The sequence below is a fragment of the Actinokineospora terrae genome, assembly GCF_900111175.1.
GTDB classification, from domain to species: domain Bacteria; phylum Actinomycetota; class Actinomycetes; order Mycobacteriales; family Pseudonocardiaceae; genus Actinokineospora; species Actinokineospora terrae.
In genome coordinates this window covers 229904-286792 of record NZ_FOGI01000008.1, presented here as the reverse complement: position 1 = coordinate 286792, position 56889 = coordinate 229904, and the positions used below count along the sequence as shown (strand labels likewise).

Annotated in this window: 51 protein-coding genes and 2 pseudogenes (2 of these 53 only partly in view); 32 read left to right on the top strand and 21 right to left on the bottom strand. The window is 72.3% G+C overall.

What is annotated here, in order from left to right; all coding sequences use genetic code 11:
* On the top strand, positions 1-60 hold the 3' end of the coding sequence (locus tag BMY07_RS20085; RefSeq protein ID WP_092780628.1) for a GrpB family protein. It extends 498 nt beyond the left edge of the window; the window shows 60 of its 558 coding nt (coding positions 499-558); the start codon falls outside the window, past its left edge; the stop codon is at positions 58-60.
* An 80-nt stretch (positions 61-140) separates the two neighbouring features.
* Here BMY07_RS20085 and BMY07_RS20080 read toward each other — a convergent pair whose 3' ends face one another.
* The gene (locus BMY07_RS20080; protein ID WP_245782513.1) at positions 141-2156 is read right to left on the bottom strand and encodes a S9 family peptidase; all 2016 of its coding nucleotides are present in this window, start codon (positions 2154-2156) and stop codon (positions 141-143) included.
* Between the two features lie 155 nt (positions 2157-2311).
* On the opposite strand from BMY07_RS20080, the gene BMY07_RS20075 reads away from it, so the two are divergent.
* Entirely contained in the window at positions 2312-2731 is a 420-nt protein-coding gene (locus BMY07_RS20075) for a pyridoxamine 5'-phosphate oxidase family protein (RefSeq protein WP_092780625.1), read from the top strand.
* Between the two features lie 314 nt (positions 2732-3045).
* Here the strand turns inward: BMY07_RS20075 and ligD are convergent, their stop codons facing one another.
* Positions 3046-4002: a non-homologous end-joining DNA ligase gene (gene ligD, locus BMY07_RS20070; RefSeq protein ID WP_092780622.1), complete on the bottom strand. Its 957-nt coding sequence runs from the start codon at positions 4000-4002 to the stop codon at positions 3046-3048.
* Positions 4003-4124: 122 nt separating this feature from the next.
* Here ligD and BMY07_RS20065 point away from each other — a divergent pair, with 122 nt between their 5' ends.
* From BMY07_RS20065 to BMY07_RS20040, 6 genes are all read left to right on the top strand, one after another.
* On the top strand, positions 4125-4742 hold the full coding sequence (locus tag BMY07_RS20065) for a PadR family transcriptional regulator (protein ID WP_092780619.1): 618 nt from the start codon (positions 4125-4127) through the stop codon (positions 4740-4742).
* On the top strand, positions 4739-5923 hold the full coding sequence (locus tag BMY07_RS20060; RefSeq protein WP_245782512.1) for an FAD-dependent oxidoreductase: 1185 nt from the start codon (positions 4739-4741) through the stop codon (positions 5921-5923). Before BMY07_RS20065 ends, BMY07_RS20060 begins: the two co-directional genes overlap by 4 nt.
* A 10-nt stretch (positions 5924-5933) precedes the next feature.
* Positions 5934-6491 carry a molybdenum cofactor guanylyltransferase gene (gene mobA / locus BMY07_RS20055; RefSeq protein WP_092780612.1) on the top strand — a complete coding sequence of 186 codons (558 nt, stop codon included), beginning with the start codon at positions 5934-5936 and terminating at the stop codon, positions 6489-6491.
* Positions 6492-6569: 78 nt separating this feature from the next.
* Positions 6570-7628, top strand: a complete 1059-nt coding sequence (locus tag BMY07_RS20050) for an AAA family ATPase (RefSeq protein WP_170224472.1) — start codon at positions 6570-6572, stop codon at positions 7626-7628.
* Positions 7629-7693: 65 nt separating this feature from the next.
* Positions 7694-8575 carry a DUF58 domain-containing protein gene (locus tag BMY07_RS20045; RefSeq protein WP_177215682.1) on the top strand — a complete coding sequence of 294 codons (882 nt, stop codon included), beginning with the start codon at positions 7694-7696 and terminating at the stop codon, positions 8573-8575.
* A 2-nt stretch (positions 8576-8577) separates the two neighbouring features.
* Positions 8578-9561, top strand: a complete 984-nt coding sequence (locus BMY07_RS20040) for a VWA domain-containing protein (RefSeq protein ID WP_092781140.1) — start codon at positions 8578-8580, stop codon at positions 9559-9561.
* 33 nt (positions 9562-9594) lie between these two features.
* Here the strand turns inward: BMY07_RS20040 and BMY07_RS20035 are convergent, their stop codons facing one another.
* Positions 9595-10227 (bottom strand): DUF2461 family protein, encoded by a 633-nt coding sequence (locus BMY07_RS20035; RefSeq protein ID WP_092780606.1) that lies wholly within the window; start codon positions 10225-10227, stop codon positions 9595-9597.
* A 304-nt stretch (positions 10228-10531) separates the two neighbouring features.
* On the opposite strand from BMY07_RS20035, the gene fabG reads away from it, so the two are divergent.
* Genes fabG through BMY07_RS20020 form a run of 3 tightly spaced genes read left to right on the top strand, consistent with a single transcriptional unit; the run spans position 10532 to position 13074 of the window.
* Positions 10532-11236: a beta-ketoacyl-ACP reductase gene (fabG, locus tag BMY07_RS20030; RefSeq protein WP_092780603.1), complete on the top strand. Its 705-nt coding sequence runs from the start codon at positions 10532-10534 to the stop codon at positions 11234-11236.
* Positions 11237-11275: 39 nt separating this feature from the next.
* Positions 11276-12043 (top strand): enoyl-ACP reductase FabI, encoded by a 768-nt coding sequence (fabI, locus tag BMY07_RS20025; protein ID WP_092780600.1) that lies wholly within the window; start codon positions 11276-11278, stop codon positions 12041-12043.
* A complete protein-coding gene (locus BMY07_RS20020; RefSeq protein WP_092780597.1) occupies positions 12040-13074 on the top strand; it encodes a ferrochelatase in 1035 nt (344 codons plus the stop codon). The genes fabI and BMY07_RS20020 overlap by 4 nt, the downstream gene beginning before the upstream one ends.
* On the opposite strand, the gene BMY07_RS20015 is transcribed toward BMY07_RS20020, so the two are convergent.
* On the bottom strand, positions 13071-13727 hold the full coding sequence (locus BMY07_RS20015; RefSeq protein WP_092780594.1) for a TetR/AcrR family transcriptional regulator: 657 nt from the start codon (positions 13725-13727) through the stop codon (positions 13071-13073). The genes BMY07_RS20020 and BMY07_RS20015 overlap by 4 nt on opposite strands.
* Before the next feature lie 121 nt (positions 13728-13848).
* On the opposite strand from BMY07_RS20015, the gene BMY07_RS20010 reads away from it, so the two are divergent.
* Positions 13849-14514 (top strand): DUF4386 family protein, encoded by a 666-nt coding sequence (locus tag BMY07_RS20010; protein WP_177215657.1) that lies wholly within the window; start codon positions 13849-13851, stop codon positions 14512-14514.
* Positions 14515-14693: 179 nt separating this feature from the next.
* Here BMY07_RS20010 and BMY07_RS20005 read toward each other — a convergent pair whose 3' ends face one another.
* The 3 genes from BMY07_RS20005 to BMY07_RS19995 all read right to left on the bottom strand — a co-directional run bounded on the left by BMY07_RS20005 (position 14694) and on the right by BMY07_RS19995 (position 16922).
* Positions 14694-14933 (bottom strand): hypothetical protein, encoded by a 240-nt coding sequence (locus BMY07_RS20005; protein ID WP_143073557.1) that lies wholly within the window; start codon positions 14931-14933, stop codon positions 14694-14696.
* Positions 14934-14943: 10 nt separating this feature from the next.
* Entirely contained in the window at positions 14944-15516 is a 573-nt protein-coding gene (locus tag BMY07_RS20000; protein WP_092780585.1) for a hypothetical protein, read from the bottom strand.
* A gap of 611 nt (positions 15517-16127) precedes the next feature.
* Positions 16128-16922, bottom strand: coding sequence for a hypothetical protein (locus BMY07_RS19995; RefSeq protein WP_092780582.1), 795 nt, complete (start codon positions 16920-16922; stop codon positions 16128-16130).
* A 61-nt stretch (positions 16923-16983) separates the two neighbouring features.
* Here BMY07_RS19995 and BMY07_RS19990 point away from each other — a divergent pair, with 61 nt between their 5' ends.
* From BMY07_RS19990 to BMY07_RS19975, 4 genes are all read left to right on the top strand, one after another.
* The gene (locus BMY07_RS19990; RefSeq protein ID WP_143073556.1) at positions 16984-17472 is read left to right on the top strand and encodes a YcxB family protein; all 489 of its coding nucleotides are present in this window, start codon (positions 16984-16986) and stop codon (positions 17470-17472) included.
* Complete coding sequence (locus tag BMY07_RS19985; protein WP_092780576.1) at positions 17469-18692, top strand: low temperature requirement protein A; 1224 nt, start codon at positions 17469-17471, stop codon at positions 18690-18692. The genes BMY07_RS19990 and BMY07_RS19985 overlap by 4 nt, the downstream gene beginning before the upstream one ends.
* A 95-nt stretch (positions 18693-18787) precedes the next feature.
* Positions 18788-20206, top strand: coding sequence for an ATP-binding protein (locus BMY07_RS19980; protein ID WP_218150692.1), 1419 nt, complete (start codon positions 18788-18790; stop codon positions 20204-20206).
* Positions 20203-22143, top strand: a complete 1941-nt coding sequence (locus BMY07_RS19975; RefSeq protein ID WP_092780573.1) for a vWA domain-containing protein — start codon at positions 20203-20205, stop codon at positions 22141-22143. The genes BMY07_RS19980 and BMY07_RS19975 overlap by 4 nt, the downstream gene beginning before the upstream one ends.
* A gap of 54 nt (positions 22144-22197) precedes the next feature.
* Here BMY07_RS19975 and BMY07_RS19970 read toward each other — a convergent pair whose 3' ends face one another.
* Genes BMY07_RS19970 through BMY07_RS19960 form a run of 3 tightly spaced genes read right to left on the bottom strand, consistent with a single transcriptional unit; the run spans position 22198 to position 25404 of the window.
* Positions 22198-24366 (bottom strand): ATP-binding protein, encoded by a 2169-nt coding sequence (locus tag BMY07_RS19970; protein WP_143073555.1) that lies wholly within the window; start codon positions 24364-24366, stop codon positions 22198-22200.
* 13 nt (positions 24367-24379) lie between these two features.
* Positions 24380-25174: a hypothetical protein gene (locus BMY07_RS19965; RefSeq protein WP_092780570.1), complete on the bottom strand. Its 795-nt coding sequence runs from the start codon at positions 25172-25174 to the stop codon at positions 24380-24382.
* Positions 25171-25404 carry a hypothetical protein gene (locus tag BMY07_RS19960; RefSeq protein ID WP_092780567.1) on the bottom strand — a complete coding sequence of 78 codons (234 nt, stop codon included), beginning with the start codon at positions 25402-25404 and terminating at the stop codon, positions 25171-25173. Before BMY07_RS19960 ends, BMY07_RS19965 begins: the two co-directional genes overlap by 4 nt.
* 282 nt (positions 25405-25686) lie before the next feature.
* On the opposite strand from BMY07_RS19960, the gene BMY07_RS19955 reads away from it, so the two are divergent.
* Positions 25687-26943 (top strand): Rv0361 family membrane protein, encoded by a 1257-nt coding sequence (locus BMY07_RS19955; RefSeq protein ID WP_092780564.1) that lies wholly within the window; start codon positions 25687-25689, stop codon positions 26941-26943.
* 14 nt (positions 26944-26957) lie between these two features.
* Positions 26958-28160, top strand: a complete 1203-nt coding sequence (locus tag BMY07_RS19950; RefSeq protein ID WP_092780561.1) for a TIR domain-containing protein — start codon at positions 26958-26960, stop codon at positions 28158-28160.
* Here BMY07_RS19950 and BMY07_RS19945 read toward each other — a convergent pair.
* Positions 28149-28988, bottom strand: a complete 840-nt coding sequence (locus BMY07_RS19945; protein ID WP_092780558.1) for an ADP-ribosylglycohydrolase family protein — start codon at positions 28986-28988, stop codon at positions 28149-28151. The two genes, BMY07_RS19950 and BMY07_RS19945, sit on opposite strands and share 12 nt — an antisense overlap.
* 37 nt (positions 28989-29025) lie before the next feature.
* Here BMY07_RS19945 and BMY07_RS19940 point away from each other — a divergent pair, with 37 nt between their 5' ends.
* On the top strand, positions 29026-29808 hold the full coding sequence (locus tag BMY07_RS19940) for an alpha/beta fold hydrolase (protein ID WP_092780555.1): 783 nt from the start codon (positions 29026-29028) through the stop codon (positions 29806-29808).
* A 655-nt stretch (positions 29809-30463) separates the two neighbouring features.
* On the top strand, positions 30464-31549 hold the full coding sequence (locus tag BMY07_RS19935) for a J domain-containing protein (RefSeq protein ID WP_092780552.1): 1086 nt from the start codon (positions 30464-30466) through the stop codon (positions 31547-31549).
* A 59-nt stretch (positions 31550-31608) separates the two neighbouring features.
* Here the strand turns inward: BMY07_RS19935 and BMY07_RS19930 are convergent, their stop codons facing one another.
* The 3 genes from BMY07_RS19930 to BMY07_RS19920 form a co-directional block, all read right to left on the bottom strand.
* Positions 31609-32766 (bottom strand): nucleoside 2-deoxyribosyltransferase domain-containing protein, encoded by a 1158-nt coding sequence (locus tag BMY07_RS19930; protein WP_218150691.1) that lies wholly within the window; start codon positions 32764-32766, stop codon positions 31609-31611.
* A gap of 20 nt (positions 32767-32786) precedes the next feature.
* Positions 32787-33668 carry an ABC transporter permease gene (locus tag BMY07_RS19925; RefSeq protein WP_092781131.1) on the bottom strand — a complete coding sequence of 294 codons (882 nt, stop codon included), beginning with the start codon at positions 33666-33668 and terminating at the stop codon, positions 32787-32789.
* 113 nt (positions 33669-33781) lie between these two features.
* Entirely contained in the window at positions 33782-36643 is a 2862-nt protein-coding gene (locus BMY07_RS19920; RefSeq protein WP_245782511.1) for an alpha/beta fold hydrolase, read from the bottom strand.
* A gap of 359 nt (positions 36644-37002) precedes the next feature.
* Between BMY07_RS19920 and BMY07_RS19915 the strand changes: the two genes are divergently transcribed.
* On the top strand, positions 37003-38070 hold the full coding sequence (locus BMY07_RS19915) for a TerC family protein (protein ID WP_092780545.1): 1068 nt from the start codon (positions 37003-37005) through the stop codon (positions 38068-38070).
* A gap of 134 nt (positions 38071-38204) precedes the next feature.
* Positions 38205-40178 (top strand): S9 family peptidase, encoded by a 1974-nt coding sequence (locus tag BMY07_RS19910; protein ID WP_092780542.1) that lies wholly within the window; start codon positions 38205-38207, stop codon positions 40176-40178.
* A gap of 142 nt (positions 40179-40320) precedes the next feature.
* On the opposite strand, the gene BMY07_RS19905 is transcribed toward BMY07_RS19910, so the two are convergent.
* On the bottom strand, positions 40321-40974 hold the full coding sequence (locus BMY07_RS19905; RefSeq protein ID WP_092780539.1) for an RES family NAD+ phosphorylase: 654 nt from the start codon (positions 40972-40974) through the stop codon (positions 40321-40323).
* 23 nt (positions 40975-40997) lie between these two features.
* Entirely contained in the window at positions 40998-41582 is a 585-nt protein-coding gene (locus BMY07_RS19900; RefSeq protein WP_092780536.1) for a DNA-binding protein, read from the bottom strand.
* A gap of 144 nt (positions 41583-41726) precedes the next feature.
* Here BMY07_RS19900 and BMY07_RS19895 point away from each other — a divergent pair, with 144 nt between their 5' ends.
* Positions 41727-43595: a beta-propeller domain-containing protein gene (locus BMY07_RS19895; protein WP_092780533.1), complete on the top strand. Its 1869-nt coding sequence runs from the start codon at positions 41727-41729 to the stop codon at positions 43593-43595.
* Between the two features lie 576 nt (positions 43596-44171).
* Here the strand turns inward: BMY07_RS19895 and BMY07_RS19890 are convergent.
* Both BMY07_RS19890 and BMY07_RS19885 read right to left on the bottom strand, forming a co-directional pair.
* Positions 44172-45590, bottom strand: a complete 1419-nt coding sequence (locus tag BMY07_RS19890; protein ID WP_092781125.1) for a nitric oxide synthase oxygenase — start codon at positions 45588-45590, stop codon at positions 44172-44174.
* 648 nt (positions 45591-46238) lie between these two features.
* Positions 46239-46631: an SSI family serine proteinase inhibitor gene (locus tag BMY07_RS19885; RefSeq protein ID WP_092780531.1), complete on the bottom strand. Its 393-nt coding sequence runs from the start codon at positions 46629-46631 to the stop codon at positions 46239-46241.
* A gap of 278 nt (positions 46632-46909) precedes the next feature.
* On the opposite strand from BMY07_RS19885, the gene BMY07_RS19880 reads away from it, so the two are divergent.
* The 5 genes from BMY07_RS19880 to BMY07_RS19860 all read left to right on the top strand — a co-directional run bounded on the left by BMY07_RS19880 (position 46910) and on the right by BMY07_RS19860 (position 51904).
* Positions 46910-47947: a transposase domain-containing protein gene (locus BMY07_RS19880; protein ID WP_092780528.1), complete on the top strand. Its 1038-nt coding sequence runs from the start codon at positions 46910-46912 to the stop codon at positions 47945-47947.
* Between the two features lie 18 nt (positions 47948-47965).
* On the top strand, positions 47966-49021 hold the full coding sequence (locus BMY07_RS19875) for a Gfo/Idh/MocA family oxidoreductase (protein ID WP_092780525.1): 1056 nt from the start codon (positions 47966-47968) through the stop codon (positions 49019-49021).
* A gap of 128 nt (positions 49022-49149) precedes the next feature.
* Positions 49150-50562: an MFS transporter gene (locus BMY07_RS19870; protein WP_425426330.1), complete on the top strand. Its 1413-nt coding sequence runs from the start codon at positions 49150-49152 to the stop codon at positions 50560-50562.
* 98 nt (positions 50563-50660) lie between these two features.
* Positions 50661-51194, top strand: coding sequence for a hypothetical protein (locus tag BMY07_RS19865; RefSeq protein WP_092780519.1), 534 nt, complete (start codon positions 50661-50663; stop codon positions 51192-51194).
* A 23-nt stretch (positions 51195-51217) separates the two neighbouring features.
* Entirely contained in the window at positions 51218-51904 is a 687-nt protein-coding gene (locus BMY07_RS19860; protein ID WP_245782510.1) for an alpha/beta fold hydrolase, read from the top strand.
* A 58-nt stretch (positions 51905-51962) separates the two neighbouring features.
* Here the strand turns inward: BMY07_RS19860 and BMY07_RS19855 are convergent, their stop codons facing one another.
* Together BMY07_RS19855 and BMY07_RS19850 are read right to left on the bottom strand one after the other, a co-directional pair.
* Positions 51963-52337, bottom strand: a complete 375-nt coding sequence (locus tag BMY07_RS19855; protein WP_177215656.1) for an FKBP-type peptidyl-prolyl cis-trans isomerase — start codon at positions 52335-52337, stop codon at positions 51963-51965.
* Positions 52338-52418: 81 nt separating this feature from the next.
* Positions 52419-53126, bottom strand: a complete 708-nt coding sequence (locus BMY07_RS19850) for a GAF and ANTAR domain-containing protein (RefSeq protein ID WP_177215655.1) — start codon at positions 53124-53126, stop codon at positions 52419-52421.
* 154 nt (positions 53127-53280) lie between these two features.
* Here BMY07_RS19850 and BMY07_RS19845 point away from each other — a divergent pair, with 154 nt between their 5' ends.
* The 4 genes and pseudogenes from BMY07_RS19845 to BMY07_RS36060 all read left to right on the top strand — a co-directional run.
* The gene (locus BMY07_RS19845) at positions 53281-53988 is read left to right on the top strand and encodes a response regulator transcription factor (protein ID WP_092780508.1); all 708 of its coding nucleotides are present in this window, start codon (positions 53281-53283) and stop codon (positions 53986-53988) included.
* The gene (locus BMY07_RS19840) at positions 53988-55148 is read left to right on the top strand and encodes a sensor histidine kinase (protein WP_092780505.1); all 1161 of its coding nucleotides are present in this window, start codon (positions 53988-53990) and stop codon (positions 55146-55148) included. The genes BMY07_RS19845 and BMY07_RS19840 overlap by 1 nt, the downstream gene beginning before the upstream one ends.
* Before the next feature lie 306 nt (positions 55149-55454).
* A pseudogene (locus tag BMY07_RS36065) lies at positions 55455-55889 on the top strand (DUF6359 domain-containing protein); the annotation flags it as partial.
* 81 nt (positions 55890-55970) lie between these two features.
* Positions 55971-56678 (top strand): annotated as a pseudogene (locus tag BMY07_RS36060) (endonuclease I family protein); the annotation flags it as partial.
* 45 nt (positions 56679-56723) lie between these two features.
* Here BMY07_RS36060 and BMY07_RS19830 read toward each other — a convergent pair.
* On the bottom strand, positions 56724-56889 hold the final stretch of the coding sequence (locus BMY07_RS19830) for a DUF4180 domain-containing protein (protein WP_092780499.1). 188 nt of this gene lie beyond the right edge of the window; the window shows 166 of its 354 coding nt (coding positions 189-354); its start codon lies beyond the right edge, outside the window; the stop codon is at positions 56724-56726.

The window sequence follows — 56889 nt, the reverse complement described above, 5'->3', positions numbered from 1 at the left end:
GACTACGCCGAAGCCAAAACCACCGTCGTCGCCCACATCACGGCCAAGGCCCAAGCCTGACCCCAGACCCAACTCGCCACCAGGATCCGGCCCGGGCCTACGCCGAGTTCCGAACTCAGGCCGCGGCCCGGCCCCGGGGATCAGCCCAGCAACGCGGGGCGGTGCCACTCCTCACCGAGGACGTGTTCGGCGAGGAAGGCCAGGACGGTGGCGTACCAGAGGCGGACGTTGTTGGGGGCCAGGATGAAGTGGTTCTCGTCCGGGAAGTACAGGAAGCGGTGCGGGCCGGTGCCGTCCGCGCAGCGGGCCGAGAGGTCCCACCACAGCCGCAGGGCCTCGCTGATCGGGACGCGGAAGTCGCGGGCGCCGTGGATGACCAGCATGGGGGTGGTGATCTTGTCGGCGTGGTGGTGGGGGGAGTTGGCCTCGGCGACCTGGGGGGTCATCTCGCGGCGGAAGTCGTAGGCGATGTCGGCGGTGTCGGTCGAGTGGTCGAGGTCCCACACCGAGGCGTGGGTGACGATCGCGGCGAAGCGGTCGGTGTGGCCCGCGATCCAGTTGGCCATGTAGCCGCCGAAGGAGCCGCCCATCGCGGCGGTCCTGGTGGGGTCGAGGTCGGGTCTGCGCAGCGCGGCGTCGGTGATCTCCATCAGGTCCGTGTACGGGGTCTCGCCCCAGGCGCTCCAGCCGCGGCGGATGAAGTCGACGCCGTAGCCGGTCGACAGCGCGGGGTCGGGCATCAGGACCGCGTAGCCCCGCGCGGAGGCGATCCACGGGTTCCACCGCCAGGACCAGTTGTTGCGCGAGAGCACCGGCCCGCCGTGGATCCACAGCAGCAGCGGCGCGGGCGACTCCGGGCTCGCGGTCGCGGGCAGCGTCAACCACGCCCGCAGCGGCGTCCCGTCCGACGCGGTCGTGGTCACCTCGGTGAGCCTGCCGCGCACGTGGGTCGCGATCCCGAGCGCCGACGCCGGGTCCGGCAGCGGGGTGATGTCGCCGCCGGGCAGCGAGACGCGCACCGGGACCGGCGGGCTGTCGATCGTCGAGCGCAGCGCGTAGACCCACCGGCCGTCGGGGGAGACGCAGGTGTCGGTGTAGGCGGCGTCGTCGGTGGTGAGCCTGGTGGCCTCGCCGGTGGCCACGTCGACCAGCCACAGCGGGGACCGGCCGCGGTCGTCGGCGGACACCACGATCGCGGCGCCGTCCGGGGTCCACCGCGCGGTGTGCGGCCACCGGTCCCATGCCGCGGTCAACGCCTCGACCGGTCCACCGTCGAGCGGCACCAGACCGAGCCAGCGGTCGCCCGGGTCGTCGGGGCACTTGCGGCGCTGGACGACCACCGCGACCCGGGTGCCGTCGGGGGAGACGCGCGGGGACTCGTACTCGTGGCCGTGGTCGTCGGCGAGGACCCGCCTGGCGCCGGTGGCGACGTCGATGGCGACCACGGTGTGCCGCTGCGAGCCGCCCGGTTCGCCGACCGCCCACATGGTGACCACGGTCCTGCCGTCCGGGCTGAGGTCCCAGCCGCACTCCTCGCCCAGGGCGCGGCCGACGTGGCCGGTCAGGTCGCGCACGCCGTCCGGTCCGCGCACGAGCAGCCGGGTGCGCTCGGGCCCCAGGTCGTGGTCCCAGTGCCGGATGGGGAACTCCTCGTGCAGCACCGCGGACACGCACGCGTCGGCCCGCACCTCCCGCAGCGCCCGGTCGGAGGCCAGGTCCACCGCGGAGGGCAGCATGCCGGAGCCGAACACGATCGTCCCGTCCGCCGCGGTCTGCACGCCCCGGATCCCGCCGCCGGGCCGCACGAGCGGCTCGGGGTCGCCGCCGGTCGCGGGCAGCACCCACAGCGCCGGGCCGTCCTCGGGGGCCGACCGGGTCGAGGTGAACAGCACATCGCCCGATGGTGTGAACCCGGCGCCGGTCTCACCCTCCGGACCCCGGGTGAGCCTGCGCGCGGCCCGCCGCCCGCGCGGGTCGACCTCCCACAGCGACCGGGTGTAGCGGGTGCCCGTCTCGTCGGGCAGCGAGACCCCGACGACCAGCCGGTCGCCGTCGTGGGACAGCCACAGCCCGGCCACCTGCGGCATCCGCACGAAGGCGTCAAGGTCGGCCAGCGGCCCGGCAGCCGTCCGGCTCCGGGCGTCGTCGAAGATCACGTCTCCTTATACCGAACCCGGGCCGCCCGCGCGCCCGCCAGGTCCCGAGCCCACCCGGTGGGACGTCCGGTTCAGGGGTACCCCTGAACCGGTGGTCCGGTCGGAAACCGTTGGTGGTGCGGGGTTGTCGGTGAATTGCCGGTAGGCTCGAGGTCATGCCACTGACTCTTGAAGAACGTGAGCAGTTCCTCCTCGAACCGCACATCGGGTCGCTCGCCGTGTCCGCCGAGGACGGGCGCGGGCCGCTGCAGGTCCCGATCTGGTACAAGTACGAGCCGGGTGGCCAGCTGTGGATCACCACCAAGTCCACCTCCCGCAAGGCGCGGCTGATCGAGCGCGCGGGCCGGTTCTCGCTGCTGGTGGAGCGCCTGTCGCCGACCATCCGCTACGTCTCCGTCGAGGGCCCCGCCGTCGGTGAGCCGGGCAACGAGGACTACCTGCGCGAGATGGCCTCCCGCTACGTCCGCCCCGAGCGCCTCGACGCCTACCTGGCCTACCTCAAGGAAGAGGGCCAGCAGACCGTCTTCCGCCTCAAGGTCGAACACTGGACCTCCGCCGACCTCGGCCCGGCCTGACCTCCCGCCCGACCCCCTCACGACGCCGCCCGCCTCGACCGGGGCGGCGTCGTGGCTTGATCACCCCTCGGCGCACCGGCCACGGTGCTCGTCCCCAACGCCGTGACCTGTCCACAGTCCGATCTCGCCGCTGGTTCCCCCTGTTCAGCGCCCACGAGGCTGGATTCGGGGGCTGCTCAGCGCCGAGGGCCACCGGGACGGCGGCCAAACCCGCGGAGACCAGGGGTCGGCCACTAGGGCTCGATGACCGTGAGGCTCGTCGCCGGGAACCGCGCGCCGGCGGAAACCGTTGGGGCGCAAGGAGGACCAACGCGCTATTCGGGTTCCCCGGGGTCTACCGCGCCGTCGCGGTCGTCGCGGTCGGCCCAGTCGAGCAGGGTGTCCAGGCGGTATGCGGCGTCGTCGATGGTCGCGTGCAGGTCGCCCAGTTCGGCGAAGCGGGCGGGCACGGTGGCGATGGTGCAGTCGCGCGGGTCGACGTCGTCGATCTCGTCCCAGCGCAGCGGTGTGGACACCGTCGCCTCCGGCACGCCGCGCACCGAGTACGCGGAGGCGATCGTGTGGTCGCGCGCGTTCTGGTTGTAGTCGACGAACAGCGCCGCCGGGTCGCGGTCCTTGCGCCACCACGTGGTCGTCACGTCCTCCGGAGCGCGCCGCTCGACCTCGCGCGCGAATGCCAGTGCCGCCCGCCGCACGTCGCCGAACGACCACTCCGCCGCGATCCGCACGTAGACGTGCAGCCCCTTGCCGCCGGAGGTCTTCGGCCAGCCCACCGCGCCGAGTTCGTCGAGCACCTCGTGGGCGACGTGCGCGACCCGGCGGACCCGGTCGAACCCGCAGTCCGGCATCGGGTCCAGGTCGATCCGCCACTCGTCCGGGCGCTCGGTGTCGGCGCGGCGCGAGTTCCACGGGTGGAACTCGACAGTGGACATCTGCACCGCCCACGCGACGTCGGCGAGCTTGGTGACGCACAGCTCGTCGGCGTACCGGTTGTACCGGGGGAAGTGCACGCGCACCGTCTCCAGCCACGGCGGCGCCCCGTGCGGGACCCGCTTCTGGTGCACCTTGTCGCCGGTGACCCCCTTGGGGAAGCGGTGCGTCATGCACGGCCGCTCCCGCAGCGCGCGCACGATCCCGTCGCCGACCGACAGGTAGTAGTTCACCAGGTCGAGCTTGGTGGCCCCGCGCTCGGGGAAGTACACCCGGTCCGGATTGGACACCCGGACGGTGTGGTCACCGACCTCGATCTCGACCGCCGGGGCGTCCGCCATGGGCACAACGTAACCAGCGCGGCGCGGGCCTGCCAGGGTATGCGGGGGATGGTCCGGAACTAATTAGTTGACACTGACTAGTTGAGTCGAGATAGTTGGTGTCGGCTAGAGATGAGGATGTGGTGGCCAAGCGACGCGCGGTGGGCAACCCGCTGGCGCTCGCGGTGCTCTCCGGTCTGCTGCTGGAGCCCATGCACCCCTACGAGATGGGGCGCAGGCTCAAGGAGACCGGCAAGGACCGCAACATCAAGTACAACCGGGGCTCGCTCTACATGGTCGTCGAGCAGCTGCGCAAAGCCGGGTTCATCGCCGAGCAGGAGACGGTGCGGGACACGGCGCGGCCGGAGCGCACCGTCTACGCGCTCACCGACAGCGGCCGGGCGGAGCTCTACGACTGGATGCGCGAGCTGGTCGCCGAACCCGAGCACGAGTACCCGCGGTTCGGCGTCGCGCTGTCGCTGCTCGGCGTGCTCGAACCGGGGGAGGCCGTCGAGCTGCTCGGCACCCGGCTGGTCGCACTCGACCGGGAAGCCGCCGAGATCACCGCCGACACCGCCCGGGCGAAGGAGCAGGGCCTGCCGTGGGTCTTCCTGGTCGAGGAGGACTACCGGCTCGCGCTGCTGGAGGCCGAACGGCGCTTCGTCACCACCCTCATCGACGGCCTGAAGGCGCCGGAATACCTCCGCGCCTGGCAGGAAGCGTTGGGAGAGGGGACACCATGGAGCGCACCGGAGCAGTGAGGACAGCGCTGGTCATCGGCGGCGGTATCGCGGGGCCGGTGACGGCGGCGGCGCTGCGGCGGGCCGGGGTGGCGGTGACGGTCTTCGAGGCGCACGCCGAGGCCGCGGACGGGGTCGGCGGGATGCTGATGGTCGCCCCCAACGGGCTCGACGCGTTCGCCGCGGTCGGCGCGGGGCAGCAGGTCGGCGCGCTGGGGCAGCCGACCACCACGATGGTGATGGAGGACTTCCGGGGCAGGAGGGTCTTCGCCTTCGACGGGCTGCCCGGCCTGCCCGCCAGCCGCACGATGTGGCGGTCGGACCTCTACCGGGTGCTGCACGACCGGGCCGTCGAGCTGGGCGCGGAGGTCGTGTACGGCAAGCGGCTCGTGAGCGTGCGGGAGAGCCCGGACTCGATCACGGCCGTATTCGCCGACGGCACCACCGCCACCGCGGACCTGTTGGTCGGCGCGGACGGCATCCGCTCCACGGTCCGGACCCTGATCGACCCGTCCGCGCCCGGCCCGTCGCCGGTCGGCCTGCTCGGCATCGGCGGCTGGGGTCCGCCGGTCCCGGGCATCGGCGGGCCCGAGGTCATGCACTTCGCGCAGGGCAAGCGCGCCTTCTTCGGCTACTGGGGGACACCCGGCGGCGACACGGCGTGGTTCAGCAACCTCCCGCACCAGGGGGCGATGTCGACCGCTCAGGCCCGCGAGGTGCCCACCGAGGACTGGCTGCGCCGCCTGCGCGAGGCCCACGCGGGCGACCACCCGGCCGAGTCGGTGCTGGCCGGCGCGCGGGACCTGCAGGTCACCGGCGCCCTGGAGATCCTGCCCTCGGTCCGCCACTGGCACCGCGCCCGCATGGTCCTCGTCGGCGACGCCGCGCACGCCCCGTCGCCCAGCTCCGGCCAGGGCGTGTCGATCACCGCCGAGAGCGCCGTCCAACTGGCCAGGTGCCTGCGCGACCTCCCGGACCTGCCACGCGCGTTCGCCGCCTACGAGGACCTGCGCCGTCCCCGCACCGACAAGATCATCGCCGGCGCCCGCCGCACCAACAACTCCAAGGCCGCAGGCCCGGTCGCCAGGGCCGTCAGCCGCGCGCTGACCCCGCTGCTGACCCGCACCCTCTTCACGCCCGAACGCATCTTCGGCGACATCCACGCCCACACGATCAACTGGGACGAGCGGGTCGGCGCCTAGGCTCGGCGGTGTGCGGTGGGCGGCGGTGGTCTTGGCCGGGGGGAAGGCGACCCGGATGGGTGGTGTGGACAAGGTCGCGCTTGTTGTCGGGGGGCGTTCGTTGCTTGATCGGGTGGTTGGTGCTGTCGTGCATGCCGATGAGGTCGTGGTCGTGGGGCCGCGGCGGGCGACTGTCCATCCGGTTCGGTGGACCCGTGAGGCGGAGTCGGGCGCTGGACCTGTCGCGGGGTTGGCTGCTGGGCTCGACCTCGTGACCGCGGAGGTCGTCGTCCTGCTCGCGGCCGATCTGCCCGCGCTCACGAAAGCCACCGTCGACCGCCTCCGTGCCACGCCGCCCGCCGTGCTAGTCGACCGCGGAGGGCGCGACCAGTGGCTGCTCGGGGCCTGGCCGACCGCCGGGCTCCGGGCGGCGATGCCCGCCAAGCTCGCCGACGCAGCACTGCGTAAGGTCCTCACAGGACTCGCGCCGGTCCGCCTCCCCGATCTCGACGGCAGCGCACGCGACGTGGATCACCCGGGGGACCTGGCCGATCACGTTCCCAGTACCGGGGCCCCGTTCCCAGAGTGAGTTCACAGGGCTCACACCGGTGGTCCGGTTGGCTGTACGCGGTAGGCCGCGAGGTCTGTCGTGAGATCCACGAGGAGGATGCCGGTGACCGACCCCGGGCAGGCCGAGGCGCCCACGACCCCCGCGCGTGACGCGCAGCTGCTCGAACGCACCGTGTTCGAGGTCAAGCGGGTGATCGTCGGGCAGGACCGCCTGGTCGAGCGGATGCTGGTCGGCCTGCTGGCCAAGGGGCACCTGCTGCTCGAGGGCGTGCCCGGCGTGGCCAAGACCCTCGCGGTGGAGACCTTCGCCAGGGTCGTCGGCGGGTCGTTCTCCCGCGTCCAGTTCACCCCCGACCTGGTGCCTGCCGACATCCTCGGCACGCGCATCTACCGGCAGGGCAGCGAGCGCTTCGACGTCGAACTCGGCCCGGTCGTGGCCAACTTCGTGCTCGCCGACGAGATCAACCGCGCGCCCGCGAAGGTGCAGTCGGCGATGCTCGAGGTGATGGCCGAGCGGCACGTGTCCATCGGCGGCAAGACCTTCCCGATGCCCACCCCGTTCCTGGTGCTGGCCACCCAGAACCCGATCGAGAACGAGGGCGTCTACCCGCTGCCCGAGGCCCAGCGCGACCGGTTCCTCTTCAAGATCATCGTCGAGTACCCGACGGTGGAGGAGGAGCGCGAGATCGTCTACCGGATGGGGGTGACCCCGCCGGAGCCGAGCCAGGTGCTCACCCCCGAGGAGCTCAGCCGCCTGCAGTCGGTGGCCGCCAACGTCTTCGTCCACCACGCGCTGGTCGACTACACCGTCCGGCTGGTGCTCGCGACCCGCACCCCCGCCGAGCACGGCCTCGCCGACGTCGCGGGCTGGATCGCCTACGGCGCCTCGCCGCGCGCCAGCCTCGGCATCGTCGCCGCGTCCCGCGCGCTCGCCCTGGTCCGCGGCCGCGACTACGTGCTGCCCCAGGACGTCGTGGACGTGGTGCCCGACGTGCTGCGCCACCGGCTCGTGCTGTCCTACGACGCGCTCGCCGACGGGGTGCCCATCGACCACATGATCTCCCGCGTCCTGCAGACCGTGCCGCTGCCGCAGGTGTCGGCGCGCCCGCAGGCCGTCGGCCACCCGACCCCGGCCGGGGTGAACGGCAGGCCGTGAGCAGGCACAGCTCCACCGACGGCGAACGGCCCAGCTGGGTCCCCCCGGTGCTGCGCGGCGACCGGATGGAGGCGGGGCTGCGGCTGCTGGAGATCGACGTCCGGCGCAGGCTCGACGGCCTGCTGCAGGGCAACCACCTCGGCCTGGTCCCCGGGCCCGGCTCCGAACCCGGCGAGGCCCGGCCCTACCAGCCCGGCGACGACGTGCGCCGGATGGACTGGGCGGTCACCGCGCGCACCACGGTCCCGCACATCCGGGAGACCGTCGCCGACCGCGAACTGGAGACGTGGCTGGTGGTCGACCTGTCGGCCAGCCTCGACTTCGGCACCGCGGGCTGCGAGAAGCGCGATCTCGCCGTCGCCGCCGTGGCCGCGATCGCGCACCTGACCAGGGGCGGCGGCAACCGCGTCGGCGCGCTGATCTCCACCGGCGAGCGGATGATCCGGGTGCCCGCCCGCGGTGGTCTCGCGCACGCCAGGGGGCTGGTGCGCAAGGTCGCCGAGACGCCGCGCGCGTCCGAGGGCGTGCGGGGTGACCTGGCCGAGGCGATCGAGCAGCTGCGCAGGCCGCCGCGGCGCCGGGGGCTGGCGGTGGTGATCTCGGACTTCCTGGGCGCCACCGAGTGGCAGCGCCCGATGCGCGCGCTGTCGCTGCGCCACGAACTCGTCGCGGTCGAGGTCGTGGACCCGCGCGACGTCGACCTGCCCGACGTGGGCACCGTCGTGCTGGCCGACCCGGAGACCGGGCGCCAGCGCGAGGTGACCGCGTCCCCGTTGCTGCGCAAGGAGTTCGCCGCCGCCGCCGCCGAGCACCGGGCCGCCGTGGCCGCGGGCATCCGGCGCGCGGGCAGCGGACACCTGGTGCTGCGCACCGACTCCGACTGGATCGCCGACACCGTGCGGTTCGTCGTCGCCCGCAAGCGCCGTTGGTCCGGAGGAGCCGCGTGACCCTGAGCCTGCGGAACTTCTCCGCCCCGCTGTGGTTCTTACTGCTGATCGCCGTGGCCGCGCTCGTCGCCGGTTACGTGCTCGTGCAACGGTCCCGGCGCAAGCGGACCCTGCGGTTCACGAACCTGGAACTGCTGGAGCGGGTGTCCTCGGCCGGTCCGAGCCGGTGGCGGCACGTGCCCGCGATCGTGCTGGTGTTCGCGCTGCTGCTGCTGACCACCGCGATGGCCGGGCCGACCGCCGAGCAGCGGGTGCCGCGCAACCGGGCCACCGTGATGCTGGTGATCGACGTGTCGCTGTCGATGGAGTCCACCGACGTCGCCCCGACCCGGCTCAAGGCGGCCCAGGTGGCGGCCAAGTCGTTCGCCCAGGGGCTGACCCCGGGGGTGAACCTCGGGCTGATCACCTTCGCGGGCACCGCCACCGTCCTGGTCGCCCCCACCACCGACCGCGGCGGTGTGGCCAAGGCGATCGACAACCTCAAGCTCGCCCAGTCCACCGCCACCGGCGAGGCAATCTTCGCGGCCCTGCAATCGATCGAGGGCTTCTCCCAGGTCGTCGGCGGCCCCGAGGGACCACCGCCCGCGCGCATCGTGCTGATGTCGGACGGCAAGCAGACCATCCCCACGGAGAACGAGGACGACCCCCGCGGCTCCTTCACCGCCGCCAAGGCCGCCGCCGACCGCAAGATCCCCATCACCACCATCTCCTTCGGCACCGCGGACGGCACCGTCGAGATCGAGGGCCGCGTCCAGTCCGTCGCCGTCGACGACGGCGCCATGGAGGAGATCGCGAGCCTCTCGGGCGGCGACTTCTACAAGGCCGCCACCGCCGACCAACTCCGCAAGGTCTACGACACCCTCGGCGAACAGATCGGCTACGAGATCAAGGAAGCCGACGCCAGCCGCCCCTGGCTCATCCTCGGCACCCTCGCCGCCCTCCTCGCCGCCGCCCTCTCCCTCACCCTCACGCAACGCCTGCCCTGACCCGGCAACTCGCGGCTAGCGCCTCACCGGCTTTCAGGGCTGGGGGAGGGGGACGTGCCGTACGAGCCAGGACAACAGGGCGTCGAGTTCTTGGGCTACCGCAAGGACTTGGTCGACGGCGGCCGCCGTGTGGATGGCGTCGTCGGGCCATACGGGGCGCGTGGCTACCAGGGAGCGGTAGCGCAAGAGGTCTGCGCGGGGGTGGTCTGGTGGGTAGTCGCGGGGGCCGCGTTTCATGACGTCGCCGGTCACCTCGAACTGATCCGGTAACGCTGCCAGGATCTCGACGAGTTCCGCGCCCGTGGAGTCTTCGGCGACGGCGGCGCGGAATCGGCGGACCTGGCCGGGGTCCGGGTAGTGCCAGGCGCCTTTGACGTGCAGGCCGTCGAGGTCGAAGCGCAGGCCTATCTCCACGTTGCGCGCCAGCCGCACCACCGCGCCCTGGTGCTGCCACCAGAACGGGTCCTTGGCGAAGTGCCACACCGAGAAATCGGCGTACCGCGGGTCGGCGTCGGCGAGGTCCGAGAGCAGGTCCACCATCGGCGCGCGCACCAGCCGCTCCCGATCCGCGCGGTTGTCCTCGCGCACCTCGGTCGTGGGAACGCCCTCCAGCTTGAGCAACACGTCGAGTGCCTGTACCGGCCACCCGGTGAACCGTCGGGGCATACGCCAATTCTATGCGTGTTGCCCAGCCACGAAAGTGTGGCCGACCGAATACGCACGGTGCCGATTTCCCCGCGCGCTTTCGGCCGTCCGAGGTACCCGCGCCGACTCCCTCGATGAACAACGGATCCGGGCCCCCGGAAATGGCCCGCGACCGTTCCCCCGAATGAGCCAGGACAGCCGACCCGCGCATTCCTGTGTCCTGGCTCACGCCGCGTTCACCCGCCGGTCCGCCCCGGTCCGCCCCCGGGTCGGCGCCGCCCGATAGCCTCCGTGCGGACGTGGTCGCCGGGTGGATGGGATGGCAATGGGACGGTCGGTACTGGTCACGGGCGGCAACCGGGGCATCGGGTTGGCCATCGCGCGCGCCTACCAGGAGCGGGGCGACAAGGTCGCCGTCACCCACCGCGGCTCCGGCGCGCCGGACGGGCTGCTCGGCGTCCAGTGCGACGTCACCGACTCCGCCGCCGTCGACGCCGCGTTCACCGAGGTGGAGAACGCGCACGGGCCGGTCGAGGTGCTCATCGCCAACGCGGGCATCACCGACGACACGCTGCTGATGCGCATGTCGGAGGACCAGTTCACCCGCGTCATCGACGCCAACCTCACCGGCGCCTGGCGGGTCACCAAGCGCGCCACCCGCGGCATGCTCAAGGCGCGCTTCGGCCGCATCGTCTACATCTCCTCCGTCGTCGGCCTGATGGGCTCGCCCGGGCAGGTCAACTACGCCGCCAGCAAGGCCGCCCTGGTCGGCATGGCGCGCTCGATCGCCCGCGAGCTCGGGTCGCGCGACATCACCGCGAACGTCGTCGCCCCCGGTTTCGTCGCCACCGACATGACCGACGCGCTCACCGAGGAGCGCAAGCAGCAGATCCTCGCGACCATCCCCTCCGGCCGCTACGCCACCCCCGAGGAGGTCGCCGCCGCGGTCACCTTCCTCACCTCCGACGCCGCCGGGTACATCACCGGCGCCGTGCTGCCGGTCGACGGCGGCCTCGGCATGGGCCACTGACCACCCCCTGATCTCTCCCCGGAAGGACCCTGCCTAGCCATGACCGGACTGCTCGAGGGCAAGCGGCTGCTGATCACCGGCGTCATCACCGACGCCTCCATCGCCTTCCACGTCGCCAAGGCAGCCCAGGAGCAGGGCGCGCAGGTCGTGCTGACCGGCTTCGGCAGGCTCAGCCTGGTCGAGCGGATCGCCAAGCGGCTGCCCCAGCCCGCGCCGGTGGTCGAGCTGGACGTGCAGAACCTCGAGCACCTCGACACCCTCGCCGACCGCGTCCGCGAGCACGTCGACGGCCTCGACGGCCTGGTGCACGCCATCGGGTTCGCCCCCAAGAGCTGCCTCGGCGAGCCGTTCCTGGACGCCCCGTGGCAGGACGTGTCGGTGGCGCTGGAGGTCTCGGCGTTCTCGCTGAAGTCGCTGTCGGTGGCCGCGCTGCCGCTGCTGGCCGAGGGGTCCTCCATCGTCGGCCTCGACTTCGACGCCAGGGTCGCCTGGCCCGCGTACAACTGGATGGGCGTGGCGAAGGCCGCGTTCGAGTCCACCAACCGCTACCTGGCCCGCGAGCTGGGCCCCAGGGGCGTGCGGGTCAACCTGGTCGCCGCCGGTCCGGTGCGCACCATGGCCGCCAAGTCCATCCCCGGCTTCGCCGACCTCGAGGCGGGCTGGGCCGACCGCGCCCCGCTCGGCTGGGACGTCAACGACGCCACGCCGGTCGCCAAGTCGGTCTGCGCCCTGCTCTCGGACTGGCTGCCTGCCACGACCGGGTCCATGGTGTGGGTCGACGGGGGCGTTCACGCCCTGGGCATGTGATGGTCGACGCGCTGCTGTGGCTGTCCTTCGGCGGGCCTGAGGGGCCCGCCGAGGTCCGGCCGTTCCTGGAGAACGTCACCCGGGGTCGGGGTGTGCCGCCGGAGCGGTTGGACGAGGTCGAGGCGCACTACCAGCACTTCGGTGGGGTGTCGCCGATCAACCGGCTCAACCAGGAGGCCATCACCGCCGTGCGGGCCGAGTTGGCCAGGCGCGGCCTCGACCTGCCGGTGTACTTCGGCAACCGCAACTGGCACCCGATGGTCGAGGACACCCTCGCCACGATGGCGGCCGACGGCGTGCGGCGGGCGCTCGTGTTCCCGACCAGCGCGTACGGCGGGTACTCGGCGTGCAGGCAGTACCACGAGGACATCGCCCGGGCGCGTGCGTCGGTCGGCGAGGGCGCCCCGGACCTGGTGAAACTCCGCCAGTTCTTCGACCACCCGCTGTTCATCGCCGCCGTGGCCGACGCCGTGCGGGAAGCCCGGGCCCAGGTCCCGCCTGGCAGTCGCCTGGTCTTCACCGCCCACTCGGTCCCGGAGTCCGCCGACCGCGCCTCCGGTCCCCCCGGCGAGGGCGGCCACCGCTACTCGCGCCAGATCGCCGAGGCCGCCCGGCTCGTCGCCGAGGCCGTGGGGGTGGACTCGTTCGACGTCGTCTGGCAGTCCCGCTCCGGGCCGCCGCGGATCCCCTGGCTCTCGCCCGACATCCTCGACCACATCGACACCCTGCACGCCGCCCCGGGCATCGTCGTGAGCCCTATCGGGTTCGTCAGCGACCACCTGGAAGTCGTCTGGGACCTCGACACCGAGGCCGCCGAGAAAGCCGCCGCCCTGGGCATCCCGTTCGCCCGCGCGGCCACGCCCAACGCCGATCCCCGGTTCGCGGAGATGGTGGTGTCGCTCGTCCAGGAACACCTGGCCGAGGCCGAACCCGCCAAACTGTCCGCATTCCCGAGCGCGGGCTGCACCCTCAACGGAACTCTTTGCGCCCTTCTTTGCTGCGAACCCGCGAAGCGTCCCGCACGCCCTTAGGGCGCGATTCCCAGATCCTCGGATAGGGCGTGGAAGCGGGACTCGGCTAGAGGGGCGGGGTCTTCACCGAGCCACGCGAGGTGGCCGAAGGTCTCTAGGACTACCTGGCCGTGGATCGCGGTCCAGGCAGTGAACGCGACCGCTGCCGCGTCCGGAGGTAGGTCTACCGCGGCGGCGAAAGTGTTCAGCGCGGGCGTGACCTCTTGGCGCTTGAGGGTGCCGCGGTGCCACGCGGCGACGATCGGCGGCACGAACGCGGCGCCCACGTCTCGGCTCGCGTGCGACGTCGGGCCGGACTCGGGGGCCTGGTAGTCCGGGATCGGCGTTCCGTACAGGAGCGCGAACTCGTGCGGGTGGGCCAGGGCCCACTCCCGGTACGCCAGGGCCGCCGCCACGAAGGCGTCACCCTCCGCCGCGTCCCTGGCCCGTGCCACCTCGTGCGCCAGCGCCGCGAACCCGTCGGTGATCAGCTCGGTCAGCAGCGCGTCCCGGTTCGGGTAGTAGCGGTACAGGCCCGCCGGGCTCATCCCGATCGACACCGCCACCGCGCGCAACGACAGCGCCGCGCCGCCGCCCTCCCGCAGGTGCGCCAACGCCGCCGCCTTGATCTCGGCCGACGTCTGCTCCCTGAGCCGTTCCCGTCTGGTCGCCATGCGCGTGAGGGTAGCGCGTTGCGATCAGTGTTCGCAGTGCGCTACGGTAGCCTGTGTGAACACTGATCGCAGTGCAGTTACTGATCGCAATGCAAGTGGTGGACGCGGACGAGCGACCGCGGTGTTGTTGCTGGTGGAGGGGGTGTTGCTGTTCGTCCCGCTGGTGATCCTCGGCGCCGCCGTCGACTGGCCCGCCAGCCTGGGCGAACCCGCCGCGACGGTCTTACCGCGCGTGGCCGAGAACGAGACCGCCCTAAGACTCGGGTACGTCGTGTACCTCGCCTACTCGGCGTTGTTCCTACCGGTGGCGTTGTGGGCAACGACAACCCTTGCGCCCAACCGCCAAGACTCCCAACTCGCCCGACTAGGCCTTGCCTTCGCCGCCCTCTCCACCCTGGCCCGCTGCGTCGGCATCATCCGCTGGCTCACCACCATGCCCGACCTGGCCCAGTCCTGGCAGTCCGGCACCCACCGCGAGGCGATCGAGGTCCAGTACGACGCCCTGAACTCCTTCGCAGGCGGAGTAGGCGAACTCCTCGGCGTCTCCCTCTTCGCGGCGGGCTGGCTGTTCTGCCTCGCCAAGATCGCGAACATCCCGTTGTGGCTCAGGGCTTTCACCGTGCTCACCGCCGCCGCGCTGGCCCTACCCCTGGTAGAACTCCTCGGCGTGGACGCGGGCCCGCTGATCAGCATCAGCAGCGCCACCGTCCAACTCTGGTTCCTCACCACCGCCGCCTACGTACTCCGAAGCGGCAAGCGACCACAGCCTGCCGTACAAGGGCCTTGAGCGCGCCGAACTGCGGCGGTGCCGAGTACATCGAACCGTGGCAGTGCTGGACACCGAACCGCGACAGTACGACCACGCCGACCGCGACTGAGTCGACTACGCCGAACCGCGACTGTGTACTACGCCGAACCGCGGCGTCGGAGGTGCAGGGGGACCTCCGACGCCGCGGTTCGGTTATCTCAGGCGCGCAGCCGGACCTCGTGCCGGAGGTCTGGCGCTGTCACCTCGGTGGGGAAGACGGCGGCCACGTAGGAGATGGCGCAGTCGGGGCAGACGGGGCGGGCGGTGGGGCGGTCCTGGTAGCGGGTGTCGACGGGTTGGCCGCACAGGCCCGTGCTGCTGCCGTGCAGTACCACGTGGGCCCGGCCGCCGTGGGTGGTGTTCGTGCCCCAGCAGACCTCGCTTCGGGGGTTCCTCATCATCGCCGCCTCACCCGTGGTTGCTCTGGGACAGATCGAGCCGCGTGTGCAGTGCCCTGCCGGTCTCGCTGAGGGTGATCATCCGGCAGTCGCGCAGGCGGGCGGCGCCGATGACCAGGTGGCCCGCGCTCACCAGCTCGCGCATCCTGGCGGCGAGCCTGCTCTCCACCGGGCTGCCGCGGTCGACGACCTGGTTGGCCTCGGTCATGCCCAGGTCGCCGCGCTGGGCGCAGCGCAGCAGCACGAACCAGTCGCGGGTGCGGGCGGCCTCGTCGGGGGAGCGGCGGCCGCGGCGCAGCCAGATGTCGAGCAGGCGCTCACCGGCGGAGGTCAGACCCGCCTGCAGCCAGCCGTCGCGCGGGTCGGGCACCGCGTCGCCGAAGCCGACGAAGCCGTCGCGGCGCAGGGTGAACAGGGCGCTCACCATCAGCACCCCGAGGTCGTCGGTGCGGTGGCGCAAGGCCGCCGCAGCACCGTAGGCGCCGACCTCGCCGCGCGCGACCATCTGCAGGGCACCCAGGTGGTTGGTGTCCAGCGCCAGCGGCCGGGCGGCCTGCTTGGGGTCGAGTAGTTGTGCGGTCATGGTGTGACTCCGGTGACAGCGGTTGGTCCAGTGCGATCACTATCGGCGACGCGGGCCGCCCGCGCTCATCCCAAAGACCCATAGCACTGGGTTATGTCGCCGGTGATGGCCGCGTCGGCGCAGCTGGGGGCCGCAAGGCCGGTCGTTAGCGACGGCAATCGTCGTGAAGACAAGGGTTTCCCCGGACCTGTGCCGGGAAGATCTACGGGGGCGGCGGTTCCCGGCCGTCGCCGCGGGCATCACCTTGGCGGACGGGGGAATTCGACAAACGGTGCCCCACACGCGGGGTGACCCGGCGGTAGTTTCCCAGCGCCACACCGGTGAACGGGCCACCGCGCCGTGTTCGTCTCCGTGCAAGATGCTGTTCGCAAGCCCACGTACGGTGACCCCTGAGCGTGGTCGCGGGTCACACCGGGCAGATCGGGATTGGTCTAGTGGCGCCGACGGCGCTCGGACCCACCTGTGAGACCCACGCCACGAAGTCGCCCCCGAGCGGCGCTACCGCAGGTCAGCGGCCGACTCGACCGCGGAACCGGTAATCCGCCGGTCACCTGGGAGCGGCGCGGTCCCGGCCGCGGCGGGCGGCCGGGCAGACCGGCAATGGTTTCGATTCAGTGCTTGTCAGCGTGGTCGGAGAAGACCCTGACGGCCTCGTCCACGGCGGCCAGCCTGGCCACCCGCACCGCGTCGAACAGCGGCCGCAGGGCGTCCGCGCGCCTGCGCGCCGAGGACGACGACAGCGCGCCGCCCGGGGCGTCCTCCGCCGCCAGGTCGAGGATCGCCGAGACCTCGTTGGCGCGCTGCAGCACCCGCAGCGCCCGCGGCGGGGTGCCCTCGGGCCACGGCGCCGCCGAGCGGTGCGCGACCCGGGCGGTGATCTCCTCGCGGACCCCGGAGCGGTGCTTGGCGACACCCAGCTCGGTCAGCACGCCCGCGGCGACCCGCATCGCGCCGGTCAGCTCGTGCTCGGCCTCGCCGAGGGGCATGTGCTCGGCGGCGGGGGCGTCGCCGATGTCGAAGGCGGTCCAGCGCAGCACACCGTCGGCGATGGGCTCGGGGACCAGGCCGATGGGAGCGCCGAGCAGCACGACGGCCTCACCGGCGTGCAGGGCGGTCCCGGCGAACTCGCTGCGGCCGCCGAGGCCGCGCACGTCACCGGGGACCGGCAGCACGAGCCGCCCGCCGGTGCACTCGGCGCGGCGGACCGCGGCGAGCAGACCGGCCACCTGGCCGCCTGCCTGACCGCGCAGGGGGACGTCGAGGGAGTCCGCGGTGGGCTGGCCGACCGCGACCACGTCATGCAGGGGCGCCCAGTGGGTGAGCGCGTCGAGGACGTCGTCCGAGGCGGCCGAGCCGTTCAGCCACGCCGAAACCCACACCGCGAAGGTGGCACTGGGAGTTGACACGGGGACCGAGGGTACGCGACCCGCTCCCGACCGGGCAGATCAGCTCCCTAAGCTGCCCGTCATGCGACTGCGCTGGACCCCGGTGCCCGCCGACTGGGCCGACGGCGTGCGCGCCGTGGTGCCGTTCACCCGGTGGGTGCCGTGGTTCGCGCTGGCGCTGGGGGCGTTCTCCGTCGTGCTGCTCGTGCTGGGCCAGGCCCTGCCCGGCGTGTTCGGGTTGGTGTGCGCCGTGGTCATCGCCGCCATCCCGTTCGCCGCGATCAGGCACGCCTTCCGGGGTAACCCTGTCGCCGGTCGGACCGTGACCGCGGACGTCGACGACTACTCGGTGCGGATGATGACCGCGGACGGCAGCGCCTACAGCGACCTGGTCCTCACCGACCTCACCGGCTGGGTGGAGACCGACCGGAGCTTCTTGCTGCGCACCGGGCCGTCAGGTTTCCACCCCGTGCCAGGCCGTGCGTTCGACACCACCGAGGACATAGACCGGTTCCGCGACCTGCTCACCCGTGTCCTCGGTCCGGCGGGCGTGCCACCATCTGCGCCATGAGCAAGCCGTACCGGTCGAGGTTGGAGCGGGTGGGCGAGTCGGCGACGGCCACCACCCTGGAGCTGTTCTTCGACCTGGTGTTCGTCTTCGCGCTGACCCAGGTGACCGCGCTGATGGCCGAGGACCCCACCTGGCCCGGCCTGCTGCGCGGCACCCTCGTGCTCGCCGTCGTGTGGTGGTGCTGGGTCGGCTACTCGTGGCTGTCGAACCTGGTCAAGGCCGACGAGGGGACCGCGCGCACCGCGATGCTGGGCGCCATGGCCGCGATGTTCCTCATCGCACTGGCCATCCCGGAGGCGTTCGACGACCTGGCTGGCGGGCTGTCCGGGCCGGTCGTGTTCGCCTTCTGCTACCTGCTGGTCCGCGCGGTGCACCTGCTGCTGTTCTGGATCAGCGCCGCCGACGACCCCGGCCTGCGCAAGCAGCTGCTGCGGTTCACCCCGACCATGCTCGGCGGCACCCTGCTGCTCCTGCTCGCCGCGCAGACCAGCGGCGCGGCCCAGATCGGGCTGTGGGTGGCCGCGGTCGCCGCCGACTACGGCGGCACCTTCGCCATCGGCGCCTCGGGGTGGCGGCTCAACTCCGCCAAGCACTTCGCGGAGCGGCACGGCCTGATCGTCATCATCGCGCTCGGCGAGTCGATCGTGGCCATCGGCGTCGGGGTCACCGCGCTGCCCATCTCCTGGCCGGTCATCGCCGCGGCCACGCTCGGGCTGACCGTGGCGGCCTGCCTGTGGTGGGCCTACTTCGACACGCACGTGCTCATCGCCGAACGCGCGCTGGCCGAGGCGACCGGCGTGGAGCGGGCGAGCATGGCGCGCTCGGCGTTCAGCTTCCTGCACCTGCCCCTCGTCGTGGGCATCGTGATGCTGGCCCTCGGCCTCAAGAAGGTGCTCAACTACGTGGCGGGCGCCAACGGCCACACCGTCGCCGACCACCTCTACGGACCGCCGCTGTGGGCGTTGTTCGGCGGCGCCGCGCTCTACCTGTTCGCCCAGTCCGGCGTTTCCTGGCGCTGCGGCCGCAACCTCAAGCCCCAGCGACTCGCGGTCGGCGTCCTTCTCATCGCGGTCACGCCGCTTGTCGCGTTCCTGCCCGCGTTGGTCGCGCTGGCCGTGCTCGCCGCCCTGCTGATCGCCCTCATCGCCTACGAGTGGGTGCACTACCGGGCGGTCCGCGACGAGATCCGGCACGCCGAACACGAGCCCGCCGACGCCTAGAACCGCGTTGGCCGGTTATCCCCAACGCCCGTGGTTGTCCACAGTTGGAGCCACTCCACGTCGACCTCGTCGCGGAACCTGCGTAGCGTCGAAGCGTGACAGTCGTGAACACGCCGGTACCCACACCCCCGCCGCACCTGCCCCGCACGGTGGGCGCCCTGCGCGCGGCGGGCCACACCCCCAGGGGAGTCAAGGACGAGGTCCGCGCCAACCTGCTCGACGCCTTGCGCGCCGGGCGGGACCCGTGGCCGGGCATCGTCGGGTTCGGCCAGACCGTGTTGCCGCAGTTGGAGCGCGCCCTGCTCGCCGGGCACGACGTGGTGCTGCTCGGCGAACGCGGCCAGGGCAAGACCAGGCTCGCCCGCACGATCACCGGCCTGCTCGACGAGTGGACGCCGGTCATCGAGGGCTCCGAGCTCGGCGAGCACCCGCTGGCGCCCATCACCCCGCGCTCGCTGCGGCTGGCCGCCGAACTCGGCGACGACCTGCCGGTCGCGTGGCGGCACCGCGGCGAGCGCTACACCGAGAAGCTGGCCACGCCGGACACCGCGGTCGGCGACCTCATCGGCGACGTCGACCCGGTCAAGGTCGCGGAGGGCCGCGCGCTCGGCGACCCGGAGACCATCCACTTCGGACTCGTGCCGCGCGCCCACCGCGGCGTGATCACCATCAACGAGCTGCCCGACCTCGCCGAGCGGATCCAGGTGGCGCTGCTCAACGTGATGGAGGAGCGCGACATCCAGGTCCGCGGCTACACGCTGCGGCTGCCGCTGGACGTGCTGCTGATCGCGACCGCGAACCCGGAGGACTACACCAACCGCGGCCGCATCATCACCCCGCTCAAGGACCGCTTCGGCGCCGAGGTGCGCACCCACTACCCGCGCGGCGTCCAGGCCGAGGTCGACGTGGTGCGCCAGGAGGCAGAGCTGGTCGCCGAGGTGGGCGACCCGCTGCTGGAGGTGCTGGCCCGGTTCGTCCGCAACCTGCGCGAGTCCAGCGCGATCGACCAGCGCTCCGGGGTGTCCGCCCGGTTCGCCGTGGCCGCCGCCGAGACCGCGGCCGCCGCCGCGCTGCGCCGCTCCGCGCTGATCGGCGAGGAGCCCGCGGTGGCCCGCCCGATCGACCTGGAGGCGGTGCCCGCGGTGCTGCGCGGCAAGCTGGAGTTCGAGTCCGGCGAGGAGGGCCGCGAGGTCGAGCACCTCGAGCACCTGCTGCGCCGCGCCGTCGCCGAGACCGCCCGCGACCGCTTCGCCGGTCTTGACCTGGGGCCGCTGGTCGACGCCGTCGTCGACGGGCACCTGGTCGCCACCGGTGAGCGCGTGCCGGGCTCCGAGGTGCTGGCCGCGCTGCCGGAGCTGCCGCTGCTGCACGAGGTCGCCGCCCGGCTCGACGTGCGCGCCGGTGATCCGCCCGGCCGCATCGCCGCCGCGGTCGAGCTGGCGCTGGAGTACCTGTACCTGACCAGGAAGCTGGCCAAGGACTCGGCCGACGGGGAGGCGGTGTACGGACCGTGAGCTACCGCTACGGGCCCTGGCACGACGGTCCGGACCCCCTGGCACCCCCGGTCGACCTGCGGGCCGCCCTGGAGGCGCTCGGCCGCGACGTCATGGAGGGCGCCTCCCCGCGCGCGGCGCTGCAGGAGCTGCTGCGCCGCGGCGTCGGCGACGCGGCAGGCCTCGACGACCTCACCCGCAGGCTGTGGGAGCGGCGTTCGCGCATCCAGCGCCGGCACCGCCTCGACGGCACGCTCACCGAGGTCAGGCAGCTGCTGGAGCGGGCGCTGGCGGCGGAGCGGGCCGAGCTGTTCCCCGACCCGGCCGACGACGCCCGCTTCCGCGAGGCCCAGCTCGACGCGCTGCCGTCCGGCACCGCGGCGGCCGTGCGCGAGCTGGCCGACTACGACTGGCGCTCGCCGAAGGCCCGCGAGGCGTTCGAGCAGATCCGCGACAAGCTCGGCCGGGAGCTGGTCGAGTCCCGCTTCCAGGGCATGAAGCAGGCGCTGCGCGAGATGCAGCCGCAGGACACCGAGCGCATCCGCGCGATGATGGCCGACCTCAACGCGCTGCTGCTCGCCCACCTGCGCGGCGACGACACCGACGAGCAGTTCGACCGGTTCATGCGCGAGCACGGCGAGTTCTTCCCGGAGAACCCGCGCACCGTCGACGAGCTGGTCGACGCACTCGCCGCCCGCGCCGCCGCCGCGCAGCGGATGATGAACTCGATGAGCGCCCAGCAGCGCCAGGAGCTGGGCGAGCTGATGGCGGGCGCGTTCGGCGACCCGCGCTTCGCCGACCAGGTCGCCTCCCTGGACGCGAACCTGCGCGCCCTGCGCCCCGGCGAGGACTGGACTTCCTCGGCCCGCTTCCGCGGCCAGGACCCGCTCGGGCTCGGCGAGGGCGCGCAGGCCATGACCGACCTCGCCGAGCTGGACGCCCTCGCCGAGCAACTCGGCCAGTCCTACCCCGGCGCCCGGCTGGAGGACATCGACCTGGAGGCGCTCGACCGCCAACTCGGCGACGAGGCCGGTGTCGACGCGCGCAGACTGTCCGAACTGGAGCGCGAGCTGCGCAGGCAGGGCCTGGTCGACCGCGCGCCGGACGGCTCGCTCACGTTGTCCCCCAAGGCGATGCGCCGCCTCGGCGAGACCGCCCTCGCCGAGGTCGTCGGCCTGTCCCGGGCCAGGCGGGGCGAGCGCGACACCGCCACCGCGGGCGCCGCGGGCGAGCTGACCGGCGCCACCCGGGCCTGGACCTTCGGCGCCACCGAGCCGTGGGACGTCTCCCGCACCGTCCGCAACGCCGTCCTCCGCACCCTCGCCACCGGCGACCCCCGGGTCCGGCTGGACGTCACCGACGTCGAGGTCTCCGAAACCGAACAACGAGCCAGGGCCGCCGTGGCCCTGTGCGTCGACACCTCGTGGTCCATGGTCCAGGACGGCCGCTGGGTCCCCATGAAGCGCACCGCTCTCGCCCTGCACCACCTGGTGTCGACCCGCTTTCGCACCGACGACCTCCAGCTCATCACCTTCGGCCGCCACGCGACCACAGTGGACATAGCCGAGCTGACTGCCCTGGAGGGAACTTGGGAGCAGGGCACCAACCTGCACCACGCCCTGCTGCTCGCCGGTCGGCACCTGCGCCGCAACCCGGACGCGCATCCGGTGGTCTTGATCGTGACGGACGGGGAGCCGACCGCGCACCTGGAGCCGGACGGGGAGGCGGTGTTCCACTATCCGACCACACAGGACACTCTGCGGAAGACGCTGGCCGAGGTGGATTCCCTGGCGAGGTTGGGGGCTTCGGTGACGGTGTTCATGCTGGGGGAGGATCCGAGTCTGGCCGCGTTCGTGGATCTGGTGGCTCGTCGGGGTGGGGGGCGGGTGGTGGCGCCGGACTTGGATGGTCTTGGTAGTGCTGTGGTGAGCGACTACCTGCGGAATCGGCGGAGGTGAAGGGGCTGGCAGGGGAGTGGCGAGCTGCCTGCGAGCAGAGGGCGGCGCGCTCGGTCATGTGTCGAGCTCGGGCCGCTCGCCGAGGTTGTCCAACAGTTCTTGCACGCTCGCGGCATCGGTGGCGCGCTCTTGGCGCTGGTAGAGATCGAAAGCCTCGTCCCACGCTGTCCTGGTTTGTTCGGTCTGCCCGAGAGCGAGGTGGGCCTCGCCCACGCTGACCAGCGCGTCGGCGACCTCGTAGGTGTGCCCGATGTCGCGCAACAGGACGAGGGCGCGGTCGTAGTGCTCGACGGCCCCTCGGTGATCACCGGTGCGGTGGGCGATGAATCCCAGGCTGTCGAGCGCGGCCGCCTCGCCCGCGGTGTCCTGGTGGTGCCGGTACCGGTCGAGGGCGGCCGCGCACTGGTCACGGGCGCTGTCGAAGTCGCCGAGGCACGCGGCGTACCACCCCGCGGTGTTGAGGGCGTCGGCCTCCCACTCGGATCGGCCGAGCGCGCGGCAGAGGGCGAGGGCCTGGCGGGCGTGATCCAACGCCTGCCCGTCGTCCCCCAGTCGTCCGCGGGCGAGCGCCGCGGTCTCGTGCGTGTGCGCTTGCTCGGCGAGGTCCCCGTGCCGGGTCGCCAGGTCGAGGGCCACGTCCAGGTGCTCGATGGCCTCCGCGTGCCTGCCGAGCCTGGAGTAGCAGCGGCCGAGGAGTCGGTGGGCGCGCAGGAGCAGGGCCGGATCGGCCAGGTTCTCGGCGGCGTCGAGAGCGGCCAGCCACAGGGCGAGGGCGTCGCGCGAGTGTCCACGTCGGACGTTGAAGGTCTCCAGCACCCAGGCCAGGTGCCAGACGACGAGGTGGCGGCCGAGTGCGGCCGCCGTCCGCGCGGAGGCGAGGAGGGTCGCGTGCTCTGCCGCCAACCAGGCCATCCCCGAGTCCGCGTCCCGCAACGGGATCGGGTGCACCCCGGGCGCGGGTGGACCGGGTCGCAAGGGGTTGCCGTGGGCGTCCAGGAGGTCGTCGGCGGCGTACGCGGTGTGCAGGTGGAAGTCGAGCACCCGGGCGAGCGCCGCCTCCCGCACCTGGTCGGGCAGGTCGGTGTCGGCGGTGGCGACGGCGAAGTGGCGGACGAGGTCGTGCATCCCGTACCGGCCGTTCGCCTGCCGGTCGACCAGGGACGCCTCCTCCAGCGCCGACAACGCCTTGCGTGCGTGAGCGGGTGAGAGCCGGGCGAGCGAGGCCACCGCGTGCGGGGTCGTGTCCGTGCCGGGAGCGATGCCCACGAGCGCGAACACCGTCCGCTGCTCGGCTGAGAGGTACCGCAGGGACCAGGACAGGACGGCGGGCAGGCTGGAGGCGGGATCGGTGTCGTTGTCGAGCACGTCCAATCCGGACTCGCGCAGCTCGGCGGCGACCACGGCAGCCGGGATGCCGCCACGGCTGGTGACGGTGCGGGCGATGATCGACAGGGCCAGCGGAAAGCCCGCGCACAGGTCGATGAGCTCGTCGACGGCAGCGGACTCGCTGTCGAGCCGGTCGGCACCGAACCGCGCCCCGAGCAGGGCACGCGCCTCGGCGCGGGCCAGTGTCCCCACCGCTAAGTGGCGGGCGCCGTGCCGGTCGATCAAGGAGGTGAGCACCCGGCGGCCGGTGATGAGCACGGTGCAGGTCGGGCTGCCGGGCAGCAGGGCGACGACCTGGTCGGCTGTGGCGGCGTTGTCCAACAGGACCAGCATCCGCTTGCCCGCGACCAGGCTGCGGTACAGCGCGGCCTGGGAGTCCGGGTCCGGTGGCACCCGGCCCGGGTCGACGCCGAGCGCGTCGAGGAACCCGCGGACCGCGGTCTCCGGGGTCTTGGGCCTGCCCTCGGGGCTGAACCCGTGCAGGTCCGTGAATAGCTGCCCGTCGGGGAACCTGTCCAGGTGCCGGTGCGCCCAGGCGAGCGCGAGCCAGGTCTTGCCGATCCCGCCCGTTCCGCCCAAGGTCGACACGACCATCGCCGCACCCGCCGCCCCGTCCAGGACCGCGTCGAGTTCGGCGAGGTGCCGGTCTCGACCGACGAACCCGGACGGTCGGGCGGGCAGCTGCCGCGGCACCGGTCGGGTCACGGCCCGGTGGTACTGGTTGATCGTCACCGAGCCGATGGAGCCGGTGGCCTGCACCACCGACCCGAACACCACGGACCCCGTGACCGTGTTCCCCGCCTCGTTGCTCGTGCCGAGCGGCTTGTCATCGCCCATCAGGTGTTCGGGATCAGCGCTCGGTGAGGGCGGCGGCCAAGGGGCCCAGTTCTTCCAGGACGTCCATCCTCTCGACCATAGCGCTCAGCTGGGCACGTTCGGCGGGAGGCAAGGCCCGGACCGCGTCGGCGAGGCGGGTCAGGCTGGGGGCGTCCAGGTGGAGGAGAACGGGGATCAGGTCTTCCGCGAACTCCCCGGTGGCCGTGGCGATGATCGCGGCGACGCCGGGTAGGCGGGAGTCGGGGATGAGGGCGAACAGGGCCGGTAGGCGGTCGGTGTTGTCGGTGTAGATGGCGGTATGCAGGAGGGCGTGGTCGTCGAGGGTGGTGACCATGGCCTGGAGGGCGGGGCGGGGGAGGTCGCCGACGAAGCGGCCGGTGGTGATGTGGTCGGCGCGGCGGATGAGCTCGCGGCCGACCTCGACGACCTTGGTGGTGGGCAGCAGGCCGAGGACGGGGGCGATGCGGCGCGGGTCCAGTTCGGCGGCGACGTCGGCCAGGAAGGACACCGGGAGCCGGGTGGCGAGGTCGACGGCGCGGTCGGGTTCCAGGGCGCCCGCGACCCTGGCGCTGAGCAGGGGGCCGAACGAGCGTTGCGCGATGCTCGCGGTCAGCGCGGCGGGCACCAGCTTGCTGGCCGACCCGATCCGCTCGAACAGGGCCTGGTTCGCTCCGAAGAGGACTTCCGCGGCCTGGTCCCGCACCGCGCGCACGTCCTCCGGCGACAGCGCCGACAGGTAGTCGAACCGGGCCGCGGGCTCGCCGAGCAGCCGGGCGAGCTTGGCGATCTCGGCGCGGGTGCCGCTCACAGGCCGATCGCCCGGCGGACCAGGGGACGCAGCAGCCGGGGGAGCTGGCGCAGCGAGTCCTCGGTGGCGTCGGTCAGGTGCCTGGCCTGGCGCCTGCGGGCCGCGCGCATCGCCTCGGCGAGGTCGAGCGCGGCGGCGGCAGGCAGCGCGGTCACCGAGGGCGGCAGCGGGCCGCGGAACTGGGCGCGCAACGCCGCGCCGGGGTCTGCGTCGGGGTGCTCGTCGGCCACGGAACCAGCCTGCCCGCACCGTGCCGATCAGCCAACTCGAACACGCTCGGTCACCGGTGGCCATCACATCGAAGTGAGCTCCCCGGTCATTCCCGGACCGCCTGCAAGATCATCGGGTGACTCCCCGACGAAACCCCCGCAACGCCTCCGGCCTGCGATCTTCCGGCCACGCTTGGCGACCGGGAGGGGCGCGCCAGGGCCATTGGTCCCTGTCATTACCTCGAACTCCCACATAACGTGCGTGCACCCCTGAACTACTGCCTGTGAACGTGAGAAGTGAGGATGCACGTATTCATCAGCTATGCCCGCCGGGACCAGGCGTCGATCACCACGCTGCGCGCCGACTTCGAGCGGTTCGGCAACCGCGTGTGGTACGACCGCGAGAGCCACGGCGGCCCGGACTGGTGGGACGACGTGCTCGGCCACGTGCGCGGCTGCGTGGTCTTCGCCTTCGCGCTCTCGCCCGACTCGCTGCGATCCAAGGCGTGCCTCGCCGAGTTGGACTACGCCAAGGAACTGCGCAGGCCGATCCTCCCGGTGCTGGTCCGACCCGTCGACCGCGGGGACATCCCCGACGGTCTGCAGGTGCCGGTCGACTACGTCAACCGCACCGAGGAGAGCGTGATCCGGCTGCGCAAGGCGCTCAGCGCCCTGCCAGCCGCCCGCGCGCTCCCGGCCCGACTGCCCCAGGAGCCCGAGATCCCCACCTCCTACCTCAACGCCTACCTCGCGCGCATCGACGCGCCGAAGCTCGACGACCGCGAGCAGATCGAGCTGCTCGGCCAGCTGCGCGAGCGGATGGTGCTGGCCGACGAGCGCGCCGACGTCTGGGACCTGCTGGTGCGGCTGCGCGACCGGCCCGAGCTCAACCGCGGCGTCGCCGACACCGTCGAGGAGATCCTGGCCCCCGGCTGGCAGCCCGACCCCAGGGAGAACTTCGAGGCCAGGTACTGGGACGGGCAGAGCTGGACCACGCTGGTCTGGCAGAACGGCAAGGAGTTCAACGACCGCAACACCCCGCCCCGGCTGCACCAGCACCTGCCCTCGAGCACCGGGCCGGTGCCGGTGGTCGAGCAGCCGCCCGAGCCGTCGCGGCGCCAACCCAAGCGGATCAAGCACAAGCTGCGCCGTCCGCGCGGGACGCGGCAGAAGCTCATCGCGCTCGGCGTCGGCACCGCCGTGCTGGTCGCCGGGGGCGTCACGGCGGGGGTCGTGCTGCTCGGCGGTGGACCGGACGAGGTGTCCGCGACCAGGATGGCGCGCAACTTCGTCGACGCCGTCAACACCCGGGACAAGAACGCGATGGAGCAGTACGTCTGCGACTCGGATCGCGAGAAGAACGCCCATCTCTACACGGCGTTCCTTGACGCGGCTAACGTTACCCTCGAAAGTGTCGACGTAAGCGGGTCCGACCCCCGTTTCACCGTCCTCGCGACACGCACCGTAGGCGCAACCTCGGTGCGGTTGCGGATTCCACTCGTCGACGAGAACGGCGCGTGGAAGGTGTGCGACATCAGCCGGGCGCTGTCGGGTCGCTGACCGCGGAGTGAGTCATGCAGGTGTTCGTCAGCCACGCGCCGTCCGATCGTGACGTCGCAGCGGGCCTGCGCGCCGACCTGGCCCAGCTGGGCCGCCAGGTCTCCCTCGACCGGGGTGAGCCGACCGGTGCGCGCTGGTGGGAGGGCGTGCTGCAGCGGGTCCAGCGCTGCGACGTGTTCGTCCTGGTCGCCTCCCCGGCGGCCGTGCGCTCGCCGGGGTGCCTCGCCGCGCTGCGCTACGCCCGCGCGCTGCGCCGACCGGTCCTGGTGGTGACCGCGGTGGCCACCGCGCTGCCCGCCGACGCCGAGACCGCGCCCGTGTTCGCCCCGGCGGGCATGGAGATCAGCGAGCGGGTGCCCAAGCTGCGCGGCGTCCTGCTGGCGCTGCCCGCCGCGCCGCCGCTGCCCGACCCGCTGCCCGCGGACCCGGCCGTGCCCTACCTCGACCCGATCCGGCAGCGGCTCGACGAGCCGGGCCTGGAACCGGCCGAGCTGCGCGAACTGCTGCGCCAACTCCGATTACGGCTGCGCGACGAGCACGAGCGCGCCGCGGTGTGGGGGCTGCTGGTGCGGATGCGCGCCCGCACCGACCTGCCCGCGCCGCTGGCCGCCGAGGTGGAGAAGGTCCTCGCCCCCGGCTGGCAGCCCGACCCGGAGCGCAGGGTGGAGAAGCGCTACTGGGACGGACAGGCCTGGACCACCCTGGTGCGGCACGAGAACCGCGAGTTCAACGAGCGCCGCGTCCCGCCGCCGGAGGCCACGTGGTCCGGTGATCCCACCCCCACCCGGCCCCGGCCCACCACCGCGGCCCGCCCGGCGCCCAAGTCCAAGGCCGTCGTCCGCACCCAGGACCGCACCCGGCTGTTCGTCATCGGCGGCGGGGTCGTCGTCATCGCCGCCGCGGTCGTCGCGGGCGTGCTGCTGTTCGACCCGAGTTCGTCCGACCCGACCGCGGCCGCGCGGGAGTTCGTCGACGCGGTGAACATCGCCGACACGACCGTCCTCGCCCAGTTGACCTGCGAACGGGACCGACCGAGGGCCGCCGACATCTTCCTGCGCCCCGGCACCCGGTTCACCCTGGAGTCGGTGGACGCCGACGCCGACCCGCCCAGCTTCACCATCCTCGCCACCGACGCGGCGACCACGGCCACCGACCGGCGCACCTACCCGATGGTCGAGGAATCGGGGGAGTGGCTGGTGTGCCAGTCAACCCGCTAGTCGGGGAGTAACCAGCCGAGTGTCCATTGTGGTGAGGTAGTCGCGGCCGTAGGTGCCGTTCTCCAGGCCGTCCACAAGGGACACCGGGAGGTCGCTGGGCAGCACGAGTGACGCGGCGCCCAGGGCGACCGTGGCGACGGTGTCGACATCACCGGTGAACGCGACGCACGCACGGAGGATGTCGGTGAGGCCGCCCGCGCCCATCGCGGTCAACGCGGCGCGGACGCTCATCGACCCCTTCGAGCCGACCGGGCCTTCCCAGGGGGTCGCCCAGTCGTCGTCGAGGATCGAGCTGATCCACGCGCCGACACCGGTGAGTGGACCGACGTCGTTGCGGCAGTAGTACGCGGCCAGCGCGGCGGCCTGGGCGGAGGCGATGCCCGACGGGGTGTCGTGGGTGACGCGCGCCTGGATCTCGGCGTGGTAGAGGACATCGGCGACGGTCGGGAGCAGGCCGATCGGGGTGGCGCGCATGGCGGCACCGCTCTTGTCGCTCTCCGGGCGGAGACGGTCCAGCAGCTCGGCGCCGGTGTGCACTTCGGACAGCAGGGCGTGGAACCGGGACGCGTACCCGACCCGGGGATCGCGGTGGAAGACCTCGACGAACTTCTCGGCGAGCACCTCCGAGGTCCACAGCGCGCCGTCGACCATCAGCTCGGCGACGGCGAGGGTCATCTGGGTGTCGTCGGTGTACTGGCCGGGCGCGAGGTCGGTGTGCCCGGGGTGCTGCCGGTACGCCACGACGTCGTTGTGCGCGGCGACGAACCCCGGCTCGGCGTACTCGAACCCGGCCCCGTACGCGTCGCCGACCGCCAACTCGACCAACATCGACCCTCCCCAGGTCCGAGCGGATAGTGTCGAGCCCATGCCCGCCATCGAGGTTCCCGGTGCCACTCTGCACTACCAGGTCTCCGGCGCGGGCCCCACCCTGCTGCTGATCCCGGGCGGCGGTGGCGACGCCGACACTGTGTCCGGTCTCGCGACGCGGCTGGCCGACCGCTTCGCCGTGATCTCCTACGACCGCAGGGGACTCTCCCGCAGCGCGCTGGCCGACCCCGACGAGCACCCCTCGATCTCGACCCACGCGGACGACGCCGCCCGGGTGATCGCCGCGGTCGGCGCGCCAGCGGCGGTGTTCGGGAGCAGTCTCGGCGCGATCATCGCCCTGGACCTGCTCGTCCGGCACCCGGATCCGGTGCGGCTCGTCGTCGCGCACGAGCCGCCGCTGTCGCAGGTGCTGACGGGGGAGGGGCAGCGGCAGGCGCGTGCCGTGCAGGCGATGCTGGAGCAACCTGGTCCACAGTGGAGGGACGTGGCGCTGGCCCTGGCCATCGACCACTCCACCACCGAGCCGGGCGTCGAGATCCCCCGACCGACCGAACGCGAGTTCGCCAACCAGCGCTTCTTCCACACCCGCGACGCCCCCACGGCCCACCGGTACCACCTCGACGTGGATGCATTGCGCCCCAACGCTTCCCGGCTGATCCTCGCAGGCGGAACCACGTCCGCGCACGCCTTCCCGCACCACTGCGCCCTCGCCCTCGCCGACGCCTTGTCGGTGCCCTTCGTGGAGTTCCCCGGCGACCACGTCGGCCTCGTCACCCAACCCACCACTTTCGCCGCGCGCCTGGCCGAGTTGTTGGCCTAGGCGCCCTGCGGGCGAGCTGACCTGGTCGCGCGACTTGTCCCCATGGTGGGCAGTTGTGCACAGCCGGGAAATCGGTGCTTCCGAGGGAATGGCGGTTCTCGATAGGCTGGATATCGGGGGCTGCTTTGCGCGGTTTGATCATGGGGCTGCGTTTACGGCCAGCAGTTGAGCGGCCCAGGCGCGTTGCGACTCGGCTCGGGGGCGTGCCCGGGACAACGCAGGCAGAAGGCTGACCGACACGATTCGACGATGTGCGCCGCCGTCCGCAGTTGTCCACATAGGCCTGATCTGTCCACAGCCCCCCGGTTCACCCTCTTGACAAACGCCGCGAAGCGATACGCTGGATGCGGGTGGCCCCCGGGTGGGCGGGGGTCTGCCGTCCGCCGGGGGGTGCCGAGCATCGGTGCCGGACGGCGGTGCCGAGCGCCGGTGCCGCGACGGGGTGGGGGGGGGTGGTGGTGTCGCGCCGGGGCTGAGGGGGTTGGGGAAGGTCGGCCGGGCGATGCGGCGGGGGTTGGCCAGGCGTTCGGAGTGGGTGGGGCGGGGGCTGTGCGGCTCGGCTCAGTGGTGGGGTGGGGGCGCGGGGGCGGTGCTCTTCCGAAGTTGATCATCGGGGTTCGATACCGTTGGTCGGCTGACCGAGGAGGGGTGTGCGCTGGACGACGTCGACTACTACGAGCTGCTCGGGGTCCGGAGGGACGCGTCGGCTGGTGAGATCAAGTCCGCGTTCCGGGCGTTGGCGAAGGTCATGCACCCGGACGCGGGTGGGACGGCGGGGACGTTCCGGCTGTTGAAGTCGGCGTACGAGACGTTGGCGGACGCGCGGAGGCGGGCGGAGTACGACCGGGGGGTCGTGGCGGCGCCCGTTCCCGCGGCGGCACCGGCGCCCCGGGCCCGGCGGCGGATGTACCGGGACGAGCCCGCGTTCGTGCCCGCCGGGTGTGACGTGCCGCCGTCGTCGTTGCCGTGGTGGCACCTGACGAAGCACCAGCCGCGCATCGGGTACGTCCGCACGCCCGGGCACGCGCCCGCCCTCGGCATGGGGCTGGCCGCGGTGGTTCTCGCGGTCCCGTTGGTGCTACCGGAGTGGTTGCCGCCGTTCCTGCTGGTGTGCTGGCTGGCGTTGGTGGCCGCGGCGATCGCCGTCGCGGTGCGGTTGGCGCGGCTGTACCTGGCGGCGGCGCGGGCGCAGCGGGCGGCGCAGGCGGAGTTCGGCGAGCGCACGGTGTTCGGGGTCGCCGACGACGAGCCGGTCGGCGAGCGGTTGACCTCGGACCTGCTGGTCAACTACCTGGCACGGCTGCCGGGGGCGCGGGTGTTCCACGGGTTGTCGCGCCCGGGTTCGGTGTTCGCCGACGTGGAGCACGCCGTGCTGTGCGGGCACCGGCTGGTGCTGGTCGAGTCGAAGCTGTGGCTGCCCGGGCACTACGAGATCGACGACGACGGCTCCCTGTGGCGCAACGGCCACCCCTTCCGCGGCGGCTCCACGCACCTGTTCGACGCCGTCGCCGCGTTCGCCGACCACCTCCCCGGCGTCGAGGTCCGCGGCGTCGTCCTGGTCTACCCCAGCCGCTCCGGCGAGGTCACCACCGACGAGACCCCCGGCAACGGCGTCTCCGCCATGACCCCACCCACCTTCGTCGACGACATCGGCACCTGGCTAGCCGCCGACTGCGCCACCGTCGACCACCACGTCCTCCGCGCCGTCCGAGCCCAGGTAGTCCGCGAACCCGCCGCCTGACCCCGCGAAGACCCCACAAGACGCCCGCCCCGTCACCTGCCCGGCAGCCGCCTAGTGCCTCACCCGCCCAGCAGGACCTCCGCCACCGCCCCCAACGTCGTCCAGTCCGCGTGGCCGTCCGCGAACAGGTCGCCCACCCGCCACACCACCGGGTAAGTCACCTCGGTCCCGTCCACGACCGGTGCCGCCCCTCGCAGCTCCGCCATCTCCGCCTCCGTCAAGCGGACCGAGAACACCGCCTGCCGGTGCGTGCTCATCGTCCCCGCCAGCTGCCGGGACGTGTGCGCCACCAGCCGGTCGGCCGCCACGGCCAGGCCGGTCTCCTCGCCGAACTCCAGGGCTGCCAGGGTCACTGGTTCGATCACTGCCTGGTGCGAGCCGCCAGGTAGTTCCAACACAAACCCGTCCGAGGTCCGCGCGGCGGGCCGGAACTCCCGCACCAGCACCACCTCGGTGTCCTGCGCCGTGGCCCCGGGCAGGTACGCCACGACCGATGCCAGGTCCGGGCGGGACAAGATGACCTCGCCGGACTTCAGGCGGTCTTCCAGGGCCACCCACATCGATACTCGCAGCGCCCAGAACACCACCGGGCCTGCGATCGGGAACACCCACACCTGCGTCGCGTCGACCACCTCGTTGCCCGACCGCTCGACCGTGGTGATCCACCGGCGGAACGCGTCAGTACGCCAGACCCGGAGCGGTACGAACCTCTTACCGCCCTCACGCTCGACACCCCCCGCTAGTTCAGTCAGCGCAAGGTCGATGGTGTCGGTCAAGGTGTCCGCTAAAGGAATCCCATTGTCCGTGGCGTAACAGCGCTGGTACCGCACACTCTCCGCGTCAGGCGGCGTACCCAGCACCGCGCGCCCGCTGTCCTTCCAACGGCCGAACTCGTCGTTGGTGGTCAGCGCGGGCATGCCGGGGCCGCGGGGGATCCAGAACAGGACCACGTCGCAGCGGTCGCCCCAGTGGAGCTCCCAGGTGCGCTGGTGGGTGTAGTCCGGCCACAGCCCGTCCGCCGGTTCCGGCACGAACACCACGAGCGTGCCGGGGCCGGTCCACCGCGACTCGATCTCCGCGACCGCCGCCGGGCGCCAGGACGCCACGTCCGGGGAGCGCGGGGTCGGGCCAGCCAGGAAGACGCTCGCCGACCACGCCGCGGGGGGTTCCTCGCCCGCGCGCACCACAACAACCCGTTCCGCCATACCCCTGCTCACGTCCCCCACCCGTCGCGCGTTCAGCTCGTGATGTCCTTCGTCCGGAACCTGCGCGCCGCCAGCAGCCCGAACACCGCGGCGAAGGTGACCGCGGAGAACGCGCCCTTGGCCATGTTCGACCAGTCGATGTCGGTGGAGATCAGGTCGGACCAGGCGAACGCGAAGTGCGTCGGCAGGTAGTCGCGGATGCCCTCCAGCGCCGTGATCTGGTCCAGGATCTGCGACAGGATCGACACCAGCACCGCGCCGCCGACCGCGCCGAGCGGGGCGTCGGTGGCCACCGACAGCAGCAGCGCCAACCCGGCCACCCACAGCAGGTTCACCGCGATGTAGGCCACCGCGAACACCATCGCCAGCAGCGAGTCGGAGAACGCGATCGCGTCGCCGGTGGGGCTCACCGCCTCGCCCGCGCCGTAGAAGATCACCCCGACCAGCAGGGCGACCGCGGGCAGCAGCACCAGCGCCAGCAGCGACAGCAGCCCCGAGGTGACCGCCTTCTGCCGCAGCAGCCGACCGCGCGGGATCGGCATCGCCAGCAGGTACTTCAGGCTCGACCACGACGCCTCCGAGGCGATCGTGTCGCCGAAGAACAGCGCCACGATCATCGGCAGCAGGAAGCTCCCGGCCGCGAACAGCACGAACACCACGAAGTTCGGCGCGCTCGCGGTGGCCAGGTCGACGAACCCGCCGGAGCGGCGCGCGTTGCCGCTGGTGCCGAACTCGAAGGCCGCCCACAGGATGAACGGCAGCAGCACCAGGAACCCCAGCAGCAACTGGGTCCTGCGCCGCCGCAACTGCCTGGCCAGCTCCACCCGCAGCGGCAGCGTCCGCCCCTGCCGGAAGCCTTCGACCGCGCCGTCCGACCCGGAGCCCACGTGCTCGTGCGAGGCCGCGCTGACCATCTCGTCGATCGCCGCCGGGTCGGTGTGCACCGTGCTCACGTTCTCGGCCACCGCCGATCCGGTTGCCTTAGCGCCGCCCGACCTCACGCTCGGTGCCTGGTTCCCGTTGTCGCTCACGCGGACGACTCCTCTCCGACCAACTGCAGGAACGCGTCCTCCAGGCGGCGCCGCGGCCCCGCCTGCTCCACCGCGACACCCGCGGTCACCAGTGCCGCCAACGCCGTCGACCTCGGCAGCCCGTCGAGGTCCGCGTGCACCAGCGAGCCCTCGACCACCACGTCCCGCACGCCGCCGACCGCGCGCAGCGCCGCCTCGGCCGCCGCCGGGTCGTCCACCCGGAACGTCGCCTCGCCGCCACCGGCCACGATGTCGTCCACCGCGCCCGAGGCGACCAGCCTGCCCTTGTGCATCACGACCACGTGGTCGCAGGCCTGCTCGACCTCGGCCAGCAGGTGGCTCGACACCACCACGGTGCGCCCGGTCGCGGCGTAGCGGCGCAGCACCTCGCGCATCTGGTGGATCTGCGGCGGGTCGAGCCCGTTGGTCGGCTCGTCGAGCACCATCAGGTCCGGGAAGCCGAGCATCGCCTGCGCGATCGCCAGCCGCTGCCGCATGCCCTGGCTGTAGGTGCGGACCTTGCGCTCCACCGCGGTGCCCAGTCCGGCGATCTCCAGCGCCTCGGCGAAGTGCGCGTGCTCCCGAGGCCGCCCGGTCGCCGCCCAGTACAGCTCCAGGTTCGCCCGCCCGGACAGGTGCGGCAGGAACCCCGCGCCCTCCACGAACGACCCGATCCGCGACAGCACCGGCGCGCCCGGGTGGATCCGGTGCCCGAACACCCTGATCGACCCCTCGGTCGGCTGGATCAGGCCCATCAGCATCCGCAGCGTGGTCGTCTTGCCCGCGCCGTTGGGGCCGAGCAGGCCCAGGACCTGCCCGCTCTCCACCCGGAACGACAGCGTGTTCACCGCCTTGAGCCCACCGGGGTACGACTTCGACAGCCCGTCGATCACCAGCGGCACGTCCGCGAGCGAGGCGTCCACGTCGTCCTCGCGCCGCCGCCGCAGCAGACCCCACACCACGGCCAGCACGACCACGCCCAGCACCACGCCGATCCCGATCAGCGGACCCGCGGGGGGCGCGGAACTCGACCGCGACCCCGTCACCACCGGTACCGCCAACTCCGCGCCTGGCGCCAACGCGATCCGGTACGCGGCCGCCTCGACGGGCGTCGCGTAAGCCTGGTCGGTGGTAGAGACAACGAGCTCCACGCGGTGGTCCGCCTCGACCGGTCGCACGATCGCAGGTAGCGACACCGAGAACTCCACCGCGGAACCGTCCGCGGGCAGCGGGGGAGTGCGTAGTGCCGAGATCGCCGACCCCGGCAGCGTTCGCACCCCGTCCGGGCCGACGTCGTAGAGCTTCGCGAACAACACAGCGCCATCCGGGGCGCCACCGGTCGCGCTCGCGACCCGCAGACCGACCGTGCTCGCCCCCGCGATCAGCAACTGGCCCGTCATCGGCTCACTGCGGAACCGCGCCGCCTGACCCGGCAGGTCGATCGCGATCCGACCGGCCAACCGCGACGAACTGCCCAGCACCGAGCCCAACCCGGGCATGCTGCTGATCGACGCCGGGTTCCCGCCCGGCGGGTTCACCACCGTCTGCTCCTGACCGGACAGCGCCAACTCACGCCGTTCGGCCACAGCCGAGTCGCCAAGGCCGGGGTAAGAGCCAGTGCTGACAGTGCGCACAGACGGCGCTCCCTGCGCCCGCAACGCACCCTGCACCGCGTACTCGAAGCCCGTACCCGGATCCGTGCCCTGGCCGCGCAGGTGGAAGTCGAACCAGTCCGCGATCTCCCCGCGCAGCTCCGGACCGGGCTTGCCGCCGTCGTGGCCGCCGGTATACCAGACGACCTTGACCGGGGCGCCCGCCGCGCTGACCTGGCGCGCCGTGGCGTCGGCCTGGTCGAGCCCGAACAGCGTGTCCTGCTCGCCCTGCACGATCATCGTCGGCTGGGTGACCTTCCCGGTCACCGACACCGGCGACACCCGGCGCAGCAGGTCCACCGTCGCCTGGTCCGCCCGCCCGGTCGTGGCCACCTGCGCGTACGCCTTGCACACCGCGGCGGTGAACCGGCCGCACGGGTCGGCCGACCCGGACTGCGGCTGCCGCCCACCCGACCCGCCGGACGGCTCCGGCACGGCCACCCCCGCGGTCGCCGAGTTCGACGCGTCGTCCTCGGTCCCCGGCTCCGTCGCGTCGCCGGTCGGGTCCGCCAGCCCGGCCGCCCCCATGCCCGCGGCGAAGAAGATCCCCGCCCAGGACCGCTTGAACACCCCGTCCGCGCTGTACGGGTTCGCGGCCGCCGTCCGCGCCACCTGCGAGGTGCCCGCCGAGTTCGGCAGCAGCGCCTGGCCGAGGTCGTTGTAGGTGATCACCGGCGCGAGCGCGTCGACCCGCTTGTCCGACCCGGCGAGCAACAACGACAGCGCGCCGCCGTAGGACCCGCCGGTCACGCCCACCTTCGGGTCGTCCGGTCCGTCCTTGGTCACCTCGGGCAGCGTCGCCAGCCAGTCGACCAGCGCCCGCGCGTCGTTGACCTCGTAGTCGGGGTCGTTGAGCGCGATCTGCCCCTCGCTGCGGCCGAACCCGCGCGCCGACCAGGCCAGCGCCACGAACCCGCGCTGGGCCAGCTCCCTGGCGTCGGAGTCGACGCTCTCCTTGCTGCCGCCGAAACCGTGGGCGACGAGGACGGCGGGCGCCGGGGTGGTCTCCGGCAGGTACAGGGTCGTGTCGACCCGCACCGGCTCGGTCCGATCCGGACCGCTCTGCAGCGTCAGGAAGGCGTCACGCGTGGTCACCGGCGGCGGCTCGTCGCCGGCGTTCAGCCAGACCAGGCCACCCGCCGCCACGGCGACGACGACGAGGGCGGTGGCGATCTGGCGGGGCCGGGGCCGCGGGATGGAGGGCACGGACCGAACTTATTGGACTCTTCCTGAGAGTGCTCCCAGGGCGCCCCGGCGATCACCACCGGGTGACAACGCGCCGTAGGGGTATCGCGTTCGGCCAGGTCAGGGCAGGCTGCCCCGGGGCGTCGGCGCCCGGGTCGGGGTGGTTGTGACCAATCCGACCAGGCCGGGGGCGTACCCCGACTGGTGCGCCGCGCCCGGACAGGGAAGAATCGGACACCGAATGTGTCGGAGGGGAGTATTCCTTCGCACCGGTGTCGTCAGCACGGACCGCAGCGTCCCGGGACCGGTGGCCGGACCATTTTCCGGCGGAAGAGACCTCCGGTTGTCGGCGCGCGCCCGTACACCGGAGGTTTGTTTACATGGTCGTCCCCACCTGGGCCTGGTTCGCCACGATCGGCGGGCTGCTCGTGCTGCTCGCGATCGACCTGTTCATCGTCGACCGCAAGCCGCACGAGGTCACCGTCGGCGAGGCCGGGCGGTGGGTCGCCTTCTACATCGGCTGCGCGATCGCCTTCGGCGGCGGGATCTGGGCGTTCTCCGGCGGCACCTACGCCGGTGAGTTCTTCGCCGGGTACATCACCGAGTACTCGCTGTCGGTGGACAACCTGTTCATCTTCCTGATCATCATGTCCGCGTTCTCGGTGCCCAGGATCCACCAGCACAAGGTGCTGCTGATCGGCATCGTGCTGGCGCTGGTCATGCGCGGGGCGTTCATCGCCGTCGGCGCGGTGGCCATCGCGAAGTTCAGCTGGGTGTTCTACCTGTTCGGCGCGTTCCTCATCTACACCGCGTGGAACCTCTCCCGCCAGGGCCTCGGCGAGGACGAGGAATACGAGGAGAACGCCCTCACCAAGGTCGCCCGCAAGATCTTCCCGGTGACCGACACCTACCACGGCGCGAACTCGTTCGTGCGCATCGACGGCAAGCGCTTCGTCACCCCGATGTTCATCGTGATGATCGCCATCGGCACCGCGGACCTGCTGTTCGCTGTGGACTCCATCCCGGCCATCTTCGGCCTGACCAAGGAACCATTCCTGGTCTTCACCGCCAACGCCTTCGCGCTCATGGGCCTGCGCCAGCTCTACTTCCTGCTCGGCGGGCTGCTCAAGAAGCTGGTCTACCTGTCCATCGGCCTCGCGGTGATCCTGGCCTTCATCGGTGTGAAGCTGGTGCTCGAGGCGCTGCACACCAACTCGCTGCCCTTCCTCAACGGCGGCGAGCCGCTGCCGGTGCCGGTGCCCAACATCGTGGTGTCGCTCGCGGTCATCGTCGGCGTGCTGGCCATCACCACCATCGCCAGCCTGCTCAAGTCCAAGCGGGACGAAGCGCGGGTGATCGCCGGTGCCGCCGCCGATTCCCCGGTCGGGGAATCCCCCACCGGGGAATCCACCACCGAAACGGGTGAACCGGTCGACCACCGGCGCTGAACCAATCCCGCGCGGGAGTGCCCGCGCGAACGGCGAAAAGCGGGCGTGCGAACCATGCACGTCCGCTTTTCTGTGGACGAGTGGGAATAATCGAGGGGTCCTGGGTTTAACGTGAACTCGGGTACGGTCGTCGCGTGCGCCCAGAGGACATCGAACTGGTGGCGGCGCCCGGCGCGCCCGCCCTCCGCGGGGACCTGCTGCTGGTCGGCCTCGCCACCCCTGATCTGCCGACGAACTCCTACGCGGGTGGTCTGTACCGCGTGGGACTGGCGGGCGGCGAGGTGCGGGAGTTCACCAGGGGCCACCGCGACTCGGCGCCGGAGATCTCCCCGGACGGCACCCGGGTGGCGTTCCTGCGCACGGCGAAAGCGGGCGAACCGCCCCAACTGCACGTGATCCCGGTCGACGGCGGGGAGGCGCGCACCCTCACCGACCTGCCCCTGGGCGCGGGCGCCCCGGTCTGGTCGCCGGACTCGCGGCGGATCGCTTTCGTGGCACGGGTTCCCGAGCCCGGTCGCTACGGTGTGGCAGATGGCGACACCGCTGCTCCGGACGCCGGAGCCGAGGCGCCCCGGGTGATCACCCGTCTGGAGTACCGGTTCGACGACATCGGGTTCCAGCACGACCGTCCACCCCAGTTGTTCGTCGTCGACGCCCCCGGTGTGACCGGTGTGGACGGTGCCGGGTCGGCGGATACAGCGAATTCGGGACCGCGCCAGATCACCGAGGGCCTGGCCACCCCGTGCCACCCGGTGTGGACCCTGTCCGGCGAGCACGTCCTGGTCCGCGCCCAACGCGACTGGGGCGTCGAGGAAACGCTGAACACCGACCTCTACGCGGTACCCGCCGACGGTGGTGACCCCGTCCTCGTCGTGCGCAGCGCGGGCACGGTCGAGCACCCGGCGCCGCTGTCCGACGGCACGGTGGCGTTCCTGGGCGACGAGTTCCCCGACACCCGTTGCGTCGCGCGCAACCTCGGCTTGTGGACGGTCCCGCTCGTGCTCGACGGCACCCCGGCCGAACCGCGCAGGCTCACCGACGCCGAGACCGTCGACGCCGAGATCACCGCCGGGCGACCGGTGGAGACCGCGTCCGGTGTCCTGGTGGCCGTGCGCAACCGCGGCGCGGTCGAACTGCGCAAGGTCCCGTTCACCGCTGACGGGGCCACCCTGGCCGAGCTCCCGCTGATCGCGGGCGATCAGGCCGCGGTCAAGGGCTTCGCCGCCAGCGGCGACCGGATCGTCTGCACCCTGTCCACATGGGACGCCCCGGGCGAGGTGGTGCTGGTCGAGGACGAGACCACCACTCGGCTCACCGACTTCTCCGCCCGGCTGCGCGCCCGCGGCCTGCGCCAACCGGTCGAGGTCAAGGGCGTCGCGCCGGACGGGTACGCCACGCACGGCTGGATCCTGCTGCCGGAGGGCGACGGGCCGCACCCGGTGCTGCTGTCGGTGCACGGCGGCCCGTTCATGTACTACGGCTGGGGTTTCAACGACGAGGCCCAGGCCTACGCCGCGGCCGGGTACGCCGTCGTGCTGCCCAACCCGCGGGGTTCGGCCGGGTACGGTGAATCCCACGGCCGGTCCATCATCGGCGCCATGGGCACCGTCGACGTCGACGACGTGCTCTCGGTCCTCGACGCCGCCCTGGAGCGCCCGGACGTCGACGCCGACAACGTCGGTGTGATGGGCGGTTCCTACGGCGGCTGGATGACCGGCTGGCTCGCCGCCCACCACGGGCACCGGTTCCGCGCCGCGTGGAGCGAGCGCGCGGTGAACGCCTGGGACTCGTTCCTGGGCACCTCCGACATCGGCTGGTGGTTCGCCGAGGCCTACTGCGGCACCGACCCGGCCGACCTGGTGGCCAAGAGCCCGCTGACGCACGCGCACCGGATCACCATCCCGTTCGCGGTCGTCCACTCCGAACACGACTGGCGCTGCCCGGTCGAACAGGCGCAGCGGATGTACGTCGCGCTGCACCGCGCCGGGGTGGAGACCGAGCTCATCCTCTTCCCCGGCGAGGGTCACGAGCTGACCCGCTCCGGCAAGCCCCGCCACCGCGAGCAACGTTTCCGCGAGGTATTGCGGTGGTGGTCACGGCACCTGTGAACCAGGTGCGGCCCGGGACGGCGTAGGGTCTCGGGCCGTTCGTAGCCGGTGGGCGAGGGCGTTCGCCCACCGGCTACGAACCGTGTGTCTCCCGCGCGATTCACCGAATACCACTCGACACGAGTTCTAGAGCTGAGTTCGGTCAGAGCAGGGTGTAGTTCAATTCCTCGCACACCCGCGCAAGCGGAAGATCGAGCCCCGGGTAGTCCAGCGGCAGCAGGACGTCCGGGGTTCGCGGTAACGCGCCACTGCCCGGCGGGTCCCACAGGCACACCGCGGGCTCACCGCTGTCCATCGAGGACCGGTACCAGACACCGTCGAGATCGGGGTGCGCCTGGCGGATCGCCCGCGCCCAGGCCTGGGTGACGGCCTTGCTGCCGGTGCTCAACTCCTGCGAGGCACCGGCCCTGGTCGGCCACAGGCCGCACAGGTCGAGCAGCCGCAGCGTGCGCCGCGGCCGGAACACCACCATGTGCGGCTTGCGGGTGGTCCGGTCCACCACCGAGGTCTGCTGGTACACCTCGGCGATGCTGGTGCGCACGCTCAGTCCGAAGTAGAGCACGCCGTGCCCCGGCGCCGTCGCCGGTCCGCCGTCCTGGCCGAGCGGCTGCGGGTCGAAGCGGGCGTGCGGGAGCGGACCGGTGTAGCGGAAGGAGTTCCACCGCTGGCGGTGCGCGCCCGCGGCGGCGAAGACCCGGACCAGGTGCGTGCCGCTGTGCAGCGCCACGATGTCCTCGTCGACGCGCAGCAGCGTTCGCAGATCGGCTGGGGCGGGCGGCTGGGGGAGCCGGGACATCTCGGTTCGTCGGCCTCGTCAGCTCAGGCCGGGGTGCCCAGCACCGCCGCCAGCGCGGCCACCCTGGCGGGGGAGCCGCCCGCGAGCAGCCACTGCCGGGGGGTGGCGGGCTGGTCGTCGACCCGCAGGTCCGGCTGGGGGCTGGTCATGAACGCGGCCACCACCAGCGGCGGCTGGTCGTCGGGCACGGCGGCCAGCACGGCTTCCAGGCCGGGCAGCACGCCGGAGGGGGCGAACTGCCAGGCGGGCAACCGCCACCCGCCGCGGTCCTTCCAGCCAGCGAGCCTGCCCGCGGCCAGCCGGTGCCTGATGCGGCTGGTGTCGACCCCGACCGCGTCGGCGGCGTCGGCGACGGTGAGCGCGGAGTCGCGCAGCACCGCCTGCGCGGCGACCGCGCGGGCCCGGGAGTCGACCTCGTCACCGCGCCGCGGTGTCAGGTCGAGTCCGACGTCGGTGAGCGCGTCGCGCTGGTCGGGGGAGAAGTAGTCGGCCGGGTCCGGGTTGGCCGGGGACAACCGCCGGGCCGCCTCCTCCACCAGCTCGAGGAACTCGACCGGGTTGACCCTCAGGCCCGCTTTCGCGAGCACGTGCTCCAACGCGACCGTCATGCGCCTAGGGTATCCCGGTTGTGCGGGTTCGTGCGCCTTTGTGGGAAAACTCACCTAGATCGACACGCACCGCACACGGTCAAACACCGACGGTTGTCCCACTGTAGTGCAACGGTTGGCCGGGGTTGGTACGTCCATCCGGGTATGAGAGCGAAGAGGCTCACCCTGGGGGCCGTGGTCGTGGCGAGTGCGTGCGTGGCGGGCGGCATCGTCTTCGCGCGGGAGCCGGTCGACATCGCCGGTCCGGCGCCCTACGTGCCGTCCGTCCGGCTCGTCTCCTACGACTCCTGCTCCGACGTCGAGGCCGACCTGAAGAAGGCCGCGGCGGAGCGGGTGACCGAGTTCGGCCTCGACCCGCGGGTCTACGACGTCATCGCGATGCCCGCCGAGGGCAACGCCCCACCGGTCGCCCCGAAGGCGCCCACCCGCGGCGGCCCCACCGCCAAGGACCGCTCCAGCACCGACGACCACTCCGCCACCAGCGACCACTCCGGCACCAACAACCACGAGGCGGCCGCCGACGAACCGGACCTGGTCAAGACGGACGGACGCCGGATCGTCACCGTCGCCGACGGCACCCTGCGGGTCGTCGACACCGCCACCCGCGAGCTGACCGCCAGCCTCGCCATGCCCGGCGGGGGACTGGCCACGGCGCTCCTGCTCGAAGGCGACCAGGCGCTGGTGGCAGTGCCGCGGTTCGACGCCGTGGACCGCGACGCGCGCTCCGGGGGGTCGATGACGACCTCGCTGGTCATGGTCGACCTCGCGGGCGGCGCCCGGGTGACGGGCACGCTGACGGTCGACGGGGACTACCTCGACGGCAGGCAGGTCGGGTCGGTCGCCAGGGTCGTGGCCCGGTCGCGGCCGCGCCTGGAGTTCCCCTATCCGTCGACCCTGGAGCGGAACCGCGCGCTGATCGAGGACGCGCCGCTGGAGCGGTGGCTGCCGCGCGCGACCCTGGACCGCGACGGCTCGCGCGTCGAGTCGGCGGTCGGGTGCGGGTCGGTCAGCAGGCCGTCCGGCTACACGGGGACGGCGATGCTCACCGTCTACACGATCGACCTGCGCGCGCCGCTGGGCGACGGCGACCCGGTCTCGATCGCCGCCGACGGGGACACCCTCTACGGCACCGCGGGCAGCCTCTACATCGCCGACGACCAGTGGCAGCGCGCCGGGATCCTGCCCGCGGACGGCCGACCCGCGGCCGACCACACGGACATCCACCAGTTCGACATCTCGGCGCCCGGCAAGCCGGTTTACGCGGCCTCGGGGTCGGTCGAGGGGTCGCTGGTCAACCAGTACGCGCTGTCGGAGTACGAGGGAAACCTGCGCGTCGCCACCACGACGACCCAGGACAGCGCCGTCCACGTGCTGAACCGCCGCGGCCCCGGCCTGGCCCGCATCGGCCGGGTCGGCGGACTCGGCGTGGGGGAGCGCATCCAGTCGGTCCGCTACCTGGGCCCGACCGCGTACGTCGTCACCTTCCGCCGCACCGACCCGCTCTACACCGTCGACCTGAGCAACCCCGCCACCCCGCGCGTCACCGGCGAACTCAAGATCACCGGCTACTCGGCCTACCTGCACCCCCTGAGCGCGGGCCGACTCTTGGGCATCGGCCAGGAAGCCACCGACCAGGGTCGAACCACCGGCACCCAGATCTCCCTCTTCGACACCACAACCACCCCCGTCCGCCGCCTCACCCAGTACCACCTCCCCGGCACCACCTCCGAAGCCGAGTTCGACGCGCACGCCTTCCTGTCGTGGCCGGACAAGAACCTCGTGGTGATCCCGATCGACACAACCCGAGGCTCCGGCGCGGTCCTGGCCCTGCGGGTGACCGGTGACCAGATCACCGAACTCGCGACCCTGCGCCACCCCACCCCCTCGGTCACCGACACCCGAATCCGCCGATCCCTGGTAGCCGCCAACACCCTGTGGACCCTCTCGTCCGCCGGAATCCAAGCCACCCCCCTCGACACCCTGGCTCCCGCCGCCTGGATCCCGTTCACCTGACCCCCAGCGCCTTTCGACACCCGCGAGCCCTGCACGGCTCGCTCCTGCGGCCGAGTGACGCGCCTGCTCCGGCCGCACCGGGCGCGCGCCGGCGAGTCCGCGGCCGATGCGGCGGACCTTGCGGGTCGGTGCGGGGTTCACTCCTTGACTGCGCGGTGCGTCTGTTCTGGCCGCTCAAACCCGCGATAGCGACTCGGTGGCCGGAAGAGCGCAGCCGGTCAGGTCGTGGATCACCCAAGTCGCGGAAGCCGGCCTGTTCGCCCTCCGCGAACCCCGGCACCCGCGGCCACCCCAACCCACCCCGGCACGCCTGTCCGACCAAGATCCACTCCGCGGCCGGGGCCTCCCTCCCGGGGGCCGGGGGCCCATCTCTGAACCTATCGAGCCGAGCGGGTTGTCAATAGGGGGCGGGGAAGGGCTGTGGATGGTTCGAGGTGTTGTGGACAGAAGCGTCGGTGGACGGCGTGTTTGCGTGTCAGGGCAGGGCAGGGCAGGGCAGGGCAGGTGCGTGTCAGGGGGTAGCGAGACGCCTGTCAGGTCGCGGGGATGCGGGTGGTCGCGTGCCTGATGTGTGGGTCAGCTCGCGGGGGAGCGGGTGGCGCGGAGGTAGGACCACAGCGGCGGGCCCTGTGAGGGTCCCGTCGGCAGTACCGGCGGCGTGCCCTCCAGCGCGGCGCTGGTCGCGGACGGGTCGGCGTGGAACTCGGGGCGGAGGCGGTCCGTGTCGTAGTAGCGGTGGAAGACGGGGGTCTGGGCGGCGGACATCGGGGGGACTATCCAGCTCCAGTCGGCCGGGCAGGGGCGGCCCGCCTTGGTCTCGCGGTCGATGTGCTTGAGGAACCGGGCCGACTCGGTGTGGTGGTCGCTGATCGTCATGCCCGCCTCGGCGAAGGAGTGCAGGACGGCGATGTTCAGCTCCACCAGCGCCCGGTCGCGCCACAGCGTGGTCTCGCGGGAGGTGTCGAGCCCGAGCCGCGCGGCCACCACCGGCAGCAGGTCGTAGCGGTCCTGGTCGGCGAGGTTGCGGGCGCCGATCTCGGTGCCCAGGTACCAGCCGTTGAACGGGGCAGCGGGGTAGTCGACGCCGCCGACCCGCAGGCGCATGGAGCTGATGGTCGGCACCGCGTGCCAGCGCAGGCCCAGCTCGGCGAACCACGGGAGCTCCGGGTGCGTCAGCTCGACCTCCGCGACCGCGTCCGGCGGCAGCGTGAACAGCCGCGGCCTGCCGTCCGGACCGGACACCACCAGCGGCAGCACGTCGAACGGGCCCGGCCGCGCGGGCGGGCGCCACCCCAGCGCGGTGACCGCGGCGGTGAACCCGGCGTAGCGCGGATCACCGACCGGGCGACCACCGTCCGCCGCCGGGTACCCCGCGTAGCGGATGAGCTGTTCGTTCCAGATCCGGGGGCCGGGCCGCCCGGGCGCGTCCTGCGCGAAGACGGTGATCAACGGCCGGATCCGACCACCGTTCGTCGCCAGCCGCAGGTGTTGCTCACACTGCTGGGCGACCTCGACCGGGTGGTGAACGGCCCGCATGTCACGGACCCGCATGCTCCGCCAGTACAGCCGCCCGATGCAGCGCGCGCTGTTGCGCCAGGCGACCCTCGCCCCGTGCGCCAACTCCGCGCTCGTGTGCCGGTACGTGCCGGTCAGCTCGATCTCGGCCCGCACCCACGCGATCCGGTTCGCCGCCGGGCCCGCCTCGGGGTTCTCGGCGTGGAACAGCTCCAGGAACTCCACCGCCTCGTCCGCGTCGGCGACACCGTCCCCGACCCCCGCGGCCACCTCGGCGGGCGGCGCCCAGGTCGGGGGCAGCGACGACTGGGTCGGCAGCACGGGGACCGGCAGTTGGGCGGGTAACACAGGACACGCAGGCGGCCTGATCGCGGACTGACCGTGCACCGGCAGCACAGGCACGACGGTCTGCTCGCTCGTGCCGGACACCGCGGGTCCGCGGTGCGCGAGCGGCGCCGACGGCTGGCTCGTGGCGGACATCGCGGGCTGGCCGAGACCCTGCGCGGACGGGGATGCGGACTGGCCGAACACAGGCGCCACCGGGGGTCGTCTCGGTGCCACCGCCCCGGGGGCGCGCGGCACGGAAGTCGGGACAGCGGACAAGACCGACGCGACAGCCGCTACCGGGGCGTCGCCGGACAAGGCCGACACGGGCTGGTCCGCGGGTGGAACGGAGGACCCCGGCGGGTGGGTCGGCGGTGCCTGCGGGTGGGCGGGGAGAGCCGAGGACCCCGGCGGGTGGGCTGGCGGTGCCCAGGTCGGACCGGTCACCCGGCAGAACCTACCCGTCCGCTCGGGTGACCCCGGCAAGTCTCACTCGATCGGGTCACAGGGTAAAGCCATAAGGCAGAATCGGGCGGCGTCGGTCCGGCGGCGTGGCCGCAATGCGTTCCGTGTGCGGGCCGCGCCGCCGAACCCACGGGCGGTAAGGCCATTCGGTCGAGCTGTGGTGGCGGTGGTCACCTCCGGGAATACCGGAGCGGACAGTAGGCAATTCCGGCACCACTCATTCGATCCCGTGCCACCCGATGAGGTGAATGATGACGGTTAGTGGAAGCCGTCGTGAACTACTCATCGGTCTGGTCCCGCATTGCCGGGCCGGGTGCGCGCGGTCCGGCGGAGGCGGTCTCAGATGGCGAACACGCTGCCGGTCGCCACGCGCAGCGCGCAGCCGTTGCCGAACACCTGGCGGTAATGCACCGGCTTGCGACCCCACCAGCCGTACGCGGTCACCGTCACCGGGTCGTACTCCAGCGTGCACATCGAGTCCGGCCGCACGTTGAGCTTCTCGAACCTGCCGTTGACCTGCGAGAGTTGCGCGCACGCGGTCCGCGCCTCGAGGTGGGTGCCGCCGTCGGGCGAGCACTGCAGCACCGCGAGTCTGGGCAGTTCACCCGCGCGCTGGACGGTCAGTACGAAGCCTGCGCCGACCGGGGCTATGGTCGCGTCGGCGGTCGTCGCGGGAGCCAGCGCGGCCACCGCGGCGCACACAGCCGCGACAGCGAAGGACTTTGCGGACATGTCGGATCACTCCTTCTCGGCGGCCTGGTTTACCCGCCGAATGGGTGTAGGGAAAACGCGGCCCGACCCGAGGTCGACGAACCGGGCGATTCCGAGGGTAGGTCTTCCGGAATTGTCTCGCGGTCCGGGGCCTCTGGCGCTCGGGTGCTCCCCGATGCTATTCATGTCGCCGCACTCGTCGACAAGATCGACTGGTCGTTACTTCCTTAAGTAGGCTTGGGTGAGGGGTCCTTTCTGTGGGCGGAATTACACGTGCGGCTAAGGCGTCGCGGGACCGTTTGTCCGACCGGGTCGCGATCGGCATGCTGCTCAAGGCGTTCCCGCCCGAGGAGGTCGACGCCGCGATCGACGCGGCGGGCGCGCGCGAACAGCGCTCCCGCGCCCTGCCCGCGCGGACAATGGTCTACTTCACCCTCGCCTTATGGCTCTTCGGCGGCGCCGGGTACGACGCGGTCCTGGCCAGGCTGACCGCGGGTATGCGCTGGGCAGGCGTGGCCACCGGCACCCGGTCGGCGCCGAGCACCGGGTCGATCACCAAGGCCCGCAAGCGGCTGGGCCCCGACGTGATGCGCAGGCTGTTCCTCGGCCGCGCCGCCGCCGACCGGGCCGAGGCGGCGCGCTGGCGCGGCATGCGGGTCTGCACCCTCGACGCGGGCGTCGTCGACATCCCCGACACCGCGGCCAACCTCGCCGCGTTCGACCACTCCAAGGTCCGGGTGTCGGTGCTGGCGGGCCACGACACCGGGTCGCTGCTCGACGTCGCCGTCGGCTCGCCGCGCGAAGAGCTCGGTGCGCGGGTGCTCGACACGATCAGCCCGGGCACGCTGGTGGTCGCGCACCGCAGCGCAGGCGAGCAGGACCTGTGGCGCGCGGCGGCCAACCGGGGCGCTGACCTGCTGTGGCGGGCGCGCGCGCCGATCACCCTGCCCCGGCTGCACGTGCTGCCGGACGGCTCGTTCCTGTCCAGGATGCTCGCCGACGGCGACCCGGTCACCGACTCGCTGGCGGTGCGCGTGCTCCAGGCACCGGACGCCGTATTGGTCACCACGCTGCTCGACCCCGACCAGGCGCCCGCCGCCGAGCTCGCGGCGCTGCACCGCACCAGGTGGCGGTTCGAGGCGCTGTTCGAATCGCTGGAGGCGGGGCCGGTCGCGCTGCGGTCGCAGGATCCGCACGGCGTGGCGCAAGAGCTGTGGGCGATGCTCTGCGTGTACCAAGCTGTGCACCCGTGGCGTCGTAAGGAAGCGGCCATGCGGGGTGTGTCGGCAGGCAGTGGCGGGTTTGGGATGCCGCCGCGGCGCGGTACCCACCAGTAACCGGCGGGAGGAGTGCGGATGTCGACCGAGGCGAGGGTGGCCCTGATCGGGTACGGGCTGGCGGGCAGCGCGTTCCACGCCCCGTTCATCGCCGCGACGCCGGGTCTGCGGTTGGCCGCGGTAGTCACGGGGGACGAGGGCAGGGCTGCCGCCGTGAGACAGCGCTACCCGGACGCCGATGTGATCGAGTCGACGGACGACCTGTGGCGGCGAGCTGGCGACTACGACCTCGCGGTGGTCGCTTCGCCGAACCGGTACCACTACGACCAGGCCACGACCGCGTTGACCGCCGGGCTCTCGGTCGTCGTCGACAAACCCGCCGCCGCGACCGGTCAGCAGGTCCGGGACCTGGCCGCCACCGCGCGCCGCGTCGGCCGGGTGTTCACCACGTTCCAGAACCGGCGCTGGGACGGCGACTTCCGCACCGTCCGGCAGCTGGTGGAGTCCGGCGAGCTGGCCGGTGTGACCCGCTTCGAGTCCCGCTTCGAACGCGCGGCGGCCCCCGTGAAACCCGGCTGGAAGGGCAGCGCCGACCCGGCCGACCTCGCCGACATCCGCTACGATCTGGGCAGCCACCTCGTCGACCAGGCCATCGTCCTGTTCGGCCGCCCCCAGACCGTCTACACCGAGGTCCACGCGACCCGCCCGGGCGCCCCCGCCCCGGAGGACGCGACGATCCTGCTCACCCACCCCTCGGGCGTCCGCTCCTACCTGCGCGTCAGCAAGGCCTCCGCCCCGGTCGGCCCCCGCTTCGCCGTCGCGGGCCCGGACATCGGCTACCACTGCTGGGGCCTCGACCCCCAGGAAGCGGCCTCCCGCGCAGGCCACGCCCCCACCGAGCCCGGCTTCGGCGCGTACCCGGAGTCGCAGTGGGGCACGCTCACCACCGCCTCCGGCGACACCCGAGTCCCCACCCTCGACGGCGACTACCTGGGCTTCTACACAGCCCTGGCCACCTGCCTCCACGACAACGGCCCCAACCCCGTCCCCCCACCCCAAACCGCCGACGTCGCCGACGTCATCACCGCAACCTTCACCTCCGCCGAACGCGGCGTTCCCGTCCACCTGCCCTGAGCCCCCGCGGCACGGCAGCGCAACCACCCACCTGCCGCGGCTACCCCAGCCCCCCGCCAAGCTCGCCGCCCCAGAACCGGGACCAGCGGCGTTGTGCAGGAGGTGCGGGAGAGGGGTAGGACGATGGGGTGACTGACCCCGATCCCCGGCGGTGGCGGGCGCTTGCGGTTACGCAGGCCGCTGGGTTCATGAGTTTGCTCGACGTGAGCATCGTCAATGTCGCGTTGCCGTCCATGCAGGCCGATCTCGGGGCGGGGGCGGGTGGGATCCAGTGGGTCGTCTCCGGCTACGCGCTGACCTTCGGGCTGTCGCTGGTCGCGGGCGGCAGGTTGGGTGACGCGTTGGGGAGGCGGCGGATGTTCCTCGTCGCGTTGTCGGTGTTCGTGTTGACGAGCGCGTTGGCGGGTGCCGCGCCGAACCTCACCTGGTTGGTGCTGGCCAGGCTCGCGCAGGGCCTCGCGGGCGGACTGCTCACCCCGCAGAACTCCGGCCTGATCCAAGACCTCTTCCAAGGCGCCGAGCGCGGCAAGGCGTTCGGGGTGCTCGGCGCGACGATCGGTATCTCGACCGCTGTTGGCCCCATCGCGGGCGGTTTGATCCTTGCCTGGTTCGGCGATCCGCAAGGTTGGCCGTGGGTGTTCTACGTCAACCTGCCCATCGGCCTCGTCGCCTTGGTCCTCGCGATGCGCTTACTCCCCAAAGACCGTCCCACCGGACGAGCCGACATCGACCTGGTCGGCGCCCTACTCCTCGGCGCGACCGTCTTGGCCGTCCTCTTGCCCCTGGTCAGAGCGGACAGCGGCGGACTGACCAGCCTGTGGTGGCTGTTCCCGCTCGCCATCGCGCTGGGATGGCTGTTCCTCCGCTGGGAGCGGCACCTCGTGCGCCGCGGGCGGGCGCCGCTGCTCGACCTGAGGTTGTTCACCGAGACCCCCGGCTACGTCGCGGGCGCCGGGATTGGGCTCGCCTACTTCTGCGGGTTCTCCGGGATCTGGCTGGTGTTCGCCGTGTTCTTCCAGGCGGGGCTCGGGTACACGCCGCTGGAGTCCGGGCTGGCCGTCACGCCGTTCGCGATCGGGTCCGCGGTGGCGGCCGCCGTCGCGGGCAGGCTGGTCGACCGGTGGGGGCGGCTGATCACGGTGCTGGGGCTCACCGCGGTCGGGGTCGGGCTGGCGGCGGTCGCGGTCGTGCTCCTGGTGGTGCCCGGGAACGCGGCAGGCGCGTGGATCGCGGTCCCGATGGTGCTCGCGGGCGTCGGCGGCGGGGCGGTGATCTCCCCGAACACGACGCTGACGCTCACGTCGGTGCCCAACCGGCTGGCCGGCGTCGCGGGCGGGGTGCTGCAGACCGGTCAGCGGATCGGCACCGCGGTGGGCACGGCGACCCTGGCGGCGGTGTTCTACGCCGTGCTCGGCGGGACCGGCCGCTACCCGGCGGCGATCGCGGTGGCGCTGTTCGCCGCCGTCACCCTCGTCGCCGTCGCGTTCGCGCTCGCGGTGCGCGACCTGCGGATGGCGCGACGGGTGCCGCAAGGCGGCTGAGTGGGAAAGTTTCCGTACACTTGCTGGGTTTTCCCGTCGGTGACCATTACGCTACCCGCTGGAGTTGATCATTCCCAGTCCCCGGCGAAAGGTCCCCCATGCGCGTTCTCGCCCGTGCGGCCGCCGTCCTGGCCGCTACCGCCACCGCCCTGCTCTTGGCCACCACCGCGAGCGCCCAGACCGCTCCGGAGCACGACCCGATCTCGACCCCCGCCGCCGCGACCGCCTCGGCGCTGGTCACCAAGCTCTCGCACAGCGACGCCGCCTCCCGGCTTCGGTCGTCGAACATCACCTGGTCCTCCAGCGGCGGCTGCAGCGACCGGACCAGGCCGAACTGCACCTCGTTCGAGCAGGTCAACCTCGCCACCATCCAGGGCGCCCAGACCCTCAAGGGCGCCACCGGCTGCGCCCTCAACGTCACCGGCGGCACCGAGGTCGGCCACGCCAGCGGCACCTACAGCCACTACAACGGCTACAAGCTCGACTTCGCCCTGAGCAGCTGCCTCACCAACTACATCAAGGGCACCTTCACCTCCATCGGCGGCAACCAGTGGCGCTCGGGCAGCGGCAACATCTACTACCTGGAGAGCGACCACTGGGACGTCACCTACTACAACTGCGGCGGTTGCTGACCCCGTAGGGCAAGATCGGGGCCGTGACTGAACACCCGACCCTGGTCCTGCTGCACGGTCTGGCGGGCAGCGGCGCGCTGTGGGACGGCCTGGACGCGGCCGCCCAGTGGGACGGTCCGGTCGTCGCACCCGATCTCGCGGGCCACGGCGCGGCCGCCCCGCTGGAGCGCTACAGCTTCGGCGCGCTGGCCGCCCGCGTCGCCGCCGACCTCGACCCCGACCGGCCCGTCGCGGTGCTCGGCCACTCCCTCGGCGGGGTGGTGGCCCTGGCGCTGGCGTCGGGCTGGTTCGGGATCAGGGTCGAGTCGGTGGTCGCGCTCGGGGTGAAGCTCAGCTGGTCGCCGGACGAGCTGGCCAAGGGCCGGGCGCTGGGCGGCAAGCCGCCGAAGGTGTTCGAGACCCGCGCGGAAGCCGAGTCGTGGGCCGGGAAACTGGCCGGTCTCCCCGCAGGCCCCGCGGTGGAGGCGGGCGGCGGGTGGCGCGCGGCGGTCGACCAGCGGGCGTTCGCGGTCGGACGGCCGGACCTGCCCGGTCTGCTCGCGGCCGCGCGGGCGAGGGTCACGCTGGCGGCGGGGGAGCAGGACGTGATGTCGCCGGTTGAGCACCTGCGGACCCTCGTGCCGAACCCGGTAGTCCTACCTGGCGTGGGGCACAACGCGCATGTAGAGGACCCGGCGGCGGTCGCGGTGCTGCTGGAGTACTTGCGCTAGCGGTGGATCCCCCGCCCGGCACCGTTCAGACCGGTGCCGGACGGGGAGGTGCTGGTGCTCAGCCGACGCCGAGCAGGTCCACCACGAAGATCAACGTCTCGCCCGGCTTGATCACCGCGCCCGCGCCGCGGTCGCCGTAGCCCAGGTGCGGCGGGATGACCAGCCTGCGCCTGCCGCCCACGCGCATGCCCGCCACGCCTCGGTCCCAGCCCGCGATGACCCGGCCCCCGCCGAGCGGGAAGGCGAAGGTGTCGCCGCGGTTCCAGGACGCGTCGAACTCCTCGCCGGTGGAGTGGGCGACACCGACGTAGTGCACCGACACCAGCTGGCCGGGGGGGGCCTCGGGACCGTCACCGACGGTGATGTCCTGCACCTCCAGGTCGGTGGGGACGGCACCCTCGATCGGGTCGACCTCGGGCTTGTGCAGAGCCATGCGTGCTCCTCGTCTTCGACTTGCTCGGTCCCGGTCATCCTCTCCTGACCGCCCGCGCGCTGCGCGACGACCCCGTTCGGCTCAACCGCGGGCCGAGAGCCTGCTCAGCGCGGCGCTGCGCACGACCTCCTCGGCGACCTGGGCGATCTTGAGGTTGTGCGAGCGCGACAGCGACCGCAGCTCCCGGAACGACTCGGACACGTGCTGGTGGTGCCGCTCGGCGAGCACACCCTTGGCCTGCTCGATCAGGATCCGGCTCTCCAGCGCGGCCTGCAGCTGGTCGGCCAGGGTCTGCCGCTGGCGCACCGCGCGCTCGGCGTTGATCCCGACCGCAGCCATGTCGGCCGCGGCCTGCACCGCGGCGATCTCTTCGGCGTCGAACGGCCGGTCGGCCACCCGGTACAGGCACACCGCGCCCAAGGGCGTGCCGCGCAGTCGCATCGGGACAGCGTGCGCCTGCCGGAACCCGGCCGCGGTGGCCGCCTCGGCGATCCCGGCCCAGCGGGTCACGGGACCGCCGGTGGCCGTCGCGGTGCCGAAGGCGATCCCGCCGGGGCCGTGCGCGTGGTGCTCGTCGAACAGGTCGGTCAGCCGCTCGTCGCCCGTGTGGGGGTCCGTCGAGCGCAGGGTGCCGTCGCTGTCCGCGAGCAGCACCGCCGCGGTGTCGGCCGCCCCGAGATCGGCGCAGTGGTCGGTGAGTCGTCGCAGGTAGGACAGCAGGTCGAAATCCGACCCCAGCGTGTCGGAAAGGTCGATCAGCACATCGGCAAGCCGTGCTCGCGTAGCCATGGTTTCGCGCCTCGCTCGCATTTCTGGAAAGGATCTCAGGTTATGACCCGATCGGTTGTCACCCGAGGACTGCGTGGTGTGTTCTCCCAGTGATACCGTCCTGCCTTGGCCACGCTGTCTGCGGAAGTTCAACGTTTCGTCAACGGGGCGGGGAGTGGAATCCGAGACCCGATCCGACCGGCCCGCGGTCGTGCTCGTCGAGGACGAGCCCGATCTCGCCGCGATGGCCAGGGATTTCCTGGTCCGCGAGGGGTTCCTGGTGCTGCACGCGGCGGATGTGCGCGCCGGGCTGCGGCTGCTGGAGACCGAGCACGTCGACCTGGTCGTCCTCGACCTCGGCTTGCCCGACGGAAACGGGCTCGACCTGCTGCGCGCCGTGCGCGGCCGTGACAACCCGCTGCCGGTGATCGTGGTGACCGGCCGCGGCGAGGAGGCCGACCGGGTTGTCGGGCTCGAGCTCGGCGCCGACGACTACGTCGTGAAGCCCTACTCGCAACGGGAACTGGCCGCCAGGATCCGCGCCGTGCTGCGCCGCAGCACCGCCCCGCCGCCCGCGGCGACCGCGATCAGGGTCGGCGGCCTGGTGATCGACACCGGCGCCAGGGAGGTCCGCCGTGCGGGCACCCCCATCGCTCTTACACCGCGCGAGTACGGGCTGGTGGAGTTCCTCGCGAGCGCCCCAGGCCACACCTTCTCCCGAGAGCAGCTGCTCGACCACGTGTGGGGCTCGTCGTCGCGCTGGCAGGCACCGACCACAGTGGACGAACACGTCTACCGGGTGCGCCGCAAACTGCTGGCCGCCGGGGTTACCGAGCCCAGGATCACGACCGTGCGCGGTTTCGGCTACCGGCTGGACTCGTGATGGACTTCCGGCTGCTGTTCGAGAGCACGCCGTCGCCCTATCTCGTGATCGGCCCCGACCTGGTCATCGTCGAGGTGAATCCCGCGTACCTGGCCGCGACCGCGAAGAAACGCGCGGAACTGGTCGGCACGCACATCTTCACCGCGTTCCCGGACAATCCCGACCTGCTCACCGCGGACGGCGTGCGCAACCTGCGGCGTTCGCTGGAAACGGTGCTCGCCACCGGGCAGCCCGACACGATGCCCATCCAGCGCTACGACATCCCGGTCGGCCCGGACGGCGCGTTCGAGGAGCGGCACTGGAGCCCGGTCAACACGCCGGTGACCGGCCCGGACGGCGCCATCCGCTACATACTGCACCGGGCCGAGGACGTCACCGAGCTGGTCGCCGCCCGCCCGAGCGACGAGCGGCTGGAGCGGCTGGAGGTCGACCTGTTCGTCCGCTCCCGCGAGCTCAAGGCGGCCAACGACCGGCTCGCCGAGGCCGGGGCGGCGCTGCGGCGCGAGCACCAGGCCAAGGACCGGTTCTTCGCCGCGGTCGCGCACGAGCTGCGCACGCCGTTGAGCGCGCTGCGCGCCGCGGCCGAGGTGCTGTCCCTCGACGCCGCCGAGCACATGGCGCTGGGGGTGCTCGACCGCCAGGTGACCGCGTTGACCCGGATGACCGACGACCTGCTCGACGCGGGCCGGGTGATCACCGGGAACCTGCGGGTCGACCCGCGGCCGCTGGACCTGCGCGAGGTGGTCGCCGACGCGGTGGGGCCGCCTGGGCTGCACGGCCGGGAGGTGGTCGTGTCCGTGCCGGACGAGCCCGTCGTGGTGCTCGGCGACCCGGTGCGGCTCGGGCAGGCCGTGGGCAACCTGCTGTCGAACGCGGTCCGGTACAGCTCGGCGGGGACCCCGGTGCGGGTGGGGCTGGTGGTGGCCGCGGGCACGGCCGAGGTGGCCGTGGTGGACAGCGGGATCGGCTTCGACCCGGCGCTCACCGAGGTGCTGTTCCAGGACTTCACCCGGGTGGCCGATACCAGGACCGGCGGACTCGGGTTGGGCCTGGCCATCGTGCGTGGCGTGGTCTCGGCGCACGGTGGCACGGTGACCGCGCACAGCGACGGGCCGGGCACCGGTGCCCGGTTCGCGCTGCGCCTTCCGCTGTTCGGGTGACACAGTCCACTGCGGAACGCGCTCGGTGTCGTCGCGTCCACACGAGTCGGTAACACCCACAGGGCCTGCGGCGACTACACCATCGCGGCCCTGTCACCCCCCGACGGCAGGGCCGCCTCTTCTTTTCCCGGGCCTGCCTGCCCCTGCTCGACCGGCGCCCGGCACGCGCACCGCCATCACGTCGCCATCGCGAGGCTCCACCACGTTCATGCTCTAGTTGGTTGAAACATGGCAGTCTTCACTCGAAAGTGAAACCAGAGTCACGCTCTGTCGACTTTGGTCACCGTCGGGGAGAGGACATCGCCCATGCGAGCCAGTCGCTGGTCCCTGTTAGCCCTCCTGGCCTCGGTCGCCACCGCCGTGGTGGTACCGCAGGTCGGGTCCGCCGCCGCGGCGGGAGGCACGGCTACCGCGCCGCATAGCGCTACCGCCGCCGCGGCGCCGATCACCGTCGCGGCCGCCATCGGCGCCCAGAACGGGTCGTCGGCCACCGTCCGCGGTTACGTCGTCGGCCAGCCCACCGCGACCACCACCGTGGTCCGGTCGAACTACCCGTCCGACTACGCGCTGGCCCTCGCCGATTCCGCCGCCGAGACCAACCACACGCGCATGGTCTACGTGCAGATCACGACCTCGTTCCGGTCGGCCTACGGGCTCAAGACGAACCCGTCGCTGCTGGGTGCCCAACTCGACGTCACCGGCTCGCTCAGCGCGTACTTCAGCCACGCGGGCCTCACCTCGACCACCGGCTTCTCGCGCGTCGACGCGGTCCCGACGACCACGGTCCCGACCACGACCACGGTCCCGCCGACCACCACGGTGCCACCGACGACCACCGCGCCGTCCGACGCCTACTACCAGGCGGCCATCGGCAAGACCGGTCCCCAGCTCAAGGCCGCGCTCAACCAGATCATCCGGGTCGGCGACAAGCTCGACTACGACCAGGTGTGGACCGCGCTCAAGGCCACCGACCAGGACCCGGCCAACCCGAACAACGTCATCCTGCTCTACAGCGGACGCTCGCAGAGCAAGTCGACCAACGGCGGTGGCGCCAACGACTGGAACCGCGAGCACGTGTGGGCCAAGTCCCACGGTGACTTCGGCACCGCCACCGGCCCCGGCACCGACCTGCACCACCTGCGGCCCGAGGACGTGTCGGTCAACTCCAACCGCGGCAACAAGGACTTCGACACCGGCGGCTCGCCCGCGGCCGAGGCGCCCGGCAACTACACCGACGCCGACTCCTGGGAGCCCAGGGACGCGGTCAAGGGCGACGTCGCCCGCATGATCCTCTACATGGACGTCCGCTACGAGGGCGGCGACGGGTACGTCGACCTCGACGTCAACGACAGCGTCAACAACGGCACCCAGCCGCACCACGGCAAGCTGTCCACCCTGCTGCGCTGGCACGCCCAGGACCCGCCGGACGCCTTCGAGAAGCGCCGCAACCAGGTGATCTACGACAGCTACCAGCACAACCGCAACCCGTTCATCGACCACCCGGAGTGGGTGGCCTCGATCTGGGGCTAGGCGCCACCTGGGGCCGCCCGGCATGCCCGGGCGGCCCTTTCGGCGTCAGAACCGCGCGGCGACCTCGTCGGCGGTGTCGAGCAGCCAGAACTGCCTGCCCTGGTTGGTCTCCCGGCGCAACGCGCGCAGCGGCTCGCTGCGCTCCAGGTGCGCGGAGATGTCGCCGACCACGGCCAGCGGCATCCGGTAGTTCACGAACTTGGCCACGAAC

Excerpts from the sequence above, each read along its gene's own strand:
- BMY07_RS19970 (WP_143073555.1), bottom strand. The coding sequence starts at position 24,366 with ATGGGCGATGACAAGCCGCTCGGCACGAGCAACGAGGCGGGGAACACG.
- BMY07_RS19865 (WP_092780519.1), top strand. The coding sequence starts at position 50,661 with ATGCGCGTTCTCGCCCGTGCGGCCGCCGTCCTGGCCGCTACCGCCACC.
- BMY07_RS19900 (WP_092780536.1), bottom strand. The coding sequence starts at position 41,582 with ATGACGGTCGCGTTGGAGCACGTGCTCGCGAAAGCGGGCCTGAGGGTC.
- BMY07_RS19885 (WP_092780531.1), bottom strand. The coding sequence starts at position 46,631 with ATGTCCGCAAAGTCCTTCGCTGTCGCGGCTGTGTGCGCCGCGGTGGCC.
- BMY07_RS19990 (WP_143073556.1), top strand. The coding sequence starts at position 16,984 with ATGCGACTGCGCTGGACCCCGGTGCCCGCCGACTGGGCCGACGGCGTG.
- fabG (WP_092780603.1), top strand. The coding sequence starts at position 10,532 with ATGGGACGGTCGGTACTGGTCACGGGCGGCAACCGGGGCATCGGGTTG.
- BMY07_RS19890 (WP_092781125.1), bottom strand. The coding sequence starts at position 45,590 with ATGTCCGCCACGAGCCAGCCGTCGGCGCCGCTCGCGCACCGCGGACCC.
- BMY07_RS19985 (WP_092780576.1), top strand. The coding sequence starts at position 17,469 with ATGAGCAAGCCGTACCGGTCGAGGTTGGAGCGGGTGGGCGAGTCGGCG.
- fabI (WP_092780600.1), top strand. The coding sequence starts at position 11,276 with ATGACCGGACTGCTCGAGGGCAAGCGGCTGCTGATCACCGGCGTCATC.
- BMY07_RS20015 (WP_092780594.1), bottom strand. The coding sequence starts at position 13,727 with ATGGCGACCAGACGGGAACGGCTCAGGGAGCAGACGTCGGCCGAGATC.
- BMY07_RS20050 (WP_170224472.1), top strand. The coding sequence starts at position 6,570 with ATGCCGGTGACCGACCCCGGGCAGGCCGAGGCGCCCACGACCCCCGCG.
- BMY07_RS19915 (WP_092780545.1), top strand. The coding sequence starts at position 37,003 with ATGGTCGTCCCCACCTGGGCCTGGTTCGCCACGATCGGCGGGCTGCTC.
- BMY07_RS19840 (WP_092780505.1), top strand. The coding sequence starts at position 53,988 with ATGGACTTCCGGCTGCTGTTCGAGAGCACGCCGTCGCCCTATCTCGTG.
- ligD (WP_092780622.1), bottom strand. The coding sequence starts at position 4,002 with ATGGCGGACGCCCCGGCGGTCGAGATCGAGGTCGGTGACCACACCGTC.
- BMY07_RS20005 (WP_143073557.1), bottom strand. The coding sequence starts at position 14,933 with ATGAGGAACCCCCGAAGCGAGGTCTGCTGGGGCACGAACACCACCCAC.
- BMY07_RS20035 (WP_092780606.1), bottom strand. The coding sequence starts at position 10,227 with ATGCCCCGACGGTTCACCGGGTGGCCGGTACAGGCACTCGACGTGTTG.
- BMY07_RS20045 (WP_177215682.1), top strand. The coding sequence starts at position 7,694 with ATGGAGGCGGGGCTGCGGCTGCTGGAGATCGACGTCCGGCGCAGGCTC.
- BMY07_RS19950 (WP_092780561.1), top strand. The coding sequence starts at position 26,958 with ATGCAGGTGTTCGTCAGCCACGCGCCGTCCGATCGTGACGTCGCAGCG.
- BMY07_RS19905 (WP_092780539.1), bottom strand. The coding sequence starts at position 40,974 with ATGTCCCGGCTCCCCCAGCCGCCCGCCCCAGCCGATCTGCGAACGCTG.
- BMY07_RS19855 (WP_177215656.1), bottom strand. The coding sequence starts at position 52,337 with ATGGCTCTGCACAAGCCCGAGGTCGACCCGATCGAGGGTGCCGTCCCC.
- BMY07_RS19895 (WP_092780533.1), top strand. The coding sequence starts at position 41,727 with ATGAGAGCGAAGAGGCTCACCCTGGGGGCCGTGGTCGTGGCGAGTGCG.
- BMY07_RS19875 (WP_092780525.1), top strand. The coding sequence starts at position 47,966 with ATGTCGACCGAGGCGAGGGTGGCCCTGATCGGGTACGGGCTGGCGGGC.
- BMY07_RS19850 (WP_177215655.1), bottom strand. The coding sequence starts at position 53,126 with ATGGCTACGCGAGCACGGCTTGCCGATGTGCTGATCGACCTTTCCGAC.
- BMY07_RS19945 (WP_092780558.1), bottom strand. The coding sequence starts at position 28,988 with ATGTTGGTCGAGTTGGCGGTCGGCGACGCGTACGGGGCCGGGTTCGAG.
- BMY07_RS20075 (WP_092780625.1), top strand. The coding sequence starts at position 2,312 with ATGCCACTGACTCTTGAAGAACGTGAGCAGTTCCTCCTCGAACCGCAC.
- BMY07_RS19940 (WP_092780555.1), top strand. The coding sequence starts at position 29,026 with ATGCCCGCCATCGAGGTTCCCGGTGCCACTCTGCACTACCAGGTCTCC.
- BMY07_RS19925 (WP_092781131.1), bottom strand. The coding sequence starts at position 33,668 with ATGGTCAGCGCGGCCTCGCACGAGCACGTGGGCTCCGGGTCGGACGGC.
- BMY07_RS20000 (WP_092780585.1), bottom strand. The coding sequence starts at position 15,516 with ATGACCGCACAACTACTCGACCCCAAGCAGGCCGCCCGGCCGCTGGCG.
- BMY07_RS19955 (WP_092780564.1), top strand. The coding sequence starts at position 25,687 with ATGCACGTATTCATCAGCTATGCCCGCCGGGACCAGGCGTCGATCACC.